Here is a 57,671-nt window from a genome sequence, read left to right as displayed (position 1 = left end):
TACCTGATCAATGACTCCAAGGCAATTATTCTCGGCGAACATTGGTTTGGCCTGGCCCGTGCCAAAAACCAGGTCATCTCTGTCAATATTGATTGGGGAGTAGGCATCGGGGTGATTACCGGTGGCCGTGTACTGCAGGGCGCTTCGGGATTTGCCGGGGAGCTCGGACACATTCAGGTGCAGGAAAACGGAGAACTCTGTCTGTGCGGAAAAGTCGGTTGTCTGGATACGCTGACAGGTGCTTCGGCCCTGATCCGGCGGGCCAGAACAGGGCTGGACGCCGGACAGGCGTCCCGGCTGGCAGAAGAAAAAGCCGACGATATCGACGTTGAAACCATTATCAACTACGCGAATGCAGGGGATGGGTTTGCGGTTGACCTGCTCACCGAAGTCGGTATGCATCTGGGAAAAGGCTTATCGATAGCCGTGCATTTGTTTAATCCTGAGCTGATTATTGTAAATGGTGTGCTGGCAAAAGCCGAAAAACTCATCAGCCGGCCGATTGAACAGGCCATTGCCAAGTACTGTCTGGCTGATTTCCAGGGAGAGTTGAAAATTGAGATTTCGCAGCTGGGCAGCCTGGCAAAAATGTCGGGTACGCAGGCGTATGTACTTCAATCCTTACTAGAACAAGAACAGATTCCGTAACATGAAAAAAAGCTGGATAAGTGTCGCCATTGCGTTATGCTGTGGCCTCTCCGTACAGGCTCAGCAGCATTCGGAGCAAAACCATTCGAAGTATGTGTGGCCGGCCGACGCTGCCGTCAAACAAAAACTGGGTCAGTGGCAGGATATTAAATTCGGGTTGCTGATGCACTGGGGGACCTACAGCCAGTGGGGTATTGTAGAGTCCTGGTCGTTATGCCCTGAGGATGAGGGCTGGTGCGTGCGTCGGGGACCACATGCCGGAAACTGGTACGAGTACAAAAACGCGTATGAAAAGCTGCAGACGACCTTTAACCCGGTGCGTTTCAACCCGGAACGATGGGCGCAGGCTGCTCAGCAGGCCGGTATGAAGTACATGATCTTCACGACCAAACACCACGACGGCTTTTGTATGTTCGACTCGAAACTGACCGATTACAAAATTACCGGTACAAAATCGCCGTTTGCGTCGAATCCCAGAAGCAATGTAACGAAAGAAATTCTGCAGACATTCCGTCAGCAGGGCTTTATGGTTGGGACCTATTTTTCGAAACCCGACTGGCATACGGAGTATTACTGGTGGCCCTATTTCCCGCCGAAAGACCGGAACGTGAGTTACGATCCGAAAAAATACCCTGAAAACTGGCAGAAATTCAGCGACTTTACCTACAACCAGATTCAGGAACTGATGACCGGCTACGGGAAAGTAGATATTCTGTGGCTGGATGGCGGCTGGGTTCGTCCGGCCAGTACCATTGATTCAACGGTGAGCTGGCAGCGGACCATTCCATATAGCCAGGATATTAATATGGCAAAGATTGCCGGGATGGCCCGTCAGCATCAGCCCGGGCTACTGGTGGTCGACCGGACTGTTTCGGGCGAGTTTGAAAACTACGTTACCCCGGAACAGCAGATTCCCGATCATTACATGCCGATTCCGTGGGAAACGTGTCTGACCATGGGTGACAGCTGGTCGTATATCCCGAAGGAAAACTTCAAGCCGGCCCGCAAACTGGTTCAGACACTGGTGGATATTGTAGCCAAAAACGGTAACCTGTTGCTGAATGTTGCTCCCGGACCGGATGGTGAGTGGCACGAAGAGGCATATCAGCGGTTGACGGAAATCGGAGCGTGGATGACCGTCAACGGAGAGTCGGTGTATAATACCAGGCCGGTTGCGCCCTATCGTCAGGGACAATGGGCCTTTACGGCAAATGACCGGGCTACGTATGCGTCCTACCTGCCGAAAGATGACGAGAGCCACCTTTCAGCAACCATCGAGCTACCCCTTTCGCCGGCAAATGCTAAAACGCAGATCAGCTTGTTAGGCGTGAAACAACCGCTGAAGTGGAAAAAGGCGGGGGATAAAACAATCGTGACCGTTACAGAAACCGCGCGGCAGCAGTTGGCTAACCAGCCGGTCTGGGTGTTTAAAGTGAGCAAATAAATCAATTCCTATAACTCAATTTCTTTTTGACGCTATGAAAAAAACGTTCTTTACGCTGACCCTCGGCGTATTGCTTACTACCCGGTTGGCGCTCGCCCAGACGGCGGATTATGCCATTTTGCCAAAACCTGCCCGGCTGGATGAGCAGAAAGGTGAATTTTCGGTCGGATCGAATCTGACGCTGGTACTGGAGAAAGAGAACGCCGACGTGCGGAAACTGGCCGAATCGCTGGCCGCTCAACTGAAGGCCTCGGCAGGGATTTCGCCTAAGATCAAAACCGGAAAAGGGGGCAGCAACAGTATTTATTTTGATACCGAGCAAAGCGACAAACTGGGGGCAGAAGGCTACTTTCTGAAGGTATCGCCAAAGCAGGTGGTTATCACGGCACAGGAGCCCAAAGGCTTTTTCTACGGGATGCAATCCCTTCTGCAGCTGATGCCGGCCGAAGTGTTCAGCCCGTCGGTTGTGTCGACCGTAAAATGGAAGGTACCTGCGTGCTATATTGAAGATAAGCCCCGCTACAGCTACCGTGGTCTCCACCTCGATGTGGGCCGTCACTTTTTTCCTGTGTCGTTTGTAAAGAAATACATCGACATGATTGCGCTGCATAAAATGAATACGTTCCACTGGCACCTGACGGAAGATCAGGGCTGGCGGATTGAGATTAAAAAATACCCGAAGCTGACGCAGCTGGGTTCGCAGCGTAAGGAAACCATGGCGGGCCGCTATGGCGACAACAAATACGACGGTACTCCTTATGGCGGGTTCTACACCCAGGACGAAATCCGGGAAGTTGTCCGGTATGCGCAGTCAAAATATGTAACGATCATTCCGGAAATAGAAATGCCGGGGCACTCCATGGCTGTCCTGACCGGTTATCCGGAATTAGGCAGCAGTGCCGATAAAATTGTGCCGGTGGCAACCAAATGGGGTGTTTTCGACGATGTTCTGTTCCCGCGCGAAGAGACGTTTACGTTCCTGCAGGATGTGCTGACGGAAGTAATGGACCTGTTTCCGGGGCAATACATTCACATCGGCGGCGATGAGTGCCCGAAAAAGCAATGGAAAGAAAGCCGGTTTTGTCAGGAACTGATGAAGAGGGAGGGGTTAAAGGACGAGCATGAGCTGCAGAGCTATTTCATCCGCCGGATCGATCAGTTTATTACCGCAAAAGGCCGCCGGATGATTGGCTGGGACGAAATTCTGGAAGGCGGCTTATCGCCGAATGCAACGGTTATGAGCTGGCGCGGAACCGAGGGTGGGATTGCTGCTGCCAAACAAAAGCATGATGCCATTATGACGCCGGGCGGTTTTTGTTACCTTGACCACTATCAGGCCGATGCAAAAACACAGCCGATTGCCATCGGTGGCTTTACGACGCTGGAAAAAGCCTACTCCTATGAACCGACACCGGCCGAACTGACCCCGGATGAAGCCAGACATATCATTGGCGTTCAGGGTAACGTATGGACTGAATACATGCGGATTCCGGAGTATGTAGAATACATGACGTTTCCACGGGCAATCGCGCTGGCCGAAGTGGGCTGGACCGAAAAAGACCGTAAAAACGTAGACGATTTCAAGCAACGCCTGGAGCTACACAAAAAGCGTCTGGACTATCTCAACCTGAACTATTTTGGTGCTCCGATCAACGGTAAATTCAATTACCAGTGGCCGAAAGAAACTGCTCAGAAAAAGTAGTAATACGCGTAATCATGAATTAGGTTAAACAATTTATTGAACAAATGTTAGTAATGGCGCGGCATGACCGCGCCATTACTTTTTGGGGTAAACCCTAAAACGAAATCGTAGCAGCCACCTTAAGGGCAAACGGGCTGACCATTGTATTGTCATTATACGTCAGTCGGTGAATGGCCTGAATCTGAAAAAACTTAAATATATTTTCAATACCATACCCAACTTCCACATAGGGTTTTGCGCCGTCAGGCATACCAAACCGGGTAGGGGTTTTCCCGTCGGGTAATGGGTCTTGCGTGTCAAATTGTTGGTTTTCAGAAGACCGGCTTCCCCAAAGAACATCTGCATTCACAATGAAACGCCAGTTAAGCCGACGAATACCTGGCAGACTATTAAACAGTAAGCCCTCAAAGCGATGTTGCACATGAGCGGCTATAAAGCGATCACTGGCAAACTCAAAGAATTGCAATCGGTTGAAAGCAAGGCCCGAATAAATTAAGGCGGGGTTTCCTACATGTGCGAACAGTAACGGAACGGGTAAATGGGAGGGTGTAAACCCTGTAGAGAGCAGATAAGAAAAGCGCCCTGATGCCCCCAAACGGAGCGATTGCTGCGCATGCAGGGTGAACCGGTCATAGTGAAAATCCCCGCCGAAGTACTGTAAGCTTCGCGTATACCGGAAGGTAAGAACCGGAGCGCGTTTGGTGCCTAACGTTACCCGTTCGTTGCCATTTATCAGGTATTTTTCTTTTCTTGCTAACCGGGCTTCAAACGTCCAGTATGAGTCGTAGATAGTCGATTCCAACGGCGACAAATCTCCTAGTGTTGGTTGTAAGCGGTATCGGAATGGAAAGAGGGGATTAAAAATACGGCTTCCTAAGGTGGCTGTCAGTAAGATACCGCGGACAGGTTCTGTACGCATAAATAATTCATCCTGTGTATTCTGATAAGCACCGCCTAGCCGGCCGAACCGATTGAATGCATACACCAGATGATTTCTGCCTGTCGATTCGGCGTTAAAGCCTAGCCGCTCAATGTCTTTCGTGAGGCGAATACCGGCCACTGTCCATCGTTGCCGCGAAAACAGATACGATAATTCGGCCGTGTATTTTATCTGCCGGTCAAGGGTACCATAAGCTAAATACCCTTTAATGATCCAGTTTCGGCTAAACTGGTCATTGGTTCTTAACCCAATCCGCATTCTGAGTCCTTCCATCCGGTTTACGGCCAGCATATAAGGATAAGGCCCTATGTCGATACCGCCAAGTCTGTAATAGCCTGTTAATAATACCTGACCTATATTTTCTGCGGTTTTAATGACAGGAACATCACGGAGTTTATCAATCATTTCACGGGCCTTCACATCAACCTCAGACAGTGAATCGGCACCGGCCAGGTTTTTCCGGGCTATCTGCCAGTATGTGTCATTTGCGGTGGCTACGGTGTCACTCGGTTCAAGGGGCTGTTGGTAGAAGTAAAGCGGGCGCGGTTTGTTGATGATGTAGTTACTGCTGCGAAGCACGACAGCTGCCTGTAAACCCGATACCTGTTTGCTGACGCCGGCTATGCTGGCAGATAACCTGATAACAACAGGAAGCCATCCGGCATGACCAGCCGAAATGCTATCGTTAACTGGCTCCAGCTCCTGTTCAATCGTGATTGCTTGCACATAATTCAGGTTAGCTTCATTACCAACATGCGCTTCAATCTGACATAATGCGTAAGTAGTGGTATCAATCCAGGCTTTACCGGTAAACGCAAGATCTTCTTTTCGTTTGGGATCAAATTGAATTTCATAGCAGATATGATCACCGATCTGAACAGTATCGGCCAGAAAAAACGTATACCAGACTTTCCCGTTCTCTCCGATGGGAGAGGCGAAGTCTTTTCCAAGTATAGGTATGTAGGTATTATAGAAATTCTGGCTGAGCAAGTTGGTGCTTCCTAATAGTTGAGAACTAAACTCTCCATCGTCAACAGCCACTCCTTTGATACGTGTTTTGAGCATATGATCGCGGCTACTTTGCGGATTGCTGCGGTGGTAGTAGCGGGAAACCGATTCGGAGACAAAGAAAGGAAGCAAGCGTTGACCATCATCGCCGATCAATGAGTCACTGCTCATGGCTGCCTCTATTCGTTTAAACAATCGGCTCTTGGCATGCTTTTTCTGCCGGTCGCTAAGGGCAAGCTGCGTTTTAATGTAATTGTCACACTCGTAAGCAGCCAGGCGGTTTCTGTCGTTCAAGTGGCGGTTGTTCCGGATATTGCGCAGGATGCGGAAAGCCGGGTTTTCTCCGGCTTTAACAATAATTTCCTGTAAAGCAGTCCCGCTAACCTGTAACTGAATATCGATTGTCTGAAATGGGCGTTTCCGGTTAATCGCCTGATGATATAAATGATAGCCTAGAGAACTCGCTATAATGGTATCGGAAAGGCTTTTTGCCTGTAAAAGATAATGGCCTTGCTCATTGGCAACAACACCGGTTCTACGGTCTGCCAGCATCACACTGGCAAAAGGAATTGGTTCGCCAGTATGAGCATCTGTAATGATGCCGGTGATCGTGAATGAAGCAGGTAGTGGATTGGATTGTCCACAGGCAACCGAAAGTAGTATGCAAGATAATATGAACTGAGTGGTGATAAATTTTTTTATGTTCATGTCTTTAGCAGATTGTCTTGCTTAGAGACTCATGATTTTCCGCGCAGGTTGGAATTCAAGGATAAATGAATGTGAACGTTAAAAAAATATATATGAAAGATATATTATATGCTATAAAATCATGGGAAGGGCATTAAACCTGGCAAAGAAATTATTTCCTGCAGATGTTGACTGTAAACAAAAAGAGCCCGTTTACGGGCTCTTTTTGTTTAGGGCAGATCGTTGTTGCCGGTCGTATCCGGAGGCGCAGTCGGAGCCTCCGTTGGTTCCGGAATAATGAGTGAATCACCGGCGGCCTCAATCGACGTTGAATCGCTTTCAGCGCTACGGTCATCGTCGGAGTAACCACAGTTGAGGTAATTCTTGGCAATCGTAAATGACGGTTTCGGGAAAGGGCCCTGCAGGTTCTTGAATTTCGGATCGGCAAATACTTTTTCGAGAAAGGCCCCAACCAGTGGCAGCGCCGTTTTTGCCCCTTCTCCGAGGTCGGTCGTTCGGAAGTGAATACTCCGGTCGTCGCCACCTACCCAGGCACCAATAACCAGGTCCCTGGATACACCCACAAACCAGCCATCGGAGTTATTGGATGTCGTTCCGGTTTTACCGCCCATTTCAAGGTTATTCTTGAAAATATTGAACGACCAGAGGTTTTGAGAAGTACCGCCCGGTTCCTGCAAGCCCCCTTTCAGCATATGGATCATCAGGAAGGCCGATTCGGTGCTGATAGCCCGCTTGCGCTCCGGCGTAAATGACTCGATTTCGTTTCCGTTCCGGTCTTCAATCCGCTGGACAATAATCGGCTCGGTATGCATCCCCTCGTTGACGAAGGTACAGTAAGCCGAAACCAGCTCGTATAGCGATACATCCGATGAGCCCAGGCCAATCGACGGCACGGCCGCCAGCGGACTTTTAATTCCCAGGCGGTGGGCATACTCGACAACCCGCTCCGGACCTACGCGGTCGGTTAGCTGGGCGGTGATTGAGTTAATCGACCGCGCCATGGCCCGCCGCAGGGTCATGTTTGAATAGGAGAATGTACCGGTTGAGTTTTTCGGACGCCAGACTTTCATCTCGCCTTTTTCAACGTATTCTTTTTCAAACGGTTCGTCGCGGATACGGTCACACGGGCTCAGGTTGATCGTGGAATCGTCGATGGCCGTCGTATACACAAACGGCTTGAAGGTCGATCCGGGCTGCCGTTTGCCTTGTTTAACGTGGTCGTATTTAAAGTAATCGTAGTTCAGACCGCCAACCCAGGCACGGATAAAACCGGTGTGCGGATCCATCGCGACCATACCCGCCTGCAGGAAGCGTTTGTAATAGGCAATGGAATCGAATGGCGTCATTTCCTCATCTTTCTCCCCATCCCAGTCAAAGACCTTCATTTTGAATTTCTTGACCTTCATGTAATAATTGACCGAATCGGGGTTCTGCGGGAAACGGCGTACCAAACCTTTATAGCGGTCAGTACGTTTCGCCACGGAGTCGATAAATCCCGGGATTTCGTTTCCATCTTCATCGGTCCACGGGTTACGGCCTTTCCAGTGGTTATTAAACGTCCGCTGGAGCTGCTTCATTTTCTCATCGACCGCATCTTCGGCATACGACTGCATCCGCGAATCGACGGTGGTGTAAATTTTCAACCCATCGGTATAGAGGTCATAGCCGTTTTCCTTACCCCATTTTTCGACATAATCGACTACCGCGTTTTTCAGGTAATTTGCCGGCCCGGCATACGGGTTTTCCGGGGTATAGTCGGTAATCAGCGGCATCGCACTGATGGAGTCAGCCTGTTTCGGTGTCAGGAAACCGTATTTGGCCATCTGTCCCAGTACCGTATTCCGGCGTTCGGTAGATCGTTTCGGATTGCGCAGCGGGTTATAGGAGGTCGTTGCTTTTTGCAGCCCCACCAGCACGGCCCCTTCCTGAACATTCAGGCTATCGGGGAGTTTGTTGAAAAACGTCCGTGCGGCTGTTTTCAGCCCAAAAGAATTACTGCCGAAATCAACGGTATTAAAATAATACGTCAGGATTTCGTCTTTGGTAAATGTGCGCTCCAGTTTAATGGCCATGAGCCATTCTTTTGACTTGATGATGAGCGTCCGGACAACCGGAATGTACATCAAAACCCCTTTCGACGCATTCCGGCGGGTTTTAAAGAGGTTTTTGGCCAGCTGCTGGGTAATGGTACTCCCGCCCCCGCGATCACCACCGGTCAGTACTGATATAAAAACGCCGCCAAGAGCCTTGGTATCAATCCCCGAGTGTTTGTAAAAACGAACATCTTCCGTAGCAATCAGCGCGTTGATCAGGTGTTTCGGAATGTTTTTATACGTAATCGGGGTACGGTTTTCGGTGTAGAATTTTCCGATCGGAACCCCATCGAGTGTATATATTTCAGAAGACTGGTTCAGTTTAGGGTTTTGCAGATCTTCGAGGCTGGGCATGCTACCCGTCAACCACAGAAAATTGGTTTCCAGGGTGAAAATGTAAAGCGCAATGGCAAGCAGAAAAAAGGCAAAGCCTTTCCAGAGTTTGCGGAAAACCGGATAATACCTGGCCTCTGTATCGACGTACCGGCCAATGAAGGCGCGTTTTTGGTCCTGAAAATGGTGGTAGCGTTCGGCTACCGTGTCTACCCGGTCCTGACCTAAGATCCGGACCGATAGTTTATAGAGTAGTTGGCCTAGTCCATGCCAGATCCGGTGCCAAAATCGGCTGATCGCCCGACCAATAGCGCGAATCCGTTCCCAAAGTGCAATCATCTGATTGACAGAAAAAAGTGAATTTTTGTGCTACACCTGTTTTTGCCAGGCCGGAAAACCAGCGCTGTCCATAAAGCGCATGGCCTGCAAGGTGTGTATGTTCATTTCGTATTGTTCCGTTGTAACAGGCGTTCTGTGTGGCAACGGACCGCAAATATAACGGAAAAAAGCCCTTTTTTATACGCAAAAAACCGGCCTCCGCGGAGGCCGGTCATAGAAAAAACGTGCCGTACGATGAATAGGCGTTACGGAAGAAAACCTTACTTCGGTTCAAATTTGAGCGCTACGCCATTCATGCAGTAACGGAGGCCGGTTGGCTTCGGACCGTCTTCAAAAACGTGTCCGAGGTGTCCGTGGCACACGCTGCATTCGACTTCCGTACGCACCATGCCATAGCTGTTATCGCTTTCTTCAGCTACGGCATTTTTGGCGATAGGCCTGAAAAAGCTGGGCCACCCCGTACCGGACTCAAATTTAGCATCGGAACTGAACAGCGGGTTATGACAGCCGGCACAGTAATAGATGCCTTTTTCTTTGTTGTGGTTCAGCGGGCTGGTGCCGGCGCGTTCGGTTCCTTTTTGGCGCAATACGACATATTGGTCAGGGGTCAGGATTTTTTTCCATTCAGCATCGGTTTTAACCACCTTCCGTGGTGGGTCAACCTGCTTATCCTGCTGCGTCACCGAAGCAGTGGCCTGCGGTTGCGGAAACACAAAAACAAACAGTAGCCCGATCAGGGTCAGGCAGCCGGCAATCTGAAAAAGTGTTGTAGGTTTCATACCTGAAAAACGTTTTTTTTAGGCGGAAAGTTTTAAAACGCCGGACAAGAAAAAAGACGCAGCTGTACGGTAACCCGCTTACAGTCTGCGTCTTAGTTTATTGAGCCGGAACTTATGGCATCAACACCGTATCAATCGAGTGAATCACGCCGTTTGACTGATACACGTTCGCAATCTGAACAACGGACGTATTGCCTTTTGCGTCAACAATGGTCAGCCCTTTGTCGGTCATTTTAGCCGTCAGGGTTTCGCCGTTAACGGTTTTCAGCTTCGTCATGCCTTTGCCGTCCTTGATTTTCATCATCAGTTCCTTTGAGTCCAGTTTGCCCGGCACAACGTGGTAAGTCAGGATGCTGGTCAGCGTTGATTTGTTTTCTGGTTTAACCAGATTATCAACAGTACCGGCCGGAAGTTTATTGAAGGCCGCATTCGTCGGGGCAAATACCGTGAACGGGCCCGGGCCTTGCAGCGTTTCCACTAAACCAGCTGCTTTCACGGCAGCAACCAGCGTTGTATGGTCTTTCGAGTTAACAGCGTTTTCAATGATATTCTTGTTTGGGTACATCGGCGCACCGCCAACCGTAACCGGAGCCTGTGCCTGTGCACTGATTTGTAAGCCAGCTGCAATTACGATGGCAGCCATTGCTTTTTTTACGAATTCCATAAATGAAATAGTCTTTTAGATTTTTAGATGTTTGACGTCCGTCAGGGTTTAATCTGTCGGTTTCGGGAATATATACGCGCTGTGAAAGTAAATAGTTTTAAAAAGAGCCTAAGTTTTACGAAGGCAGGTGTGCCTTTAGATAGGCGATCAGTACATCAAGCCCTTTTCTGTAATGAATATTGTTCGGCACAACCAGGTCTGCTTCAGCTTTATACGGCTTGATAAACTGCTGATAGGTAGGCCGCACATGGTGCTTCCAGCGGTACAGAACATCGTCCAGATCATAGCCGCGTTCTTCAAAATCCCGTTTAATCCGGCGGTCAAGTTTAACCTGATTTTTAACCGAAATGAATACTTTGAGGTCCAGCAGGTCAGCAATTTCCTTGAAGTGAAATACGAAAATACCCTCTACGACAATGATCGGAGCCGGCCGGAACGTGAGAATTTTTGGCGTAACATTGGGTTTGTTGAAGGTGTATTCTAACTGTTCTACAATATGCCCCGCCCGCAGTTGCTGAATATGCTGGGCATACCGGTGATGATCAATAGTTTCCGGCAAATCAAAGTTATGAACACCATTTTCGTCAACCTGAATGCTGTTCAGGTCGCGGTAATAATTATCCTGAGAAATCAGACAGATTTGATCTTCGCTAAACGCACTCATCAAATCCCGCAAAAACGATGTTTTGCCAGATGCGCTGCCGCCGGTGATACCGACAATAAACGGTTTGGTTATCATAGCGCAAAGATAAATACCGGAAGTGAGTCCGTGCAGCAGGCTGTAAAAAAAGTAGGGGAACGGTTTACGGAACCATTCCCCTGCACGAAGCATCACATAAACAGACCTAACTCCACTCGCGGTCCCACGAATCCTTTGTGTTCCAGACATCGGTCGGGGCGAACCACGTTCCTCCTTTTTTCAGGAAACGTTTCGCGGCTTCTTCATTTAACTCAACGCCGAGGCCCGGCCGGTCCGGTACTTTCACGAACCCGTTCTGAGCGATCGGCTTCAGGCCGGTCACGATATCTTCCCAGCCCTCAACATCGACGCCGTGGTGTTCCAGGGCCACAAAGTTTTCGGTAGCAGCCGCACAATGTACATTGGCCATCATGCAGATTGGCGAACCGGCAAAGTGCATGGCCATCGGAATGCCTTTCTCTTCGGCGTAGTCGCCGATTTTCTTCGTTTCCAGCAAACCGCCCGAGGAAGCCAGATCGGGGTGAATCATGTCGACGGCACCGGCGTCAATGAGCTTAATGAATTCCTCCTTGAGGTAAATGTCTTCGCCCGTCAGCGTCGGCGTATCAATGGCGTCGGAAATCTGTTTCCACTGGTCGGTGTAGAACCACGGCACCAGGTCTTCGAGCCACGCCAGCCGGAACGGTTCCATCGCTTTACCGATCTGAATGGCCGTATTCACATCGAAATGCCCGAAATGGTCGGCCGACATCGGGGTGTCGTAGCCTACGATCTCGCGGACACGGCCTACGTGGTCTACCAGCTTATCGATTCCTTTTTTGGTTACCTGTACGCGGGTGAACGGGTGTTTGGTCATGCCATAGTTTCCCACTTTCATCTGTTTGCTGTTGCCGTACTGGTTTTTTACATCCCAGACGTCAGCGCCCACCAGCATGCCCGGCTGGCCGGCCAGCATCCCGATCCCGAAATCCATTTTCAGGAAGGTGAAACCCTGCGCCTTGCGCTTTTTCATATTTTCGGCAAACTCCTCATAGGTTTTCCCTTCCGGTGTGTCGGCATAAAGGCGTACTTCATCGCGGTATTTTCCGCCCAGCAGCTGGTAGGCCGGTACGTTGTAGGCTTTGCCTGCAAGATCCCACAGGGCCATTTCTACCCCGCAGACCCCGCCGGCTGCCCGGCCGTGGTTGCCAAACTGCTTAATCTGCTTAAAAATCTGCTCAACGTTACACGGATTCTGTCCCAGTAGGCGGCTTTTGAGCATCAGCGCATAGTTGGCACTGGCTCCGTCGCGCACTTCGCCCCAGCCAACAAGACCCTGATTGGTGTCGATCCGGATAATCGGGCTGGTAAACGGAACACCCTGAAGAATGGCAATCCGCATATCGGTTATTTTCAGATCCGATGGTTTAGACGCCCGGTTTACATTCTGAGTGGTATATTCAAGTTCCCGCTCAGGCTGGCCGTCAAACATCATGCCCAGCGACAAGCCGCCCAGCGCTGAGTTGCGCAGAAAGGTGCGCCGGTCACCCGACGACGGGGTAGGTGAGGGGGACTGCCCGGCCCGGACAGGTAGTTTCAGCCGCTCTAAAATAGTCTTCATGAACAGATAAGGATTTAGGTTTACTACATTCCTATAAACCTGTAATGGTCAGTATTTTACTTATTCCAATGTCTTTTATCACTAAAACCTAAATCTTTACTCATGAAAAAAAGTACGTTACTTGTTTCTTTACTTACCCTACTGACGATCACCGCCCGGGCACAGATCCAGATGACCAAAGAGCAGATCCTGTTTTACACCGCCGAATGGAAAGGCGAACGCATGGCCGACGGCCGGCCTAAAGTGTCGGATAATCTGCTGAAGCGGCTTAAAAACATTTCGCTGGAAGAAGCCTGGGGGATTATGCGGAAAGACGGCTATAACAATCAGTTTGAGGGAAACTGGCAGATCATCCGGCCGGAAAAACCAATGGTGGGCCGCGTACTGACGGCCCAGTACATGCCTGGCCGGCCCGATATGGACAAGCCGATTAAGGAAAAAGGGAAAGCCGAGGGACGCAAAGGCAATACAAATTCATGGCCGATCGACCTGTTGCAGGAAAATGATGTCTATGTGGCCGATGGCATGGGGAAAATTGTATGGGGAACGCTGATCGGCGACAACCTCGGGAATTCCATTTATGCTAAATCCAAAACAGGGGTAATTTTCGACGGCAGCGTGCGCGACCTCGAAGGGCTGGAAGAAATTGAGGGATTCAATGGCTGGGTACGGGGATTTGATCCGTCGTATATTCAGGACATGACGATGACCTGCATCAACTGTCCGATCCGGATTGGCCGTGCCATTGCGATGCCGGGCGATGTGGTACTGGCCAAAAAAGAAGGGATTATCTTTATTCCGGCGCATCTGGCCGAAAAAGTAATTCTCGAATCAGAATTTGTGTCGATACAGGATGCGTTCGGGCATCAGATGCTGCGCGAGGGCAAATACACCCCCGGGCAGATTGATCAGCAATGGACCGCTGAAATTAAACAGGATTTTATGAAATGGATTGATCAGAATCCGGCCCGTGTGCCAATGCCGCGTGCTGATTTAGACAAACTGCTGAAAAGTAAAAACTGGTAGTAACCGCAACAAAAAAGGCCCCGTTCGGGGCCTTTTTTGTTAAGAAGCTTTGGTTGGGGTCATCGCAATCAGCGATTCCAGATGCGGTGTCGGACTGCCGCCCCGTTGTTCAATGGTTATGGCAAAGGCATCAACGGTGCCCTGCTGAATAGGGTGCAGATGATGAACCCCCGTAATAGGATCAAAGACACCGGCATCGAACGGTTTGCCCCCTTTCAGCGTCCAGAGCTGGTACTGCTGCGACGACGGCAAGGCCGGCAGCGAAGAGATGTCAAGGGCAAGCTGACCGGTTTGCTGATTCCAGTATACGGCAAGGTTTCCGTCCGGGGCTTTCTCATTGCCTTTCAATTGTATGATCTGTGTGCCGGGCTGCCGCAGCAGGGCCATTACCTGGCTTGAAGATGACTGCTGGGTTTTAAGCGCATTTATATCCTGCTGAAGCGCAGCATTCGTACTTCTGAGCGAGGCTAACGCTTGTTGGTTGTCCCGTAATCTGGTGATCAGGAAAAAAGAAAACGCAAGGAGTAACAAGCCAACCGAAGCGGCGGCAATCCACGTGAAATTATAAATCGGCCTAGTATCTGGCATTGGAAGAACTTTTGTTTCTGGTTCTTCCTCGTCCGCCGCCGTTGTTTTTTGAGTAACGCCAAACGTAAGCTGGCTCATAATCTGTTCGCGCAGGGCCACAGGGGGCTCAACGCTGAGGGCCATGGCATAATCTTCCAGTGCCAGGGCCAGCTGATCTAGTTCTTGTTTGATTTCAGGATAAATAGAAGACAAACACTCTACTTCCCGGCGCTCCTGATCACTGGCTGCACCGAGGATGTAGGCTTCTAACGTGCCTGAAGCGATATATTCCGCAACATTCATGAATGAAATAGCTGTTTCAGTTCTTGTAAGGCGGCCCTTATTCGTGTTTTAACGGTTCCCAGCGGTAGATTCAGCGATTCGGCTGCCTCTTCGTGTGTATACCCCTTAAAGTATACTAAGTCGATTAATTCCTTCCTTTCGGGCCTTAATTGATCAACAACATCCTGAACGCCAATGTGATCCGGATTGACAGGAGGCGTGTTATGCTGACCATCTACGATATATACGTTTTCTTCGTCAGTTCGGATTGCTTTACTTGGATTTGGACGATGAGCGGCTTTGCTGGCACGTATACTATCGATAGCCGTATTGCGGGTAATGTTCAACAGCCAGGTGAATAAACGCCCTTTGTTGGCATCATAAGCATCCAGATTGTTCCAGATTTTGATGAATGCTTCCTGAAGTAAATCTTCAGCTTGCTCTTCTTCTTGTACTATTTTAAGAAGCACCCCGTAAAGAGCAGCCGAGTATTGATCGTAAAGCCATTGAAATGCCTGTTGATCGCGCCTGCTTAGCTTTTCGATCAATACGCTTTCAGAAACAAAAGGCTGCGTACGTTTCACTGTTTAGCTGTATTGTTTTCAGTCAAATATATTAAAAAACACATCTAAGCAATACACAAACTCTATTCTTTACGTAATTTTTGTGTAGAAAACAGGGATTTATTGGCAAATAGCCTGTTATGATGCTATTTACCAATAAACAGTGTTACTAGAAAGTAAGAAAGAGAATATAATTTGTATGCATAAAATGCTCAAACGTTGCGATTTGGCATGGTTATAGCAGGAATACGTTAGAAAAATAGCTCAATTTTAAGGGTTATTTGACTTTTTGGGCGTCAGTACTGCTGTGATGCCGTGCACAATTCCATTGGCCTGCCGTTCGTCAGGCGTATCAATCAATGCTGTCTGTCCGTTTTCATCCAGTAGGATTATTTTATTATGACTGGTAAGCATTGCTGTCAATATACCACCGTTAAGCGTTTTTAACTGCGCTTTTCCCTGATTAGCCTTGATTTGCCGGGTCAATTCGCCGGCATCAATAGTACCCGCAACCACATGGTATTTCAGCGTTTGCGTCAGGGCATCGCGGTTTCTGCCTTCCAGCATAGTATTCTGCGTTTGGACGGGTAATTTTTTAAAGGCGGCATTCGAGGGAGCAAACAGGGTATAAGGGCCGGCCCCTTTTAGCGTCTGATCCAGATTTACCGCCTGTAACGCATTTTGAAGGGTCGTATAGTCAGGTTGAGAGCTGGTAAAATCGCCGACCGTAGACCGTGGAGACGCTACATCAGTCGGAACGGTCGGTGCTGTTGTTACCGCTTTACTGATCGCCGTACCGGTACCGGTTGCGCCCCGTTTCTTCAGATCCGGGCTTTCTTCGCTTTTCGGAGACACCGATTCGGCCGGCAGGGCTGCTGTGGCAGCCGGTGTTGCATTGACACCGGTTGAAGGGACAGTAACCTGCTGGCTGTTATAATTCGATACATTGCTGTTGTTCATCATATTGCCGCTGTTAACCGACTCCTGCCGGTACGAGGCATCCTGATTCTGCCCGACACCTGCTTCCATGGATTTATTGACCTGCTGACCGGATGGCGGAGACGATGGGTTGTTGACCGTATAATCGGCCGTTGACGGGTTTGTTTTTGCCCGGCTGTTATTGTCCATGCCCCGCTGCATCCTGCGTTCGTCACGTTCGCGCTTACGCAGGGCTTTTTTCTCCTGTTTACTTTGTTTTTTGTCAGTGAGGGTGGTGCCCGATTCCTGATTAATCTGACTTTCAGGAATAATCTGAGCGTATAAAGATTGGCCGGCCAGCAGTAAACCGCCGCTGAGGAGGCCTGACAGAATGATTTGTTTCATGGCGTTGAGTGGCTTTAGTATTGTTGTCAAAAAAAAGAGTGTAACTTGGCAAGGTTACCAGACTACACTCTTTAAAACCGGTCGGCTAAGTAAATGTTTTCGCAGACCAGAGACGCTGCTCTTATAATTTCATGGTTAGCGCGATCCGTTTGCGGGCCATATCCACTTCGGTCACTTTCACCTGTACTTTCTGATGTACCCGGACCACGTCCCGGGGATCTTTGACAAACTGATGCGAGAGCTGCGAGATATGCACTAGACCATCCTGCTTGACCCCGATATCGACAAAGGCACCAAAGGCTGTTACATTGGTCACCACGCCGTTGAGTACCATGCCTTCGTGAAGGTCTTCCATGGTCCGGATGCGGGCATCGTATTCAAAGTCAGACAGCGGCTCACGAGGATCGCGGCCGGGTTTTTCAAGTTCTGCCAGGATATCGCGCAGGGTCGGTAACCCGATAGTCTGTGTCACATAGCGCTCCGGCTTAATCTGTTTCCGTAGCTCAGGGCGTTTAATCAGGTCGGCAACGGTCGTGTTGAGGTCACTGGCCATTTTTTCAACCACCGCATAGCTTTCCGGATGAACGGCACTGTTGTCGAGCGGGTTACGGGCTCCGTCAATCCGCAGGAAACCGGCACACTGCTCATACGCTTTCGGGCCAAGGCGCGGCACTTTTTTCAGCTGGTCGCGCGAGCTGAACGGCCCGTTCTGCGCACGAAACTGAACAATGTTGTTGGCCAGCTGCGGGCCCAGCCCCGACACATAGCGCAACAGGTGCGCACTCGCGGTGTTCAGCGATACACCAACCTGGTTCACGCAGCTTTCAACAATGCCGTCGAGGCTTTTCTTCAGATCACCCTGATCGACATCGTGCTGGTACTGGCCGACACCGATGGATTTCGGGTCAATTTTGACCAGTTCGGCCAGCGGGTCCATGAGCCGGCGCCCAATCGAAACTGCACCCCGCACCGTTACGTCCTTATCCGGAAATTCTTCGCGGGCCACGTCGGACGCCGAATAGACCGAAGCCCCCTGCTCGCTTACCACAAAAATCGAAACCGTGTGCGAGAATGTCAGGCTGCGGACAAAGTCTTCGGTTTCGCGGCCGGCCGTACCATTCCCGATGGCAATGGCCTCAATGTGATGCTGCTGTACCAGCTTCAGAACCGTAAAGGTCGCCTGTTGCTTTGCCGAATCGGACATAAACAGGTGAATGACGGTATCGGTCAGGAGGTTGCCCTGGGCATCGAGCACCACAACTTTACAGCCGGTCCGGTAACCGGGATCAATAGCCAGTACGCGCTTCTGGCCAAGGGGCGAACTCAGCAGCAGTTGCCGCAGGTTATCGGCAAAAATCCGGATTGCTTCCTGATCGGCCTTTTGCTTCGACAGGTTATCGAATTCCGTTTCAATCGATGGTTTTAGTAGCCGTTTATAGCCATCGCGCACAGCCAGTTCGACCTGATCCTGACAGGCGGGGGTGGCGCGGAACGACACAAACTGGCGTTGCAGGCGCTCAACGGCAGCGTCTTCATCCGGACTGATGCTGACCGACAGAAACCCTTCGGCTTCACCCCGCCGGATGGCCAGCAGCCGGTGCGACGGCACGCGCCGCAGTGGTTCGGCAAAATCAAAGTAATCCTTGAACTTGACGCCCTCGGTTTCCTTGTTTTTTTTGACAACGGCGCGGATAATGGCTTCCCGTTCGAAAATGTTCCGGATCCGCTGGCGGGCGTCGGTATCCTCGCTGACCCGTTCCGCCAGAATGTCGCGGGCGCCTTGTAAGGCATCGGCCACCGTCGGGACGGCATCGCTCAGATAGCGTTCGGCTACCCGTTCCGGATCCCGTTCCTTCTGGTCAAAAAGCAGGTTGGCGAGTGGTTCCAGCCCCCGTTCGATGGCAATGGTGGCGCGGGTTTTCCGCTTCGGTTTATACGGCAGATAAAGGTCTTCCAGATCGGTGAGGGTATCGGCCGCTTCAATTTTTTTCTGTAGTTCGGGCGTCAGTTTACCCTGTTCACTAATCGATTTCAGGATGGCTTCCCGGCGTTTATCCAGCTCCTGAAGTTTTTGGTATGTATCGCGGATGGCCGAGATCTGAACCTCGTCCAGTTGGTTGGTCGCTTCTTTCCGGTAACGGGCAATAAACGGTACGGTCGCCCCGCCGTCGAGCAGCTGAATCGTGTTCGCAACCTGCCGGCTATTCAGGTTTAGCAGACCGGCAATGCGGTGTTCATACGTTTGGGTCATGAAAATCTAGTAAAGCAATCAAAACGCAAAAAAAGCCGGTTCCCTGCTTCAGGACAACTTTTTTTGTGTCTGCGTAACAATTAGGCTAAAATAAAAATCGCCGGTGTTGGCCGGCGATTTGCAATGCTATCTGTATCAGGATTAAGCAATCCGTAAGGTGCTGAAGCGTTGCTGCAGCAGGTAATACCCACCGAACAGCACACCACTGAAGAAGAGGTCGCCGAAAACGCCGTTCAGGAAGAATGACTGCCCGTTATAGAATGCCAGACCGGCGGTATAGCAGGTCAGCAGGCCTTGCAGGTCCTGTGAATAGAATGTTGATCCGAACCAGACGGCAAAGTTGGTGATCAGAAAAAACAGGACTGATGAGGCGATGGCGGAGGCTGCCACGCGGCCGGCCGTCGGGCGGCGCAGGGCTACCAGACCGATTACCCAGGTGAGGGCAAAGCTTACGTATACTGAAAGCATATTGCCGTGGAAACCGATCAGGGCATCGCTCAGCAACATGGCCAGCATCGGAATGATCAGCCCTAACCACTTTTTCTCAAACTTAGCGGCACCAAAAAGCGCCATGGCAGCGATTGGTGTGAAGTTTGGCCAGTGTGGTAATAACCGGAACAAAGCGGCTAATAAAACAATGGATGTTACGGTTGTCAGGCGAATGCTTATTGGTTTCATGTTTCAATGTTCAGAATACGTCTTGCAAAGATATTGCATTTTTCGATAGGCAGAACGCAAAATAAACGCACAAAGAAGACAAAGATGGTAGAACGGGTTACCGGGGGCAGGGCAGTGACTGCTTTTCTGATCCCTTCGCGCTGCGAAGCCTACACCGAAACCCAGAGAAAAGAGACGAAGGAAATATACAGAAAGGCTTCTACAATCTGTTGCGCCGCCCCGACGTATACCGGATCGAAGCCGGTTAACTGAGCGCGATACCAGCGGGCGATACCAAACCGGACCAACAAAAGCGGCACTAAAAAGAAGCTATAAATCCAGAGACCGCTGTAGAGCACAAGCCCGATCAGTGGCACCAGCGCCAGAAGACCGGCAAGAAGAAGGCGGGTCCCGGTCAGTTCGGGCAAGCGGTAAGGAGATGGCAGCGAAAGAGCTACAAAGCGGCTCAGACTGTGAATGACCAGCAGTTGCAGCGCCATGTCGGGACTAAACACCCGTACTGTCAGCAGGGTGTGCAGCGTAACCATCTTTATCGCGACTAACCCGATCAGCGCGACAATGCCGTTGGCCGTCAGGCGACCGTCAGGATATGCCGACTGTAAGCCTGACTTGCTGACAACGGTTGTAAATGCCGCTTCGGCTCGTGCTCTGCCAAACCAGCTGACGGTCAGCAGGCTGACCAGTACGGCCAGTTCGTTAGGAAACAGAAACTGGCCTGCCCAAAAAACGGCCGGCAACAGGCCACCGGTAAGCCAGCCGGCAACAGGGTAAAAAAGGGCTTGGTTACTCGTTTGCGGGGGTAAAAACAATGTTCTCATAAATAGCCGAAAGGGGCAGCGAGAGCGCTATGTGTTCCAGAGACAGTACTTGATCAGGCTTGTCAAATACTTCATATTTCCAGAAATGAACATTCCGGCTATATAGTTCAATGTGATACTCATATTGGGAAACGAGCAGGTAATGCATCAGCGACGGCATCCGCTGATACTGCTGCCATTTAAAGCTGCGGTCATGGTCGGCCGTTGATTTGGATAATACCTCGACAATGAGCGTTGGTTGCCGGACCACAAACTGCGCCTGTACGTCGTCGGGATGGCAGGTCAGCATAATGTCCGGATAGGGGTAATAGACATCGCGGATTACTTCCAGTTTGACACTCTCTGAGAAGGTACGACACCCCTGCGGGGCAAAGGTATCTTTAATGATACGCTTTGTATTGTCGACGATGTCATTGTGATTCAATGACGTTCCGGCCATGGCGAAGACTTCGCCCTTATAGAATTCATGGCGGATCTCACTGGTTTCTTCCAGTTCAAAATACTCGCTGACGGTAAAGCGTTTTTCGGAACGGGCTGCTAACATGTTGAAAAAGGTTAAGCGTCACTTGCCCGGGGGCGTTGACAAGTGACGCTGTTTGCTGAGTTAACCAATCGTTGGCGTATCAAGTTCGGCCAGGGAGGCAAGGATTTCTTCCTGCGTAACTTCGTGTTCAACCAGTTTGCCCGACAGGTACTGGTCATAGGCCGCCATATCGAAATGGCCGTGACCGCACAGGTTAAACAAAATGGTTTTGCTCTTGCCTTCTTCCTTCGCGATCTCTGCTTCCCGGATGGCGGTGGCAATCGCGTGGGTCGCTTCCGGAGCTGGAATAATACCCTCTGCGCGGGCGAATTTAACCCCTGCATCGAAGCATTCCAGTTGTTTAAGCGCTTGTGCTTCAATAAGCCCGTCGTTCAGTAACTGGCTCACAATGGCACCGGCTCCGTGGTAGCGAAGGCCACCGGCATGGATCGGTGCCGGAATGAAATTATGGCCGAGGGTATACATCGGCAGGAGCGGGGTCATACCGACGGTATCGCCCAGGTCATACCGGAAAACGCCACGGGTCAGTTTCGGGCAGGAGGCCGGTTCGGCGGCAATGCAGCGGACGTTGCCCTTGCCTTCGAGGTTGTACCGCAGGAACGGGAACGCAATACCCGCAAAGTTTGAGCCGCCACCGAAGGGCGCCACGACAATGTCAGGAAAATCGCCTGCCTGCTCCAGTTGCTTAATGGATTCGAGGCCAATCACGGTTTGGTGCATCAGTACGTGATTCAGCACCGAGCCAAGGGCATATTTGGTGTTGTCGTCCTGCATCGCCAGTTCAACGGCTTCAGAAATGGCAATGCCGAGGCTACCGGGTGAGTCGGGGTCCTGCGCCAGAATTTTCCGGCCGGCTTCGGTGCGGGTAGATGGCGACGGGTACACGGTTGATCCCCATGTGTTCATCATCATTTTGCGGTAAGGCTTACCTTCGTAGCTGGCCTTAACCATATACACTTCGCACTCGATGCCGAACAGCTGGCAGGCAAAGCTCAGGGCGCTTCCCCACTGACCGGCACCGGTTTCGGTGGTGATTCGCTTTACGCCTTCCTGTTTGTTGTAATACGCCTGCGGAATGGCCGTGTTCGGCTTGTGCGACCCGGCAGGGCTTACCCCTTCGTATTTATAGTAGATTTTGGCGGGCGTATCCAGCATTTTCTCCAGCCCGTATGCTCGGAACAGCGGGGTTGGCCGCCAGATTTTGTACATCTCCCGAACTTCATCGGGGATCGATACCCACTTATCACCGGATACTTCCTGCTTGATGAGTTCCATCGGGAAAAGCGGCATCAGCATCTCAGGGCCAATCGGCTCTTTGGTGCCCGGATGCAGCGGAGGCAGTGGTTTGTTGGGCATGTCGGCCACAATGTTGTACCACTGTTCGGGGATTTCGGCTTCAGACAAGGTGTATTTTTTCTGTGCCATTCGGTTTACTGATTTAAGGGTAATAGTTTCGTTTTCCGATCCGGACGGGATTCGGATCTTGCGGCCCAATTTACCAATTAACTCTATTCCAATGGTGCAAATCAGAGAAATATCAGCAGCAGAAACTTATGCGCTTCGTCAGGCGGTGTTATGGCCCGATCAGCCAATTGATTTTGTGAAAGTGCCGGATGATGAATCGGGGCTTCATTACGGGGCTTTTCTGGACGAAAGGCTGGTTGCGGTAATCTCCCTTTTCCGGCAAAACGGCGAGGCCCGTTTCCGGAAGTTTGCGACCCGTCCCGACCTCCAGGGCAAAGGCATCGGCACTGCGCTGCTCAATCACGTGCTGGCCGAATCGCGCCGGTTGGGAGCCCGCCTGATCTGGTGCGATGCCCGTTTGTCGGCCGCCGGTTTTTACCGCCGTTTTGGCATGCAGCCTGAGGGGGAGGTGTTCTGCAAAGGCCCGATCCCGTATTCAAAATATGTGCTGGATTTGTACCCGCAGCGATGAAGCATGGCTTACCGCTACGACGTGTACAACGATTACGATCAGAAATCCAAACCAAACCACCGGCAGTGAGTTAGAGGAGTAAATAATGACTAATGGACCATGTAAAATGAATGGTGTAAAACGAAGGACCGACTGGCCCTTCGGGTAGCCGGTGAAACGCGTTATTCATTGTTCATCATACATTACCCATTTAAAATCATCGCTCAATGGATATGAAAAAATACCTCTTCATGGCGGCACCCCTTGCTGTCTTGTTGACTGCCTGCGGGGACAAAAAAAACAGCGGAACCAGCAGCGATTCTACCGCTACAACCGCCTGGACACCGCAGGCTCCACCGTTACCGGCACCGGATGAAGGAAAATCGCAGACTAAATTCAGTAATGTGATCGGCTGGCCGGAAGGTAAGACACCGGTGGCTCCGGAAGGCTTTGTTGTTACCGAGTATGCCCGTGATCTGGTCAATCCGCGCTGGATTTACGTAGCGCCCAACGGTGATGTACTGGTCGCAGAGGCCAATACCGAGCAGAAAGGCCTGAAAAAAGTGGGGGCCGTCCTGTCGGGTAAGGCTAATTCGCAGCGGCTGGGCACGAGCGCTAACCGCATTACCCTGCTGCGGGATACGAACAAAGATGGCAAACCGGATGCAAAAACAACGTTTCTGGAAGGCCTGAACCAACCATTCGGCATGCTGATTGTCGGCAATACGTTTTACGTCGCCAATACGGACGGGCTGATGAGCTATCCGTATCAGGAAGGGCAGACCAAAATTACCGGTGCCGGTAAGAAAATACTGGAGCTGCCGGCGGGTGGCTATAACAACCACTGGACACGCAATTTGATTGCCAATGCCGATGGCAGCAAGATTTACATCTCGGTCGGGTCGGGCAGTAACGTGGCCGAACACGGCATGGATAATGAAGTACGGCGGGCGGCTATTCTGGAAATTAACCCCGACGGGACCGGCGAGCGGATTTATGCCAGCGGCCTGCGTAATCCGGTGGGCATGGACTGGTATCCGGGCAGTAAAACGTTATATACGGCTGTTAATGAACGCGATGAACTCGGCGACGAACTGGTGCCGGACTACCTGACCAGCGTGAAAGACGGCGCATTCTATGGCTGGCCGTATTCGTATTATGGTCAACATGAAGACCCGCGCCGTAAAGGCGAACGCCCTGACCTGGTCAAAAAAGCACTCTTGCCGGATGTACCGCTGGGATCCCACACGGCTTCACTGGGGCTGGCTTTTTACGATCAGAACGCGTTTCCGGCCAAGTACCATAATGCCGCATTTATCGGTCAGCACGGCTCCTGGAACCGGAGCGCGCTGGTTGGCTATAAGGTCGTTGCCGTTCCGTTTGTGGACGGCCATCCGAATGGCAAACCCGAAGATTTTCTGACCGGATTTGTAGCCAACGATAAAGATGTCTATGGCCGGCCGGTTGGCGTAACGGTTATGCCCGACGGGTCGATGCTGGTGGCCGATGATTCGGGGAACCGCATCTGGCGCGTAGCGGCTGCCAAATAAGCCGGTAATAAGGCAACAATGCAGAAACGGGGTCAGGCGATCCCGTTTTTTTTATGCAAACCGGCGGGATAGCCACCAGTAGCCCGTGGCTGAAACCAGGCACAATCCCATCATAACCGTCCACAACAGACCAAAACCTGCCGTTGTCACAATCAACGAGCCAAGTGCGGGACTTGTCACCTGCGCCAGCGCAAACGCCATCGAGTGCAGGGCCAGGTATTGCCCCCGCGTCTGCGGCGTTGACCGGCTGACGGCAAAGGATTGCAGAAAGGGATGGGTCAGCATTTCGCCGAATGTGGTAATGATCGTAAACACCAACGCAATGCCTGCCAGCGGGGTAATCAGCAGGACAAGGTAAGAGAACCCGGTCAGCAGTACGCCGGTGCAGATAATCAGGGTTTTATGGTGTGCAAACTTTTGTTCAATTGTGTAAACCAGCGCCATCTCAATAATCACGATCAGGATGCCGTTCAGGGCCAGCAGCATGCCGATCTGTGATTCATCCAGCAGGAGTTTTTCCTTAAAATACAGCGGAATCAGGCTGAACAGCAGCAGAAACGAAATGGCGTAAAGTAAGGTACAGCCGGTAAAACCCAGAAAATAGCGGTCTTTGTAGGGCGATTGGGCCGGACTCACCTCAGTTGTAGCCGTGGCATGTTTAGTGCCGGTCGCCACACGGGCAGGTGGGGGCAGGAAAAAACGCAGTACGGCCGCTGCGGCAATGCAGGTGAAGCCATCAGCCCAGAACAACAGGCTGTAGTCGATGCTGGCCAGGTAACCGCCGAGTCCGCCGCCGACCGACCAGCCCAGGTTAATCGCCAGCCGGTTCAGCGAGTAGGCCCGCGTCCGGTTATCGGCATGGCTGTAATGGGCAATGGCCGCCGAATTGGCCGGCCGGAAGGTATCGCCGAGCAGCGTAAAAATAAAGGCACTGGCACAGATGGCGTAAAAGTTGCTGACATACTGGAGGCCCAGCAGAAAAACGCCGCCCGCAAACAGACTTATTAACTGCACATAGTAAAAGCCGAACCGATCCGTGAGCTTACCGCCCAGAAATGTGCCGACAAAGGCACCGGTACCATACACGGCCATGACCACCCCCGCCTGTGAAACCGAAAAATGCAGGTGCTGTGTCAGGTACAGCGTCAGGTAAGGCAGAACCATAGTGCCGCAGCGGTTGATAAGCATAACCCCTGACAAAAGCCAGACAGACGGTGCCAATCCTGTATAAGCGTTGCGGTAGAGACGTAATGTGCGGGCAATCATGCCGCAAAGGTCGGTTTTTCAGCGACAATCCAAAACACCCCGTCCCATCCAATCGTCACAAAACCGCCCGTCTGGTTATCGGTAAATTGGAATTAAACAAATACAATGTATTGCAAAGAATAGATACAAAATTAGTTTCGCCGGTCCTGTTGCTTCACATTCGCTTAATACGTAAATCGCATAACAACACATCAGGTTGTGCTAATCTATCTTTATTGTTATACCTATGACAAACAAGTACTTACCTTGTTACAGGCCCGTACAATGGCTCATGGCGTTACTGCTGCCATTGTTAGTATCAGGCCAGCTGTGGGCGCAAACCCAGCGCACCACGTTTAAAGGACGCGTTACCGACAGGAACGGGCAGGGAATCCCAGGAGTCACGGTGCAGGTTCAGGGCACCTCGCTTGGTACAGCTTCGGATGCAGACGGGAATTATTCATTTACCGGTGCAGTACCGGCCGGTCAGGCAACACTTGTGTTCAGTGCCGTTGGCTATGCACCGAAGAAACAGAGTGTGGCGATTGGCAGCGCCGAGAGCATTACGACTGATGCCAGTCTGGGCGAAGATGTCATGAATCTGGATGAGGTCGTGGTAACGGGATCAACGATTCAGACGACACGCCGGGAGCTTGGCAATGCGATCAGCACGATCAAGGGGCAGGATTTGACGCAGTCGGGGTCGGCAGGGTTGCTGAACTCACTGCAGGGCAAAGTGCCGGGTGCACAGATTACCCAGAACTCGGGTGATCCGGCCGGTGCGCTGTCGGTGCGGTTGCGCGGGATCAAGTCGCTGATTGGGTCGTCGGACCCGCTGTATGTAATCGACGGGGTCATTGTCAGCAATGCCAGCGTAAACGTGTCACAGATTGCACTGGCCAACGACATCGGACAGGCCAACCCGGGCCAGAACCGGCTCGCCGACCTGAACCCGAACGATATCGAAAGCATCAACGTCATCAACGGGGCGGCGGCCGCTGCTCAGTACGGGTCGCGGGCGGCCAACGGCGTCGTGCTGATTACGACCAAACGGGGGCAGACCGGGGCACCGAAAGTGTCGGTTTCGTTTGGCTTTAACATCAACGAACTCCGGAAGAGTGTCCCGATCAATACCTATGGCAAACAGTTCGGTACCGCCGCGCTGCGTCTGCATACCATTGGTGCAGCAACGGCCGGCGGCGCGGTAACAACAACCGGTTTTCAGCGTGACGGGACAACTACTAACCTGGCGACCAACCTGGTTGACGTCACCCGCTACAACTACTTCGACCAGATTTTCCGGACCGGTTATGGCACGGATGATGCCGTGTCGGTGTCGGGAGGCCGCGACAATACCCAGTATTTCGTCTCGTTCAACTACCTGAAAAACGAAGGGATCATCAAAGGCACGGATTTTACCCGCTACAACCTGCGGGCACGGGTCGATCAGCGGCTGGCAACGTGGGCCAAGCTGTCGGCGGGGCTGAGCTATGCCAACAGCTTCTCGAACGAAAAGGCCAATGGCAATGTATTCTACAGTCCGATCAACGCGGTAAACATCACCAATAACCTCTGGGATCTTACCCAGCGGGATGCTTCGGGCAACCTGAAAGCCGTTGAACCAACGCGGGTGAACCCGCTTTCGACGATTGAGGACATGAAGTTTACCCAGGCCGTGAACCGGACCATCAGCGATGTACAGCTGAACCTGACACCGGTCAAGGGCCTTAGCATCGATTATATTCTGGGTGTAGATACCTACGGGCAGGTTGGTAAAAGTTATATCCGGCCCTACCCGTATCAGGCGCAGGCTGGTTTACCGGCGGCCCGATACCCGCTGGGCTTTGCCGCTACGGCCAACAATACCGTGCTGTTGCTGAACTCCGACATCAACGCGAGCTACGAACAGACGTTTGCCGAGAAGTTTAAGTTTAACGCCATTGTCGGGTTCAACTACCAGTTCAGCCAGCAGGATTATTCGATTGCGTCGGGTCAGAACCTGTCGCCGTTTATTGAGACCGTGGCCGGTGCCGCCAGCACGACGGTGCAGGCCAACTACGTGCTCGACCGGTATAACCTGAGCGGTTATTTTGCACAGGCGACGCTGGGTTACCGGAATCTGGCTTTCGTGACGGCCGCTGTCCGCCGCGACCGTTCGTCGAAGTTCTCGGCTACGGAGACCAATCAGCTGTATCCGAAACTGAGCGGCTCGCTGGTACTGTCGGATTTTGACTTCTGGAAAAACTCAGGCCTGAGCAAGGCGTGGAACGGGGCGAAATTCCGTGTCAGCTACGGCGAGGCCGGTAACCTGTCGGGTATTGGTTCCTACAGCCGGTTCTACCAGTTCAGTCCGGTTGGTTTCCTGGGTAAAAACACAATTGTACCGGGCACTACGCTTGCTAACCCGCGCGTACGGCCGGAGCGTATGGCCGAGCTGGAAGGCGGGGTTGACCTCTCGTTCCTGAATAACCGCCTGGGCATTGGCATTACGGCCTACAAGCAGAACATCAAGGATCTGGTCGTAAACCGCGTCCTGGCACCATCGTCGGGCGGGTCAAGCATCGTGAATAACGTGGGTACGATGGAAAACAAAGGGGTGGAAATTATGCTGGACGTAACGCCGGTAAAAACCAGTGATTTCAGCTGGGATTTTACGGTGATTTTCAACCGCAACCGCAACAAGGTGCTGTCATTGGGAAGCCCGGTAATTGCCATCGACAATGCGGCCGGTGCACCGGTTTATTTGCTTCAGGGACAGCCGGCCGGTGTGTTCTACGGAACTACCTATGCGCGTAACCCGGATGGTTCATTGCTGGAAACAAGCCAGAAGTTTTCGCAGCAGGAGCGTGGTGTACAGACAACCGGCTCAACAACCTATACACCGTCACGCCGCGCCGACGGACAACCGGACTACTCGGCTCCTACGGTTAACGTGATTATTGGTAATCCGAATCCGAAATGGACCGGCTCGTTTAACACAAACCTGAGCTACAAGCGGGTTGGCCTGCACATTCTGCTTGATGCGGTGCAGGGCGTCAGCGTGTTTAACGCCGACAAACGGACACGTCAGGGGGTTGGTATCGGCGATTACGCCGAAAAAGAGCTGAAAGGTGAAATTCCGAGAGGCTATATCTTCTCGATTTATAATACGCAGGAATGGCGGGTAGATGATGGCTCATTTGTGAAGCTGCGGGAGATTTCGCTGAGCTATGGCTTGCCGAAACTGGTGAAAAGCATGAGCAACTTTACGGTTGCGCTGGTTGGCCGTAACCTGATCTCGTGGGATAACTACAACGGATTCGATCCGGAGACCAATGCCGGCGGGACAACCGATCTGTTACGGGGTGTCGATTTCGGAAACGTACCGATCCCGCGTACGTATCAACTCAAACTTTCAGCGACTTTCTAATCATGAAAAAATACCTTCTCATCATTTCGCTGCTGGCACTGACACTGACGCAGAACTCCTGTACGCAGGAATATCTGAACCCCAGTACGGCCAGTCAGCCACAGGTTGTCAGTTCAACCGACGGATTAATTACCCTGTGTAATGGGTTACAGTACCGGTTCACGACGGGGGGCGCTGCCAGTGTCCTGTATACCACAATGGCCATTGGCGGGTTGTCTACCAAAGAGTTAACGGTGCTCAACGTGGGGAACCTCGATGAGTTTAACCTGAGCGTGGGCGCCGGTTCGGTAACGCGCGGCAATGGTACCGTAACAAACATCTGGACCCGCTGCCAGTTGGTCCGCGCGAATGCTGATCTGGTACTGGCCAACGCCGGTAATGCGGCCGATGCGGGTACAAAGGCCGGCATTGTGGCGTACGCGTCGATTTTCCGGGCACTGGCTCTGGGTACGCTGGCGCAGTTTTTCGAGCAGGCTCCCATCACAACGGCTGATAACGCACCGTTTGTTGACCGGGCGACGATCCTGAAAGAAGCCATTGCCACGCTGGAAAGTGCGGCCACGCAGCTTAACGGGGCAACGGTAACGACAACGTTTACCGATAAGATTGTGCCGGGCATTGATCTGGCCAATACGATTCAGGCCCTGATTGCCCGTTACAGCCTGTTTGCCGGCGATTACGACAAGGCGCTGGCGGCGGCCAATAAAGTTGATCTGACGAAGAAGTCGGTTTTTAACTTTGACGATAATACGCGGAATCCGGTGTTTGAAGCGGCGTTCGGGAATAAAAACGTGTTTGAGCCTACAAATGCGACCCTTGGCCTGACCGGCGAATTAGCGCCGAATACAGCTGATAAGCGGCTCGCGTTCTTTATCAGGGCTAACCCGACAGCGACGCAAAACCTTGGAACGGGCTATTATACGGCTAACAACGCGGCTGTTCCGGTCTATACGCCGGGGGAAATGACGCTGATTAAAGCCGAAGCCTATGCCCGGAAAAGTGACCTGACGAATGCCGTAACGGAGTTGAACAAGGTACTGACGAAAACGGCTGCGCAGGACATCTACGGCGTTGGGGCCGCATTGCCGGCCTATGCGGGCGGGCAGACACAAGCCGCCATACTGACGGAGATTCTGCGTAACCGGAGCATCGAGCTGGCTTTCAGTGGGTTCCGGCTGGAGGACAGCCGCCGGTTTGGTCGTCCCGGTCCCGGAGCGGCGGGCTCGGAGCGCAACCGGAATTTTATGCCGTATCCGCGGACGGAAGCCGATAACAATACAAGCACGCCGAAAACCGATCCGCAATAACATCCTGCTTTTGATCCCGAATCCCGATATCCCGTACGGGCGACCCCACGTGGTCGCCCTTTTGGGCTTTTAAGAACTACGTGGTCGCCCTTTTGGGCTTTTAAGAACTACGTGGTCGCCCTTTTGGGCTTTTAAGAACTACGTGGTCGCCCTTTTTGGCTTTTAAGAACTACGTGGTCGCCCTTTTTGGCGCCCCTAATTCTTCACCACCAGCACCACCCCGAGAATAATCAGCAGGATGCCCAGTATCCGCCAGATGTTTACCGCATGTTCGCGGAAGCCAACCCAGCCATAGTGCTCCAGCACCACCGCCGCCAGTAACTGACCCGCCACGCTGAGGCTGAGCAGGTTGGTCGGCCCGATTTTCGGTACCGAAATAATCACCGAGCATACGTAAAAGACGCCCAGCAGCCCGCCAGTCCATTTCCACCAGCTGACCTGCCGGAGTACCTCAAGCGAAGGCACCGGACTGCCAATCGTGAACTGCAGCAGCAGCAGCGACAGAAAGCCCCCTCCAAACGACCCGACCGCCGCCAGCAACGGATTCTGTAATGCAAGCCGGAGCTGCGAATTGACCCCCGACTGCGTGCTGTTGGCAATGCCGGTCAGAAAGGCAAGAATGTAGTAAAAGAATGACATAGTACCGGCAAAATTAGAGGAATCCGTTTGGTTGATTAACTTGCTGCATGTTTCTTTCCCGAATAATTCAAAAATATACCTTTAATACGCTATTTGCCGCCCGCAATCTGTGGCTTTGGGGCGGGTTGCTGGTGTCGGGCAGCATACTGACTGACTGCCGGCAAGCGACGGATGCCAGCGATATGACCGGCGAGGAGCTGGCAAAGCTGCATTGTAGCAACTGCCATGCATTCCCTGAACCGAAACTGCTGCCGAAGGCCATCTGGGAAAACGGGGTATTACCGAAAATGGCGCTCCGCCTCGGCTTTCTGACCGATACGCTGTCGGTTATGAACTACAATGCGCAACTCGAAGAACAACAGGCAGGAGCGCAGCTGGGCGCCTATCCGGTAGAACCTGTTATGGCGCAGGCCGACTGGCTGAAAATCATTGACTACTACAAAACCAACGCACCGGAGAAGCCAATCCCGCAGGGAAAAAAAGCGGCCGTTGTTCCCGGATTACCCTTGTTTTCGGTTCGTGAACCAACCCCGCGGATTGTCCCGCTGACGACTCTTGTGCGGTACGACGCCGTTCACCGCCGGATCATCGTCGGCGACCGGATGAATTATGCACAGTTTGTCAGTCCGTCGCTGACCGTAACGGATTCTATACGACTCAGCAGTACCCCTGCCGATGTGCTTGTCAACAATGCAAAGGGGTACGACTGGCTGCTGATGGGGCATATGGATCCTGATAATCAGGCAATCGGCAAAATTGCTGCCACACCGGCACGCGCCGGTCAGGGCGAAACCCCGGTGCTGCCGCAGTTACGCCGGCCGGTACAGATGGTGTCGCAGGATTTTAACAAGGATGGCCAGCCCGATTATATCGTGTGCCAGTTCGGGCACCTGGCGGGTAAGCTCAGCGCGTATATGAAAACAGCAACCGGCTATCAGGAGGAGGTGATCGACCCTGTGCCGGGGGCGCGGCAGGTCATTATCCGCGACGTCGACAAGGACGAATGGCCGGATGTGATTGCGTTGCTGGCACAGGGCGATGAGCAGATTGCATGGTACAAAAATTACAAAGGTAAGTTTATCAAGCAAACGCTGATTCGGTTTCCGCCGGTCAATGGTTCGTCGTCCATTGAACTCGCTGACATTGACCGCGATGGTGACGAGGACCTGATTTACACCAACGGCGATAATGCCGATTATTCGTATTCGCTGAAGGCATACCACGGTGTCCGGATTTTTCTGAACGACGGGAAATTCAGCTTTACCGAAGCCTGGTTTTATCCGTTGCACGGAGCCACTCAGGTAGTTGCCCGTGATTTCGATCAGGACGGGGATATGGATCTGGCGGCTATTGCCTTTTTCCCGGACTACGATCATCCGAATCCGGAGAGTTTTGTCTATTTCGAAAACGACGGAAAACAAAATTTTACCCCGCGTACCTTTTCGCAGGCGAACCAGGGGCGGTGGCTGGTCATGGAAGCGGCCGATTATGACCAGGACGGCGACGAGGATCTGCTGCTGGGCAGTTTCCATTTTTCGGTCACCAAAACGCCGGAAAGTTATAAAAACCAGTGGCGGCAGCAGTCAAACGGATTGCTGGTGCTGGAGAATAAGCGAAAGTGATTCGTAACTCCCCGAACGGGTAAACCGTTTGGGGAGTTCATCGGAGTCCCGTTCTTCAAATCAAATCATTCGGGTCGACGAGCCAGTGTTTGATGGCAAACAGGACCAGCCCCGCCGTGTTTTTGGCACCGGTTTTTTCGAGCAGGTTATTGCGGTGGCCTTCGATGGTCCGGGTGCTCAGGCTTAAGGTGTCGGCAATTTCCTGCGCGGTTAACTGTTTGCAGATCAGCTGCAATACTTCTTTCTCCCGGATGGTCAGCAGCGATGGGATATCATCTGTCAGCAGCAGGCGCGTTTTTTTGTTGATCCGGCTGCGCATGGCGTTCAGGAACGCCTGATTAAAGTAAAAATCCTGCTCCATAACCGTCCGGATTGCCTGCTCAACCTCCCTGGGCTCTACGTTTTTGAACAGATAGCCATTTACGCCTAAATCGATCAGGTGGGAAACAAACCGGTCTTCGCCATATACCGACAGGATGATAATGCGCAGGCCGGGGTGACGCTGATGAATAAGCCTGGTCGTTTCCACGCCGTTCAGCACCGGCATCGACAGGTCGAGCAGCACCACATCAGGTGTAGGGTCAGCAACGGCCAGGGCATCGAGCAGCACCTGCCCGTTATCGGCTTCAAGGACAACTTCGATATCGGAAAACTGATTGATAATGGAAACCATTCCGCGCCGGAACAGCAACTGATCATCGGCAATGGCAATTCGGATCATAACGCAAAATCTAAAGATAACTGGATTTCGGGATGGCAATTGACACCCGCAGCCCTGCCGACGGAGCTGTCTGAAAAAGTACCTGACTGCCCAGCATGCGGGCCCGGGTTTCGATATTTTTCAGACCAAGGCTTTTTTTCTGATAAGCCGACGAAAAGTCGAAGCCCTGCCCGTTGTCGGCATAGACAAACAGATAGTCGCCGGTTTCTTCCGTGAGTTGAATACTGATTTGGGTTGCACCGGCGTATTTGACGGCGTTGTTGAGGAGTTCCTGTACAATGCGGTACAGGAGCAGATTCAGATTGGGCCGGGTCGCTGGCAGGTCGATGACGTCACAGCATACGTCCGCATCGGTCAGGTTGGCGGCCTCTTCGCATAGGCCTTCCAGGCTGTAAGCGAGGCCAAGCTCTTCCAGACCGTGTGGTAACAGGTCGTTTGAAATGGTACGGACACTCTGAATGGTGTTGTCGATGAGTTGTTTACAACGTTCGGCGAGCACCTCCGTCTCCCCCTGTTGACTGATCATCTGACCGACAAGCAGACGCATGGCCGATAAGGCGGCTCCGATATCATCGTGGAGGTCGCGGGCTACCCGTTTACGTTCGGTCTCGATGCCCTCAAACGTGTGGTAGATAAGTTCCTGCTGATGTTTTACTTCCATCTGCTTGACCAACAAGGTTTGTTTGTAGATACGTTTCTGGTATAAAACAGTAAAAGCCACTACGCCAGCTACCAGAATAAGCATAGCGAGGGCTCCGCCGAAAATCAGGACAAATAAATCTAACGACGTTGAGGTGCTTGCCATATGCCGACGCCTATTAACACGTGGTTGAGTGATACCAGGGTGGCATGCATTCCCCACGAGATAAAGTTTAGCCTCTCGCTTTCCTGAAGCAGGAGATTGCTCAGGATAAACAGAAAAAGAGTTCCGGCAAAGTAAAACAGATAACCTGTATTTATCCAGAAAACCGGATTACGAAATAAATTCCGCGTGTCCAGATCAACCAGAATTTTGTAGTAACACATCAGGGCCAGAATCATCACGAAGAGCCCTTCCAGCGCGCGGGCATAGCCGTTGAAGGTGTTAAGGGGCTGAATCAAGGCGGAGTTAGCTATGGACGCCAGCGTAAAAAAGGCCATCATGCCGGGAACGAGCCGCGACGGATAAAATGACCCGAAAAACGCACGGTAAAACAAGGCTAAGGCATTGAATTCGAAAATGGTATAGATATGTAATACAAACAGATTCGGGATGTGCATACGGCTCAGGATATGCCCCGTTACTTCGGCAATAGCCGAGGCCGACAGCGGAAACCAGATAAACCGTAAATAGCCGGTCAGGCTCCTCCGCCGGATCAGCGCTGAGCTGACGGAAAAGACAATAAACCAACCGGCATAATCGAACATCCAGAGAAAAAAAGATTCCATGATTGTGAATGAATAATGGAGAATGTTAACTGTATAATGATTGAGGGCCGGTTACTAAACCAGACTGTATAGGATTGATTGACGGAGTGGTGTGACGTTCATTATCCATTATTCATTGTACATTATTCATTCCCCATTATCCATTCCGTTTTAGCAGAAGCTTTTGTCCTCACCGTCGCGGGTAATGAACAGGTCGCTTTCATCGTCGCAGCGCGGCGGGCAGGGACGGGTAAAGTCAAATACCTGATAGTCGTAGGTTTCGGCCGGATCGTCGATGGTGCTCGCAGGATTTGTCACCGTCATTTCGCCGATAAGGTCAACGATCGTATCCGGATCTTGCCCTTCGTTTACCGTCATGACATCTTTCCGCGTGGCCGCGCTGACCAGCAGCAGGCACGGACGCAGGTGTTCCAGACCGGTTGCCTCATTGGTTTCTTTTTTCCGGCCGACATATAACCGCACGTATTCAGTATCGACCTGATTCAGGAGTTCAACAAAGTCGGCCTTCCGGACAACAAATGCCCGCATTTCGCGCGGATCCAGCCGTTCGCCATCTGCGTTAGCATTGATCCAGTTGCCGATCCATTCCTGGGCGAGGGGTACCGGCACCGACATGGGCACCCATTCGTCATTGAGTTTTTGTTCAGACATGGTTTAGAGGTACATAAACGTGGTACACCCGCAAAAGTAGATTAGTAACTATTTCTCCTTATCCGTATAAATGCCTGATTTCAGGATACCCGTATAAATACCTGCTTTTACCCCCTGAAATACCTGTTTTTTTAAACGGGCCTTTATGCCTGATGCCAACTGTTACTAACCTGCCACCTTTGTGACGTTCAAACGCGCTTGACAGACCATTAACAATTTACAGTAACAGTCAATCCTAAATCTTTAAAAAAACAGTTTTATGACTACTGAATTTGCTGCCGAAAGTGGTGCACAAACAATGACGCCAACGGTTACGTTACCAGAAAAAATCGGGGATGATTTTATTTCGGGTTTTAAAGTCTGGGCGTCGATTCCGGCTAATGATGACAAAGGAATCACGATTGATAACGTCAGAGAAGGGGATACCGTTATCGTTTATGACGCCGCGGGCATTGCTTCATTTGAAAAAGTAAACATGGCACTGGTAAAAGGCATCGTTGGCATTGCTAATGCCGCTGTCGGAACGGCATTAGTGCTTTCTCAGCCGGAAACAGCTCCGTTTGTGGCCACATGGAATGCGGGTGTGGATGCCATCATGAGTGCTGTTCCGGACGAATTAGGCGATAAACGCCGTGATATGTATGGTCGTGACCCGGGTACGGGCGATTACGCAAAAAACGAAGGCGGACTGATTGTTTGTATGCCGGAATCACACGGGCCGCTTTATGCTACAGACGACTATCATCTGACCGGGGATACAAAAAACGATGGTCGGCTCTATAAATATTATAGCAGCGATACCAAAAAGATGAATGCCTTCTTCCCGTGCCCGATCGTCAATGATCCGTCGAATCAAAGCAGCAGTAACAACGGCCGGATGCAGGCAACTGCAACGACGGACGGAGCGGTGCATATTCTGGCCTTCGACGAAAAATTTACGGATAATGCGGGCTATTACAATGTGGGTCTGGTCGTAGTCCGGGCTGCGGCGGCTTCGGAAACGACAGAACTGGTTAATGTGCTTGTTGGCGGTGCACCGGCCGGGGGCATCTGATAAACCTGACACGGACACGGGTCGCCAGCGTTTTTTCGGCCCGTGTCCGGCTATATCCCCATCTGTTTACCTTATTCCTGAACCCTTAAATAATCAATTTTACTATGGAACCATTTATCGGTATGGTTTGCCTGTTTGCCTTCAGTATTGTACCCAGAGGCTGGGCACGCTGTAACGGCCAGTTGCTGTCAATCGTCCAGAATCAGGCGTTATTTTCGTTAATCGGAACCACCTATGGCGGGGATGGTGTAACCACATTTGCGCTGCCAGACCTGAGAGGCCGTGTGCCAAATGGCTGCGGGCAGGGCCCGGGGCTCTCAGAGTACGTGATGGGACAGGCGGCCGGCGAAGAGCATGTAACACTGCTTACCTCCAATATGCCGCAGCACAATCACTTACTGATGGCTTCTGAAGGAGCGGCGACAACCAACGATCCGCAAAACAACTACCTGGCCAGGTCAACCGGCGTTCTTGATTCCGGCGAAGGAACGGTAACGGTGAAAACATACGGTAGTCAGCCAATGACAGCCATGAATCCAATGTCTATCGGGATGTCTGGCGGCACCATGCCGCATGATAACATGCAGCCTTACCTGACGATGAGCTATTGTATTGCTTTGCAGGGCATTTATCCAAGCCAGGGCTAGAATACCTATTTTGAACTATACCACCCATTCTTCGTACGGATGGCTCCGGCTCCTGCCGGAGCTGTTTGGTATGTCAGGTTATTTGACTCAACTGTTTGATTAACAATCCTATTTGGTCTGATTTCTCTCATGCAGCACAATTATTTACGATGCTCTGAACGGTATAGTACCTGTCAGTTTATTTCCTGTTTAGGGCCTTTCTCCGGTAAGTACGTCCGTATCTGGTTATGGCTTTGTCTTACTGTCACGGGGTTGGTTGCGCCTGTGCATGCACAGGTATTCTACGCGCAGAGCGATGGGTCAGGGGGCACCTCCGGGGATCAATTGCGGAGTGTCAATATAAACGGTACCAACGATCGTCAAATTGCTACCGGTTTCACCTCAAATATCGGTGCCATTGCCGCCGACAGGGCCAACAACCGTGTTTTTGTATCCAATGGAGTGGCTACGGGCGGCGCCATCTATGCTGTCGATGTTACGTCCGGTGTAGCCACTACCTTTCTGAATACATCCAGCATTGTGCAGGGCATGGCCGTAGACAATGTGAACGGGTATCTGTACTACACGCTAAATGATAATCAGGGTACGACAACGACTGACGAGCTGCGCCGGATTGGGTTAGATGGCACGGGCGATGTCCGGATTGCGACCGGGTTTGCCCTGATCATCGGGGATATTGCCCTTGATGTGGCCAATGACCGGGCATTTATCGGGGACAGGAGTACATCGACTCCCAAAATCTTTTCGGTAAATCTGTCTACAGGCACAGCCACGACGCTTGTTACCATAACGGCCGGGAGTACGTCCCGCGGGCTGGCCGTTGATCTGACCAACGGGTATTTGTATTACGCCATTAATGACAACGCTGTAAGCACCAATGATGAAATCCGGCGTATCGGTCTGACCGGGTCAGGTGATACCCGTATTGCCACCAATTTTGTAACCGGAATCGGGGAAATTGCGTTAAATAAAGATGTAAATAAACTATTGGTGGCGGATAACAACAGCACCAGTGGTGTGATCAAACAGATCACACTGCCAGCCAATACGACCGCTACTTTTTTTACGCCGTCAACGGCTAATATTATCACCGGCATCGAGATTGTTGATTGCTGGTCAGGCTTCACGGTAAACAGCACCCTGGATGGGTCGGATGCCAATCCGGGCGATGGGGTCTGCCGGACGTCGGGCGGAGTCTGTACGCTGCGGGCGGCCATTCAGGAGGCTAACGCGTTAACGTCCTGCGGGCCGCTGTTGATTACGCTGCCGGCCGGCCAGACAATCGGAATAACCTCAGCTTTACCAACTGTCACGTTTAGCGGGACCATTGCCGGAGGAAGCGAACTCTGTCCCGCAACAGGCACAGGAGGGTCAACAATCGCCCGCACAAGTGCCGCCGAATTCGGAATTTTTTACCAGACTGGCGGTCAACTAACGTTGCGTGATCTGACAATCGCTAACGGAAACGCGCCTTCCGGAAATGACCTTGGCGGCGCGATTGCCCTATTTTCAAACTGCACGCTGCTTGCTGACCGGTGTGTATTCAGGAATAATGTGGCAGGGTCAGGCGGCGCTATTTATTCAGCAGGAGGGTCTGTCAGCGTAAATGAAACATTCTTTGATGATAACTCGGCCAGTCTGGGAAGTGCCGGTTATTTTAATCAAGGGTCTGCCGTTATTACAAATTCGTCGGTCAGGCATGAAATGGCTGTAACCAATATGATATTCGATTTGGCAGAGGGCAGTTTGGTTCTGAAAAATATAGCGATTGGAGGTAATGGGCCGATAGGGGAAATAATCCGGCAAAATGCCGGGTATGGAGGCCCGTCTTCCTTGTCTGTTTTGCACTCAACGTTTAATCTGCCTAATGCAACCTATTTGATTGAGTCAAATAAATATGCGGCTACGCAGAGGTTGTATCTGCAGAATAACGTGTTTGGCCCTTCAACGGATAATCCACTTTATTTCGGAGGCTCCAGCGGTTCGCTGAACAGTACGTCGGGGGGAGGGAACGTCTTTGCGCGTGATGCCGATGCGGGCAATATCCCTGGTGCCGGATTCACACCGGTTGCTTCGGATAAACAGAATGTAGGCGCGGCGCTGGCACTGGGTTCGCTGACAACCGTATCCGGGGCGTGTCTGCCGGTAGTTCCGTTGGGTTGTTTCAGTCCGGCTATTAATGCGGCAGTATCGAGTACGATCACCACCGATATACTTGGCAACACGCAGGTCGGATCGGCCCGGGATGCCGGTTCATACGAATCGACCAATGCGGCCTCTGTAACCTTTACCGTGGCCGGTTCGGGAACTGCCTGTGCCGGTCGTGCCCTGACGCTGACGGCTAGTGGCTGTACAGGCGGAACGGTTAACTGGCCGGGCGGTATAACGGGGAACGTTTATTCTAATACGTTAGCCGGTATTTATACCGCAACCTGTACTGTCGGAGCCTGTGCAACAACCGCCAGCGGAACCATTACGGCCGGTGCTGCGCCATCCATTGCGGTGCCTGTCCTGACAACCGCCGTGGTGGGCAACGCGCTGGCAAATGCCTTGTCTTTTACCGCATCCGGAGTCGGTGCGCCGTTTACATTTGCCTACAGTGCCTTACCGGCAGGCATAACGCTCTCATCCAATACCTCGCCGATCCTGTCCTTTAACGGTACCCCAACCGAGCCCGGGACGTACCCGATCAGCATAACCGCTACCAACAGTAACAACTGCCAGACGGTGAGCAATACCTATGCCTTAACGGTAAGTTGTGCGACGATGGCTGTGAGTGCCTCCGCCAATCCGGCCACCTGCCAGGGAGCGGGTAGCCTGACCTTTGTGACCACGCTGCCTGCCGGTACATATTCCGTAAGTTATACCGGTTCCGGTAGTCCGAAAACGGTGACGGTCTCGGGCGGACGGTTTACGGTTACCGGTTTACCGGCCGGTACGTACAGCAACTTCTCGCTGACCTACGGAAGCGGAGCGTGCCTGCTGACCGACAACCGGACCATTACGCTGACCGATCCGGCATCGCCAACGGTAACCGTAACGGCTAATCAGAGCGGAAGTCTGACCTGCTCACAAACCAGTCTGACCTTGACCGCTACCGGTGGGTCATCCTACACGTTTACGGGACCAGGGATTCTCAGCCAGAATGCACTGGCAGGCACTGCGGTGGTAAATGCGGCGGGTGTTTATTCCGTCACGGGGAGTAATGCGGCGGGGTGTAGAGATACTGATCAAACGACGGTAACGGGCAGCACCACGGCCCCGACGGGCGTAGGCCTGTCGGCCAGCCAGAGCGGCACGCTGACCTGTACCAGCCGTAGCCTGACGCTGACGGCATCGGCCACAGGCAGCGGGCTGAGTTATGTTTTTAGCGGTCCGGGGGTATTGGCCCAGAGCGGGTCATCGGCGACGGTGAACGCGTCGGGGACGTACACGGTAGTGGTTACGGGCAGCAACGGCTGTACGGCCACGGCCACCACGACGGTGTACAGCAACACCACGGCTCCGTCGGTGAGCCTGCTGCCATCGAGCGCAACGCTGACCTGCGCCAGTCCGGTGGTGACACTGACGGCCACGGCGGGGTATGCCAATTATGCTTTCAGCAGTGGCCAGAACGGGCCGGGTAACACGTTGACCGTGTCGTCGGCGGGGACCTATTCGGTGGTGGCGACGGGCGCCAACGGCTGTACGGCCACTACCTCGGTAGGGGTGCAGAGCAGCACGGCGGTGATCACGGGGAATTTGACGGCCAGCGGTGCAATCAGCTGCCCCAGCCCGTCGGTAACGCTGACGGCCACTCCGGCCAGTCTGACTTATACGTTCGGGGGCGGGGCCAGCCAGATCGGCACGACCAATCAGGCGGTAGTGAACGTAGCGGGGCTATATTCGGTAACGATCACGGATGCCTCGGGCTGCACGGCGGTGGCTCAAACGACGGTAACGGGCAGCACCACGGCCCCGACGGGCGTAGGCCTGTCGGCCAGCCAGAGCGGCACGCTGACCTGTACCAGCCGTAGCCTGACGCTGACGGCATCGGCCACGGGCAGCGGGCTGAGTTATGTTTTTAGCGGTCCGGGGGTATTGGCCCAGAGCGGGTCATCGGCGACGGTGAACGCGTCGGGGACGTATACGGTAGTGGTCACGGGCAGCAACGGCTGTACGGCCACGGCCACCACGACGGTGTACAGCAACACCACGGCTCCGTCGGTGAGCCTGCTGCCGTCGAGCGCGACGCTGACCTGCGCCAGTCCGGTGGTGACACTGACGGCCACGGCGGGGTATGCCAATTATGCTTTCAGCAGTGGCCAGAACGGGCCGGGTAACACGCTGACCGTCTCATCGGCGGGGCCCTATTCGGTGGTGGCGACGGGCGCCAACGGCTGTACGGCCACTACCTCGGTAGGGGTGCAGAGCAGCACGTCTGCTCCGACTGTCTCCATTACGCCGATGAACGCAACGCTGACCTGCGCCAGTCCGACCGTAGTTCTGACGGCTATTGGTAGCGGAACCGCCGTCTGGTCTACCGGTGTATCGGCCAGTACCATTCTGGCAGGAACCGCCGGCCTCTACAGCGTAACGTTGACAAACGCCAGCGGTTGCACGGCCACGACTAGTACCTTCGTCAACAGCAATACCATACTGGCCGGACTGGTTGCGACGGTAAACGGTGCGCTAGGGTGTGGTTCGTCCAGTGCACAGATTATCGCCTCGGCACCGGGAGCGGCGTCCTTTACGGTATTAGGGCCGTCTGCCTATCAGCAAACGAATACCAACGGACAGTTTACCGTAACAACAGCCGGTCAATACACCGTGATTGCTATCGGGACCAGCGGGTGTATGAGCTCCACAACGGTAACCGTCATTTCCGGAGGCGTTCAGCCGACTGCAAGTAATCTGGTCGCCAGCGGTGTGCTGGGCGGAGGGGTTTGTCAGCTTACGTTGTCAGCAAACATAGTAGGCGATCGCGCCGTATTTACCGGGCCGGGTGGTTATGTATTCACCAATGCATACCGGACTCCCGCCGCCCGGACCGTGACTGCGCCGATGGTTAAACAACCAGGCACCTATACCCTGAAAGTGTACAGCGGCAACTGCGAATCCGTTTACACAATCGGAGTGACCGGCACGGCGTGTCAGGAATAAAAGCAATGAAAAGAGAGCATGAAGATTGATGCGTGATAACACCCGAGAGATTGGGTCAAATAGGTTGCTCGAATCGGCGTCAGGGATCCTGATGCCGATTTTTTTATAGTTTAAAGCCATAAGGAGAGACAGAAGAATCACAAAGATTGTGAATACCTATATATCCGGATTATATAGCCAGCAACGCTTTTATTTTTTCAAGAGCCTGTTGTTTCACCGGCTCGCGCAGAAGTTGGTTGGTTTGGGTGAAATAGCGGTGGTTGCCCAGAAACGAAACCTGAACCGGCAGCCAGCGGGCGGGATCAGGGAGCTTCTTGTAGGCAATCCACTCGGTATACAGTGTCTGGCTGATGACCGGATAATCGTCGCGGCCGAGGTAGTCCAGATCGGCATCGCAAATGATCTGTTCTGCCAGACTTTCCGGTGATTGCGGAATTTTTGTGACTCTGATCAGTTTGCACACCGCTTCAATCTGTGCCTGACTATACCCGAAACCCGGCAGAATCGCCTGTGCCATGCGGCAGCCCTCTTCCTCATGTTCATCATACGTCCGGATAAAGCCGGCATCGTGGTAATACGCCGCTGTCTGAAGAATGGCGGATTCGGTCGGATCGGTAATGCCTTCCGCCGCCGCCAGCCTTGCTGATTGGGCCACCACATCGAGCGTGTGTTGCACGCAGTGGTACGTCAGTTGAGGCGAAAGATTCCGCGTCAGTTCATCCAGTATATACTGGCAGGCAGGTATGAGTTCCATGAGTAAGGTAGAAGGTCTGATTATAAAGATAGTAGTTTGACGCGTATCTAATATGACTAAAGGCAATATGAATTTATGTATACAAAGTAGAATATTTTTTAATGATTTATAGATAAAGTGTTCATGGGTTGGTTTATTTGTATAGTACTTTTAACCGTAACATACATGCATAAACCTCTACGATGGTTATTGCTCCTTCTGGTAGCAATGCAATATCCTGTTTTTGCGCAGCAGCTTCCCTGTGGCTATGGCGATCTGAAACCGGCCGATGAACAAATTGCCCAACAACTGATCCGGCAGTTCCGGACAGTGGCCAACAAGGACGCCAGCTCCGGTCCTGTTTATATTGCCGTAAAACCCCACTTTGTCCGGACCAATGAAGGCGTTACCAACTTATCGATGCAGGCCTTTAACAATGCCCTGGCGATCTGCAACAAGTACTTTATTAATGCGAACATTCAGTTTTATATCTGCGGCACACCGGCTAATACTCCCAATTATATTAATAATACGGCAATGTATAACTGGGATACGCAGAATTTTGACCGCGATGCCATTACCAATGCGAATAACCTCAATAACGCCCACAACATTTATTTCAGCAAAAGCCTTGGTGGGGTGGGTGGCTTCTCCTTTGGCGCTACGCAGAGCAAAGTGAATAACCGGACGTTTGTGTTGAACGGGCAGACTGATGATGATAAAACCCTGGCCCATGAATTGGGCCATTACTTTAATCTGCCGCATACGTTTAATAACAGCGACGCCGTAAACCTGGCTGACCGCGAATTAGTGACGCGGAATCCGTCGGAGGTGGCTCCCCGTTTGCCGGCCAACTGCGATACGAAAGGCGATTATGTATGCGATACCCCGGCTGATCCTTATAATCTGGTCGACGGGAAGCTGACGAATTGTTCCACGACCGGGGCGGGTATTACGGCCGTTGATGCCAACGGGGATGCATTTGTGCCGATGCCAGACAATATCATGGGCTATTACTTCTGTGAAACAAACCGGTTTACGGCGGGGCAATATGCCCGGATAAATGCCGCCCTGGCCATTAATAACGTGCCTAATTCAAATCCGGCCAACCGCTATACCCTTGATTGTGCAGAAACAACACAGGCTGCGCCGTCCAATGTAGTTGCCTCCCTGATTTCCGGCGCCGTGGCGGTCGGTGTGGTTCTGACCTGGACAGATAACTCAACCAATGAAACGGGCTATATCGTCGAGCGGTCAACTGATCCGGCAACCGGCTTTTTGGCCATTGGCGGGGTAGATCAAAACGTTACAACCTTTACCGACCGTACGGCTACAAAGGGAGTAACCTATTACTATCGGGTAAAACCATCGAACAGTAAAGCCACGTACAGTACGAATAGTCAGTCGGTCAGTATGCCGGCCTATTGTGCCCCGGTTTATAGCTCAACCTGTGTTGATAACCGGAATATCAATAACTTCAGCGTTGCTACGACCGGCAACGTCGTGCTGATCAGCAACAGCAATAGCGGCTGTTCGCCGAATGCATACGGCGATTTTACCGGCCTGACAGCCGCAACGGTAACGCCGGGTACCCCGTATAATTTTACCATGAATACCGGTTATGATGGCGGGTATTATCCTGAACACATTGCCATCTGGATCGATGCCAATAACAATACCGATTTTACGGATGCCGGCGAACGGGTTTATCAAAGTACAGGCGATGTCATGAATGGTACTACCCAGATAACCGGACAATTTACGGTGCCTTTATCTGCCACTTCCGGTAACGTACGCCTGCGGATTCGCAGCCGTTATAAAGGGAGCGGGGTTGTTGAGGATCCCTGTGTCGAATACGGGTCGGGAGAAGGAGAAGATTACCTGCTCTTCGTGAAGCCGGCGATGGCCATAACCAGCAGCGTCAGTGCAGTTTGTTATGCCGCGACTACGTTTCCGGTTTCCTTTACAACAAACATTACGCCGGATCAGGGTAACCAATACCGGATCGAATTATCCGATCAGGCAGGTCGTTTCAGCTCACCAACTGTCATCGGGACAGGAACCGGCAGTCCGGTAACCGTTACCATCCCGCAGGCGACAACGCCGGGGAGCGGCTATGCATTACGGGTAGTCGGTACGGCTCCGGCCCTGACCAGTGCCGAAACGGCCACGTTTGTATTCAGCGGGTCTGTCGCGTTATCCATGATCAGTACTTCGGCTTGTGAGGGTCAGACAGTTACCCTCTCGGCAACGGCAACAGAAGGCAGTCAGGCCTTTTCCTACACCTTTACAGGACCAAACGGGATACTTGCCGGCAGCGGCAATACACGTTCGGTGCCGGGGCTGTCCGCGGGGCCGCAAACGTTTTCGGTTACAGCGGCTAATAGCTACGGCTGCCGGCAGGAGGCGACAAGTTCAACAACCGTGTTTGCAAACCCCGTATTGGCCGTTTCGTCGGGAAGTTCTTCCACCCTGACCTGTCTGCAGCCATCGTTGACCCTGACGGCCTCGGGGGCTTCCGGTTACACATTTGCCGGTCCCGGTATCCTGAGCCAGAACGCATCCGGAACGGCCGTGGTGAATGCCCCTGGCACCTATACCGTCACAGGGACAAATGCCAACGGGTGTATCGGGACAACAACCATTGACATTGCCAATGACCCGTCGTTTCCGACCGTGAGCGTGACACCATCGAGTGCTACGCTGACCTGCTCAAGCCCGTCCGTAACGCTGACCGCTTTCACCTCAGAAACCGCTATTCTGTGGTCAGATGGCAGTACCGGTACCACGCTGCCGGTGAGCGCGAGCGGGGTGTATTCGGTTACGGTCACGGCAAACAGCGGCTGTACGGCCACGGCTACGGCCATTATTGAGGCTGACCAGACCAATCCGGTGCCGGTGTTGTCGATACTGCCATCGGCCACCCTGACCTGTACAAACCCTTTGCTCTCGCTGACCGCTACGGGAGGAACCAGCTACACATTGGCAGGAGCGGGTACCATGCTGCCATCGGTGACCGGCATTTTTCCGGTTTCGCAGGCGGATACATACACTGTTTTAGTGGGCAAACCCAACGGGTGTACCGCCAGCCAGACGATAGTGCTCAGTGCTGATCAGAACGCGCCCATACCAACGCTGAGCGCCGGTGTCAATACCACCATTGGCTGTCTGCAAACCAGTCTGACCCTGACGGCGGGCGGTGGAACGTCCTATACCTTCACCGGTCCGGGTTTATCGACCCAACATACGTCCGGGACGGCTGTGATAACCCGGGGGGGAGTATTTAGTGTAGTCGTCGGGACAGCAAACGGCTGTACGAGTCTGACCACCATTACCATTGATCAGGTTGCCTATCCGGCGGCATTCAGCATCAGTTCCGGCAACCAGTGTGTTGCTGCCAGCGTAACGCTGACGGCGAGCGGTTGCCCGGCGAACGGGACCGTTTACTGGCCGGAGGGTGTGACCGGCAATACCTTTGTGACATCGGTAACCGGTATTTACACCGCAACCTGTGTTGTCGGCGATTGCAGCAAGACGTTCAGCGGTACGGTAAGTGAAGGCCTACCGGTGCAGGTCAGTAGTTTTTCGGCCACCAGCACGCTCACGTGTTTGCTAACCAGCGTGGCCCTGCAGGCCAGCGGCGTTGGTCTGAGCTATCAGATCAGCGGTCCGGGCGGGTTTGCCTATGCCCAAACGTTTGGCAGCGACAGTGATCATCAGATTATAGCGCCGAACGTGACATTGGCGGGTACGTATACGCTGGTGCTGTCGCGCGGAGGTTCCTGTACGACCAGCCAGACGGCGACCGTAGGGGTGAGCTATCAATCAGTACCGATGGCCGTTACGTCGGACGGGCCGATTGGTTGCGGGAAAACGGTTTCACAGGTCAGCGCACCGGCGGGAACCGGGACCAGTTACAGCCTGCTTTCCGGAAGCGGGGTTGAACAGGTAAATACAACCGGTACGTTTAGTGTGACAGCAGCGGGCAGCTACACGGTTGTGGCCAGTCTGCCGGGCGGCCCGGGGTGTCAGGGGGTGGGGCAGGTGACCGTCGGTTCGGGCGGTTTGCCACCGGTAGCTTCGTCGGTAGCCGTAAGCGGCACCTTGAGTTGTAGCCAGCCGGTGGTCCGGCTTGTGGCTAATGCATACGGCGATTCGTTTGTGTTTACCGGCCCGGATGGCTATGTGTTTTCAACCGTCTACCGGGCGGTCAGCCAACACGAATCGGTGGGCCTGAATGTAACGAAACCCGGCACCTACACGTTTGTGGCGGGCAGCGGCGAATGTAAGGCGTCGTATACCGTAACCGTTACCGGAGAAGCCTGCCGGTAGTTTTTGTCATTCGGGGGGAGCCGCTGGGACGACCCCGTTCCCGGGAACTCCCCCCGAATGGACTTTCTATTATCGTTCCAGCTTAAAATCGGCATCAATCGCCGGTTTTTTCGGGGCATTAGCCACGGCCCAGCCGGTAAGATAGGCCCATCGGGTTACCTGCGCCAGTTTTTTAAGGTCAATACGATCCGGTTCGTCTTTAGGGGTATGGTAGTCTGCGTGCAGCAGCGTGGTAAAGCAGATAGCCGGCACGTTCAGACGGGCATAGGGGAGGTGATCGCTCCGGAAATACCAGCCCTCAGGGTGGTCGGCCCGGTCCCAACGTGTATCCAGTTTGAAACCGGGGCCCATGCGGTTGGCCGTTAACGCATACTCAACCAGTTCTTTTGAGTTGCGGTGCGGTGGTTGCGAACCCAGCAGGGCTGCACTGTCGGGCGCATTCCGGCCAATCATTTCCAGATTCAGCACACCGGCGATGGATGCCAGCGGCACCGTGGGGTGGGCCGTGTAGTAACGCGATCCCAGCAAACCACGCTCTTCGGCACCGTGAAACACAAACAGGGCCGACCGTTTGCCTGGCTTCTGCGCAAAAGCGCGCATGAGGGCGAGGGTAGCCGCGCAGCCGGTGGCATTGTCGTCGGCACCGTTAAAAATCGAGTCGCCTGCCACGGCCCGCCGGATGCCGTCATGATCCTGATGGGTACTGATCAGGACATATTCGTTCTTCAGCACCGGATCCGTTCCCTCAACTTTAGCGATGATGTTGACCGACGGGTAGCTGAAACTTTCCACATTGACGATGTTGGTAAATCGCTGGTCAGGCTGCTTCACCCAGTCGAGGGCACGGGCCGGCAGCCAGATGGCTGGTGCCTGGGCAAAGACGCGGGTGTTAGGGCCACCGGGCAGGTCGTAGCGCCCCAGTTCGAGGGCGCTGCCGAAGGTTTCGAAAACCCGCTGCGCCCGATCATCGGACACAATCAGCACGGCCACGGCCCCAGCCTTGATCAGCTCTGCCGACTTGCGCTGGAACGTGGCGTTCATAAACCGCCGGAAACTCATATCGGCCGTTGGGTTTCCCGAAAATTCAAATGCCACGGCCTTCCCTTTGAGGTCAACATTGGCGAGTTCTTCGGGCGTAGCTTTACCGACAAACACCAGCGGCGCATCTACCGACGCAATCGCGGGCGTAATGACCAGGGCATCACGGCCATATTCCAGTTGGCGGCTACCGATGATGAAGCGGCTGGTTTCGCTGATACGTGTCCGTTGCAGGTGGAAAAACTGGAAAAACGTTCCGTCGTCGCCGAGGGGTTTGAGGCCAATGGCCCGGGCCTGTTCGGCAATCCACATCGATGCTTTCAGTTCGTCAAGCGACCCTGCCTGCCGGCCACGGAAATGGTCGTCGGAAAGGGCATAGAGGTCACGTTTCAGATCCGATTCTTTAATAGCCGAAAGGGCATTGGCCGCTGGTTTGGGTTGCGCCATAACAAGGGCGGGCAGCAGTGAGGCTGCGGTAAGAAGCTTGCTGAGCATTTTGGGTAGAAAATACATGGCGTTGATGAATACGGAAATGATTCAGAAAGTCAGTTAAAACCCGAAAATACAACATTCAGCGGTGCTAAACGTAGCGCTGCCCTATTTTGCGGTCCCGGACATTTGCGCATTGCTCAATAAACCAGCACCTCTTTNTGGGGGCGGGTGGTCTGCGATGATGGGTCGCCTGTTCATAGGCACAGCATAACTTAATCGGGGTTGGCTCACTGAATGGCCGGCCAAAGAACCGGAGCCCTGCGGGATTGGAAATACCCTGCCGGATAATGTTTTGCCATTACCCGTTTTTGGAACAGGTTACTGGTAAAGCGTTTTTTGAAATGTTCTTAATTCAGGATGAAATACCAATTATTGGTCTGTTGATACGCTTTATTCCTGCAACCTATACATTTGCATTATCAAATTGTTAACCTTAATTCCGTTCAGACAATGGTAATTGGCGTTCCTAAAGAAATTAAAAACAACGAAAACCGTGTGGCACTCACACCGGCCGGTGTTACTGAACTGCGTAAGTATGGTCACGCTGTGTATATACAAGCGACAGCAGGCGTTGGCAGTGGGTTTGAGGATGAAGAATATGCGGCTGCCGGAGCAACAATTCTGTCAACAATCGAGGAAGTGTATGCGATTGCGGACATGATTGTGAAGGTAAAAGAGCCAATTGCGCAGGAATATAAGCTGATTAAGGAAAACCAGTTACTGTTTACCTATTTCCACTTTGCATCGTCGGAAGAATTAACGCATGCGATGATTCAGCAGAAGGCGGTTTGTCTGGCCTACGAGACGGTTGAAAAAACCGATCGCAGCCTGCCGTTGCTGATTCCGATGTCGGAGGTGGCCGGACGGATGGCGGTTCAGGAGGGTGCAAAATACCTTGAAAAACCATTGAAAGGCCGTGGTATCCTGTTAGGCGGTGTGCCAGGTGTGAAACCTGCCCGCGTGCTGGTACTGGGGGGTGGTATCGTGGGCACACAGGCAGCCAAAATGGCGGCTGGTCTGGGCGCTCATGTGACGATAATGGACGTAAACCTGACCCGTTTACGCTACTTGTCAGACATCATGCCGGAAAACGTGGATACCATGATGTCGAATGAATACAATATCCGGGCCGAAATCAAGCAGTCGGATCTGATTATCGGGGCTGTTCTGATTCCGGGTGCAAAGGCACCTCACCTGATTACGCGTGATATGTTAAAACTGATGCGTTCGGGTACGGTGCTGGTCGATGTGGCTGTTGATCAGGGTGGTTGTATTGAAACCTGTACGCCGACTACGCACGAGAACCCGACGTTTATCATCGACGGTGTGGTTCACTACTGCGTAGCGAATATGCCGGGTGCTGTGCCTTACACATCAACGGTGGCACTGACAAACGCAACACTGCCTTATGTGTTGCAACTGGCGAATAAAGGCTGGCAGCAGGCTTGCCGTGACAATGAAGAATTATTGAAGGGCTTGAACGTGGTAAACGGAAAAGTTGTCTACAACGGTGTTGCTGAAGCGTGGGAGCTACCATTAACACCTGTAAGTGACGTGTTACGCAAAGTTATTGCTGTTTAGTACTTTATAAGCGAGTAGGAAGCGCTGCGGGGTCCCGCAGCGCTTTTTTTGTTTTATCAAAGATTTTCCCGCACCAATTCCTCCCATTCGGCTTGCAGGGAGCCTTTAAAAACCGGTGCTCCGGCCCGGCGGTACCAGTAGCCGGCATTCCACTCGTCGCCTTCCTTGCGGTGCAGATAGGCGTGGAGCCGGTCATAGGCTTTTGTGCCTTCCTTGCTCTGGGCTATAGTATGGGCCTGCTCCCAGTTGTCATTGCCGTCATACCACAGGGCTGTCAGAATCGGATTGATGCCGGCCGGAGGCGCTGCTCCGGCGAGTGAGGTTGTAAATGTTTTGTATGTCATGTGCTGTTGAGATTTTTTTTGACGTGCGTAGGGGGAAACGGGCGGTGACCTGTCATTACATAGCTAGCAACCCATGAACGGCCCTGACCAGATCAGCGACTTATCTGTAAACAACAAAAAAAATGAACCATGCGTATAAGCTATTTTCTGATAGTCCTGACCGGACTGTTGGGCCACTCCTTTGCCCGCGCCGACAGAGACGATTTTCCGGTGCCGCCTTCGTCGGCCAGCCGTCTGTTTTATATTCAGCGCAGCAATAATACGAATACCGTCATTTACGATGCCAATATGCTGGCAGATAAAAAGCTGGATCCCCGGAAACCGGTCTCCGTATATTGGATCCGTTATGCCGAAAAAGGGCAGCAGGAAGGCCTGTCTTTTTTCCAGTGGAAAATGGCCTATGGCTACAAACACCGGCCGCTGAACGGGGCCGATGGCTTTGAGTTCAGCCTCAATGCCTTTGATAAACGACCGATCCGGATCACAAACGAACGCGGCCGCGCCATGGCTATGATGCAGATTAATGGCCGTCTGGCGCAGCTGTATAAGGTGTTTGTTCAGATTGCACCCGGCAACCACCTGGTTCCGGATGTTCAGTATATCGAACTGTTTGGCGTGGATACCGACGGCAACCACCCTGTCTACGAGCGTATTATGATCTGAATAAACCGGAATGCCATTCTGTACTACAACGTACCATGCATATAGCACGGAATGCTGTTCCGTGTGACAATCCTTATGAAACAACAATCTTTTGAACAGGACGTACAGCCGCTGTTGCTGTACGCAGTGCCCCTTATTGCCCTTTGCATTCTGCTGGAATGGTGGTTTACCCGCCACGATGACCATCACCGGTCGTATGATCCGGGTGATTTTAAAGCGTCTGTCGGTATCGGATTAGGTAGCCTGATCATCAACGGTATCCTGAAAGCCGCGACGGTGGCTATGAGTCTGTTTTTCTACGAGCTGGTTCCGTGGCGGCTGCCCAATACGTGGTGGGTCTGGATACTGGCCTATGCAGGCATCGATCTCTGTAACTACACCGCTCATTATGTGGCCCATAAACAGCGCTTCTGGTGGGCGACGCACGTAACGCATCATTCGTCGGAGCACCTGAATCTGTCGACCTCGTTCCGTAACTCGTGGACGCAGTACCTGAAAATTGTGTTTTTTATTCCGGTCTGGTGCCTGGGCATTCATCCGGCAATAACCTTTACCTGCTACCAGCTGGATCTGTTATACCAATTCTGGATTCATACCGAAGTAATCGGGAAACTGCCCCGCTGGGTTGAGTTTATTTTTGTGACGCCGTCGCATCACCGGGTCCATCATGGCTCCAATGCGGCCTATCTGGACAAAAACTTCGGAACCACCTTTATCCTCTGGGACCGCCTGTTCGGTACGTTTGCGGAGGAAGCCGAAAAGCCGGTCTATGGCCTGACAAAGCCGGTTGAGTCGTTTGATGTAATTTACCTGAACTTTCACGAATGGGTCGCCATCTGGCGGGACCTGCGCCGCGCAACGTCTGTCCGGCAAGCCTGGACCATTCTCTTCGGCCCGCCAACCTGAGGTACTGATAAGCTGACAGGATTACTGGATTTGTTCGTTAAAAAAGGCCATCTTATAAATCCGGCAATCCTGTCAGGAACCAATCCGGCCAGGCATTCCATCATACAAATCCTGTCTTGTCTCAGAGTGGCAGGTAGACGGAGAACGTAGCCCCGGAACCTGCCTGAGCGGTGGCCAGAATCGTGCCTTTATGATTCTCCGCGATCTTTTTACACATGGCCAGCCCGATGCCGGTTCCCACATAGGTACTACGGTCGTGGAGGCGGTGAAAGATCGTGAAAATTTGTTCGGCATATTTTGCGTCAAATCCGATGCCGTTGTCCTGTACCATCACCTTGATAAACGGCCGGTCAGGACTGAGGCGGTTCAATTGCTTCAGTTCGTTCAGCGGCACATTCTCGGCCCAAACGGAGATGGCCGGGGTTTGGTCAGAAAATTTGATGGCGTTGGTTATCAGGTTGGTAAAGAGCTGGGAAAGCTGGAGCGGAATGCCTTTTACCGTTGGCAACACGGTACGCTGAATGGCTACATTCTTCTGCTCTATCAGTAGCTCAAGGTCAATCAGGATATGATCCAGAATGACATTCAGATCAACCTCTGTAAAGAGTTCGTCCTTTTTAGATAACCGCGAATAATCCAGCACTGCTTTGATGAGCTGGGCCATGCGTTGTGCCGAGGACGTAATTTTGCCCAGATAGTGGCCTGCCATCTCAGAATCGGTCAGATTAAAGGCCAGCAGATCGGCAAAGGTCTGAATTTTACGGAGCGGTTCCTGCAAGTCATGGCTGGCAATGTAGGCAAACTGTTCCAGCTCATGGTTGATCTGCACCAGTTCCTTGTTGGTTCGTTCAATCTTCTGCGTAGCTTCTACGAGCTCCGTAACATCATGCGACAAAATCAGTACACCGTAGATTTCATCTTTTTTGCGGAGCGGAATAAAGTAGTTTTCGAAAAAACCATTGATGACCGTTGAATAGGTGATGGTATTGTGCCGGTAATGTCCCGCCAGGGCATCGAGTGAGTCCTGATGGGCTTTTGAACCACGGGCAGCGGGGAACACTTCGAGATAGCCACGCCCTAACACCTGATTCCGGTCGTGTTTGTAAAGCTGCTCAAATTTCCGGTTAACAGCAGTAAAGTTCAGTTCGGTATCCAGTACGGCAATCACATGGGCCGACGCGTCGAATATGGTTTCGACAAACTCTTTCTGAATAACCAGTTCTTCGTTTTTCCGCAGAATCTCCCACGTCCGTTCCTGTACTTTACGTTCCAGCTCATCGGCGCTGTGCTGGGCCTGCTGACGGGCAAGTACCATGTCGGTAATGTCGTGTGCGAGGCCCATAATTCCGGAAATCGTCCCGTCTTCTTCGCGCAGAGGCGTAAAAATAAGCTTAACGTAAATGGTCTTTAACAAGCCGTTGTTAAGCAAGGTAGCCGGAATTTCGTTGGCTATGAAGGGAACACCGGTATCAAAGACGTTTTTTACAATGGCCTCAAACGGCTGCCCTTTTACCTCGGGCAGGGCGTCGAACAAAGGCTTATTGATTACTTCTTCACGGGTGCGCCCCCAATAGCGAAGCATGATATCGTTAGCCAGTTCAATGCGGCATTCCCGCCCGCGATAGAGCCCGATACCAACCGGGGCCTGCAGGAACAGGCTTTGCAGGTGGGCCGAATTCTGTTTCCGTATCCGCGACAGCTTAATCTGTGACCGGATGCGGGCCAGCAGCTCTTTTGCCGAAAACGGTTTAACCAGGTAATCGTCGGCCCCGATGTCGTACCCTTCGATCCGGGCCTCTTCTCCCGCCCTGGCCGACAGAAAAATAACCGGTATGGCGGCCGTTTCCGGATTGTTTTTCAGGGCACGCAGCAGGCCGATGCCGTCGAGGACCGGCATCATGATATCACTGACAATCAAATCCGGCTGATGTTGCTGCACTATGGTTAATGCCTCCTGCCCGTTTTGCGCCGTTTCGACATCGAATTCACGCATAGTCAGACGCCGGATATAGGCGCGCATATCCGGATTGTCATCAACAATCAGTACCCGTGCTGTTGTTTTCTCTGACGAAGCAACCGCAGGCTGCATCTCCGGTTGAGGCTCACTGTCGGCTATACGGCTGGTATCGCTCAGGCTCAGGGCCTCTTTCACAAACAAATCCGGTATGATCGACTCATATTGGGTATCCCGTATGTCTGAAACCTGATCCGGTGGTAAATGATTTTTTCCGTGCAGGAGTTTGACCGTAAACGTGCTGCCCTTCCCCAACTCACTGTCAACGGAGATCATACCGTGGTGTAGCCCGACCAGTTCATGAACCAGTGAGAGGCCGATACCGGTCCCTTCGTGAGTCCGCCCTGTGGAGTTGGCAATGCGGTGGAACCGGTCAAACATACGGGGGATTTCCCCCGCCGGAATACCTACACCGGTGTCACTCACCCGCAGTACAATATGTTCGCCCTCATTGGTAAGCGAAACCGAAATGCTGCCCTGCAACGTATATTTAAACGCGTTGGAGAGAAGATTGAGCACAATTTTCTCCCACATGTCACGGTCAACATATACGTCAAGACCGTTTAAATTACAGGAAATATGCAGTTGGAGGCCTACCTGATCCACGAGCGACTGAAAGCTGCTGGCAAGGTCGGCCGTTATCTGTCCGAGGTCGGTCGGGAAGAAGCGGGCTTGTGTACGTTTTGCTTCTAAACGGCTGAAATCCAGCAACGAATTAACCAGCCTCAGCAGCCGCATCGCATTCCGGTGACTCGATTCTATGCGGTTTCGCTCAACAAAGTTTAAGGTAGAATCCGGCTCATTGAGCAGTTCTTCCAGCTGACCGAGCATTAGCGTCAACGGCGTTCTGAACTCATGGCTGATGTTGCTGAAAAAAGTCGTTTTGGCCCGGTCCAGCTCCATAAGGGCTTCCGTGCGCCGGCGTTCTTCTTCGTAGGCCCGTACATTCGTAATTCCCGTACCGATCTGATCTGCAATGAGTTTGAAGAAGCCGAGGTAGCGTTCGTCCAGAAGCCGGTAGGGATTCAGGCCGACGATCAGCACCGTCAGCGGCTGACCGGTGTTGCTCAGCAATACCGGTTGCAACAGCGCCTTTACCGGTGGCTGTGACCACGAGCCGGTGGGTAGCCCTGTAAACCAGCCGTTCAGGTCGGTAAGCGTAGCCGTGCCCGCCGACGGCCATGCTTCACGCAGCAGCATAGCCGTCGGCGTATTATCCTGCAAAGCAACCTGCGGAATCGCTAAGGTAGAAGCCGAAGCCGGATCCGTATTACCGACCAGGGTTGCCGTTTGTTGTTCATAATCCAGCTGATAGAGGACGGCAAACGGAAAATCCTGCGGGTTTTTCTGTAAGGCCAGCATGGTCGCTTCATAAACCTCTTCAATAGATTGATTATCAAGTATGGCATTGCCGATATCCTTCAGGGTCCGGATGTGCCGCTCATTGATGATCCGTTCTGTTTCGTCAGTATTGGCGCAGATGATGCCATGGGTCCCGCCATGGTCACCCGGAACAGGACTGTAGGAGAAGGTATAGTACGTTTCCTCAGGGTATCCGTTCCGCTCCATAATCAGCAGCAGCGCTTCGTCGTAGGTACCTACATTTTCGCGCATAACCCGCCCCGCACGTGATCCGGCGGCATCCCAGATCTCATGCCAGACAACTGATGCCGGCTGCCCTAATGCTTCCGGGTGTTTGCCGCCCAGAATGGAGCGGTAGGGGTCATTATAAAGATTAATCAGTTGATCACCCCACCAGACAAACATGGGCTGACTGGAGGTCAGAATAATCCGGATGCATGTTTTCAGGCTTTGAGGCCACTCGTCGACCGGGCCTAAGGGTGTTAAGGACCAGTCAATAGCGCGGATGAGCTGACCGGTTTCACCGCCACCCTGAAGGAACTCCGGTATTGGCTGTCCCTTATGTACCATAACTATAACGTTGAGTTTATCAGTACGATCTAAGTCTATGATCTGACTGACAAATCAAATAATTAATCACTGATTTTCTCAGTATTTCGCAAAGATATGAGTTAAAGCCTGCGTCAGAATGGAAATGCTGGGCGGTTTCGCAACATAATCGGTGGCGCCGAGGGCTTTCGTTTCGCTGATATCCTTTTGTTCGGATGACGTCGAATACATAATTACCGGTACCTGACTTAAGCGATCTATCTTTTTCAGCTCAACTAAACACTGCCGGCCGTTCATGCGGGGCATGTTCAGGTCCAGAAAAATGTAATGCGGGATGAAGGATTGATCCTGTTGAAGCTTTGTGAGCGCATCAATGCCGTCGTTGGCAAAAATACAGGCAATAGCCGGATCTACTTTATGTAATGCCATTGCGAAAATTTCCTGATCGTCAATATCGTCGTCTACCAGGAAACACATTTTTTGCTGGGCCATAGGTAAGTATTTACCAGTAAACTTACGATTTTTCAGTCAATAAGTTACTGTATAGTTAATAGCTTAAACTGATTTAAGCCCTTTTCTTAAAACTTCAAACGAAAGCTCTTTTCGGGGAGTCCCAAATGAGGGATCTTTTGGAAAAGGTTTCAGGATGCCTGTCCGTTGATATCCCCGCCGCTCATACCACGCTATCAGTTCGTGACGGAGGGTAATCACGGTCATGACAACGGCGTTGCAATGATGGTCAAGTGCATAGTTTTCAGCGGCTTCGATGAGTCTCCGGCCAATGCCCTGCGCTTGTGCGTACGGATCAACAGTCAGCATACCAAGGTACAAATCATCGCCTTGTTTATCAAGAAAAACACAACCTTTCAACTGCTGATTTATCCGTAGCGTCAGAATGCACGCAGTTGGACTCGTCAGCATAGCAGTGAGGTCCTGTTCTGTTGTCCGGACCCCGTCGAGTAAATCGGCTTCGGTGGTCCAGCCTTGTTTGGAACTCTCGCCACGGTAAGCACTATTCACCAGGCTATTGAGCGCTGGTATGTCGGCCGGTGTCGCCGGTACAATCTGTTCAGTATGCATGCTGGATGGTTGATACTGGATGGTTGCTGGTTGATACTGGATGGTTGATACCGGAAGGTCTATATCCGGCAACATACCGCCGCTGCCATCACCCTTCGAGGGCCTGAAGGATAATGCCGCAGGCTTGCCGGATTTCGTCTTCGGTGATGGTCAGGGGAGGAGCAATGCGCATGGCGTTGTTACAGAACAGAAACCAGTCCGTAATGACACCGGTTTGGCCGGGCTGATCGCCAAAAC

General features: G+C 52.4%; 43 protein-coding genes (2 of these 43 cut by a window edge). 16 read left to right on the top strand and 27 right to left on the bottom strand.

Annotated elements, in window-relative coordinates:
- The 3 genes in view from BLX24_RS09535 to BLX24_RS09525 are tightly spaced (at most 34 nt apart) and all read left to right on the top strand, a layout consistent with a single transcriptional unit that may run on beyond the window.
- On the top strand, positions 1 to 648 hold the 3' portion of the coding sequence (locus BLX24_RS09535) for an ROK family transcriptional regulator (RefSeq protein ID WP_083421892.1). Its footprint begins 564 nt before the window's first position; the window shows 648 of its 1,212 coding nt (coding positions 565-1,212); its start codon lies beyond the left edge, outside the window; it ends in the stop codon at positions 646 to 648.
- 1 nt (position 649) lies between these two features.
- Positions 650 to 2,092: an alpha-L-fucosidase gene (locus BLX24_RS09530; RefSeq protein ID WP_071502903.1), complete on the top strand. Its 1,443-nt coding sequence runs from the start codon at positions 650 to 652 to the stop codon at positions 2,090 to 2,092.
- Positions 2,093 to 2,126: 34 nt separating this feature from the next.
- Entirely contained in the window at positions 2,127 to 3,794 is a 1,668-nt protein-coding gene (locus tag BLX24_RS09525; RefSeq protein WP_071502902.1) for a beta-N-acetylhexosaminidase, read from the top strand.
- Positions 3,795 to 3,888: 94 nt separating this feature from the next.
- Here the strand turns inward: BLX24_RS09525 and BLX24_RS09520 are convergent, their stop codons facing one another.
- The 6 genes from BLX24_RS09520 to BLX24_RS09495 form a co-directional block, all read right to left on the bottom strand.
- Positions 3,889 to 6,450, bottom strand: coding sequence for a DUF5686 and carboxypeptidase-like regulatory domain-containing protein (locus BLX24_RS09520; protein WP_083421891.1), 2,562 nt, complete (start codon positions 6,448 to 6,450; stop codon positions 3,889 to 3,891).
- 209 nt (positions 6,451 to 6,659) lie between these two features.
- Positions 6,660 to 9,215, bottom strand: a complete 2,556-nt coding sequence (locus tag BLX24_RS09515; RefSeq protein WP_071502901.1) for a penicillin-binding protein 1A — start codon at positions 9,213 to 9,215, stop codon at positions 6,660 to 6,662.
- A gap of 260 nt (positions 9,216 to 9,475) precedes the next feature.
- The gene (msrB, locus tag BLX24_RS09510; RefSeq protein ID WP_083421890.1) at positions 9,476 to 9,994 is read right to left on the bottom strand and encodes a peptide-methionine (R)-S-oxide reductase MsrB; all 519 of its coding nucleotides are present in this window, start codon (positions 9,992 to 9,994) and stop codon (positions 9,476 to 9,478) included.
- A 112-nt stretch (positions 9,995 to 10,106) separates the two neighbouring features.
- Complete coding sequence (locus BLX24_RS09505) at positions 10,107 to 10,637, bottom strand: fasciclin domain-containing protein (protein ID WP_374755002.1); 531 nt, start codon at positions 10,635 to 10,637, stop codon at positions 10,107 to 10,109.
- A 136-nt stretch (positions 10,638 to 10,773) separates the two neighbouring features.
- Positions 10,774 to 11,397 (bottom strand): uridine kinase, encoded by a 624-nt coding sequence (gene udk, locus BLX24_RS09500; protein WP_071502899.1) that lies wholly within the window; start codon positions 11,395 to 11,397, stop codon positions 10,774 to 10,776.
- A 106-nt stretch (positions 11,398 to 11,503) separates the two neighbouring features.
- Positions 11,504 to 12,958 carry a mandelate racemase/muconate lactonizing enzyme family protein gene (locus BLX24_RS09495; RefSeq protein ID WP_071502898.1) on the bottom strand — a complete coding sequence of 485 codons (1,455 nt, stop codon included), beginning with the start codon at positions 12,956 to 12,958 and terminating at the stop codon, positions 11,504 to 11,506.
- Between the two features lie 102 nt (positions 12,959 to 13,060).
- On the opposite strand from BLX24_RS09495, the gene BLX24_RS09490 reads away from it, so the two are divergent.
- A complete protein-coding gene (locus BLX24_RS09490; protein WP_071502897.1) occupies positions 13,061 to 13,984 on the top strand; it encodes an RraA family protein in 924 nt (307 codons plus the stop codon).
- 39 nt (positions 13,985 to 14,023) lie between these two features.
- Here the strand turns inward: BLX24_RS09490 and BLX24_RS09485 are convergent, their stop codons facing one another.
- The 8 genes from BLX24_RS09485 to BLX24_RS09450 form a co-directional block, all read right to left on the bottom strand.
- Entirely contained in the window at positions 14,024 to 14,854 is an 831-nt protein-coding gene (locus BLX24_RS09485; protein WP_071502896.1) for an anti-sigma factor, read from the bottom strand.
- Positions 14,851 to 15,417 (bottom strand): RNA polymerase sigma factor, encoded by a 567-nt coding sequence (locus BLX24_RS09480; protein WP_071502895.1) that lies wholly within the window; start codon positions 15,415 to 15,417, stop codon positions 14,851 to 14,853. Before BLX24_RS09480 ends, BLX24_RS09485 begins: the two co-directional genes overlap by 4 nt.
- A gap of 249 nt (positions 15,418 to 15,666) precedes the next feature.
- Positions 15,667 to 16,719, bottom strand: coding sequence for a fasciclin domain-containing protein (locus BLX24_RS09475; protein ID WP_071502894.1), 1,053 nt, complete (start codon positions 16,717 to 16,719; stop codon positions 15,667 to 15,669).
- 121 nt (positions 16,720 to 16,840) lie between these two features.
- A complete protein-coding gene (locus BLX24_RS09470) occupies positions 16,841 to 18,970 on the bottom strand; it encodes a Tex family protein (RefSeq protein WP_071502893.1) in 2,130 nt (709 codons plus the stop codon).
- Between the two features lie 141 nt (positions 18,971 to 19,111).
- Entirely contained in the window at positions 19,112 to 19,648 is a 537-nt protein-coding gene (locus BLX24_RS09465) for a DUF6580 family putative transport protein (protein ID WP_071502892.1), read from the bottom strand.
- 149 nt (positions 19,649 to 19,797) lie between these two features.
- A complete protein-coding gene (locus tag BLX24_RS09460; RefSeq protein ID WP_143092633.1) occupies positions 19,798 to 20,466 on the bottom strand; it encodes an adenosylcobinamide-GDP ribazoletransferase in 669 nt (222 codons plus the stop codon).
- Positions 20,432 to 21,010 carry a Uma2 family endonuclease gene (locus tag BLX24_RS09455; protein ID WP_071502890.1) on the bottom strand — a complete coding sequence of 193 codons (579 nt, stop codon included), beginning with the start codon at positions 21,008 to 21,010 and terminating at the stop codon, positions 20,432 to 20,434. Before BLX24_RS09455 ends, BLX24_RS09460 begins: the two co-directional genes overlap by 35 nt.
- A 60-nt stretch (positions 21,011 to 21,070) precedes the next feature.
- Complete coding sequence (locus BLX24_RS09450; RefSeq protein WP_071502889.1) at positions 21,071 to 22,435, bottom strand: TrpB-like pyridoxal phosphate-dependent enzyme; 1,365 nt, start codon at positions 22,433 to 22,435, stop codon at positions 21,071 to 21,073.
- Positions 22,436 to 22,526: 91 nt separating this feature from the next.
- Between BLX24_RS09450 and BLX24_RS09445 the strand changes: the two genes are divergently transcribed.
- Both BLX24_RS09445 and BLX24_RS09440 read left to right on the top strand, forming a co-directional pair.
- Positions 22,527 to 22,946: a GNAT family N-acetyltransferase gene (locus BLX24_RS09445; protein ID WP_071502888.1), complete on the top strand. Its 420-nt coding sequence runs from the start codon at positions 22,527 to 22,529 to the stop codon at positions 22,944 to 22,946.
- Between the two features lie 206 nt (positions 22,947 to 23,152).
- Positions 23,153 to 24,475 (top strand): PQQ-dependent sugar dehydrogenase, encoded by a 1,323-nt coding sequence (locus tag BLX24_RS09440; RefSeq protein ID WP_071502887.1) that lies wholly within the window; start codon positions 23,153 to 23,155, stop codon positions 24,473 to 24,475.
- 51 nt (positions 24,476 to 24,526) lie between these two features.
- Here BLX24_RS09440 and BLX24_RS09435 read toward each other — a convergent pair whose 3' ends face one another.
- Positions 24,527 to 25,741 (bottom strand): MFS transporter, encoded by a 1,215-nt coding sequence (locus BLX24_RS09435; protein ID WP_071502886.1) that lies wholly within the window; start codon positions 25,739 to 25,741, stop codon positions 24,527 to 24,529.
- Between the two features lie 271 nt (positions 25,742 to 26,012).
- Here BLX24_RS09435 and BLX24_RS09430 point away from each other — a divergent pair, with 271 nt between their 5' ends.
- A complete protein-coding gene (locus tag BLX24_RS09430) occupies positions 26,013 to 29,129 on the top strand; it encodes a SusC/RagA family TonB-linked outer membrane protein (protein ID WP_229201746.1) in 3,117 nt (1,038 codons plus the stop codon).
- Positions 29,130 to 29,131: 2 nt separating this feature from the next.
- Complete coding sequence (locus BLX24_RS09425; RefSeq protein ID WP_071502884.1) at positions 29,132 to 30,436, top strand: RagB/SusD family nutrient uptake outer membrane protein; 1,305 nt, start codon at positions 29,132 to 29,134, stop codon at positions 30,434 to 30,436.
- 195 nt (positions 30,437 to 30,631) lie between these two features.
- Here BLX24_RS09425 and BLX24_RS09420 read toward each other — a convergent pair whose 3' ends face one another.
- On the bottom strand, positions 30,632 to 31,075 hold the full coding sequence (locus BLX24_RS09420) for a DMT family transporter (RefSeq protein WP_071502883.1): 444 nt from the start codon (positions 31,073 to 31,075) through the stop codon (positions 30,632 to 30,634).
- 47 nt (positions 31,076 to 31,122) lie between these two features.
- Here BLX24_RS09420 and BLX24_RS09415 point away from each other — a divergent pair, with 47 nt between their 5' ends.
- The gene (locus BLX24_RS09415; RefSeq protein ID WP_071502882.1) at positions 31,123 to 32,697 is read left to right on the top strand and encodes an FG-GAP repeat domain-containing protein; all 1,575 of its coding nucleotides are present in this window, start codon (positions 31,123 to 31,125) and stop codon (positions 32,695 to 32,697) included.
- A 55-nt stretch (positions 32,698 to 32,752) separates the two neighbouring features.
- On the opposite strand, the gene BLX24_RS09410 is transcribed toward BLX24_RS09415, so the two are convergent.
- The 4 genes from BLX24_RS09410 to BLX24_RS09395 form a co-directional block, all read right to left on the bottom strand.
- On the bottom strand, positions 32,753 to 33,418 hold the full coding sequence (locus BLX24_RS09410) for a response regulator transcription factor (RefSeq protein ID WP_071502881.1): 666 nt from the start codon (positions 33,416 to 33,418) through the stop codon (positions 32,753 to 32,755).
- 10 nt (positions 33,419 to 33,428) lie between these two features.
- Positions 33,429 to 34,223, bottom strand: coding sequence for a sensor histidine kinase (locus BLX24_RS09405; RefSeq protein WP_071502880.1), 795 nt, complete (start codon positions 34,221 to 34,223; stop codon positions 33,429 to 33,431).
- Positions 34,199 to 34,846 (bottom strand): hypothetical protein, encoded by a 648-nt coding sequence (locus BLX24_RS09400; RefSeq protein WP_071502879.1) that lies wholly within the window; start codon positions 34,844 to 34,846, stop codon positions 34,199 to 34,201. The genes BLX24_RS09405 and BLX24_RS09400 overlap by 25 nt, the downstream gene beginning before the upstream one ends.
- Before the next feature lie 150 nt (positions 34,847 to 34,996).
- Positions 34,997 to 35,497, bottom strand: a complete 501-nt coding sequence (locus BLX24_RS09395) for a hypothetical protein (RefSeq protein ID WP_071502878.1) — start codon at positions 35,495 to 35,497, stop codon at positions 34,997 to 34,999.
- A 259-nt stretch (positions 35,498 to 35,756) separates the two neighbouring features.
- On the opposite strand from BLX24_RS09395, the gene BLX24_RS09390 reads away from it, so the two are divergent.
- The 3 genes from BLX24_RS09390 (at position 35,757) to BLX24_RS09380 (ending at position 42,340) form a co-directional block, all read left to right on the top strand.
- Positions 35,757 to 36,551 carry a hypothetical protein gene (locus BLX24_RS09390; protein ID WP_071502877.1) on the top strand — a complete coding sequence of 265 codons (795 nt, stop codon included), beginning with the start codon at positions 35,757 to 35,759 and terminating at the stop codon, positions 36,549 to 36,551.
- Between the two features lie 104 nt (positions 36,552 to 36,655).
- Entirely contained in the window at positions 36,656 to 37,198 is a 543-nt protein-coding gene (locus BLX24_RS09385) for a phage tail protein (RefSeq protein WP_071502876.1), read from the top strand.
- Between the two features lie 264 nt (positions 37,199 to 37,462).
- Entirely contained in the window at positions 37,463 to 42,340 is a 4,878-nt protein-coding gene (locus BLX24_RS09380) for a beta strand repeat-containing protein (protein ID WP_218160686.1), read from the top strand.
- Positions 42,341 to 42,509: 169 nt separating this feature from the next.
- On the opposite strand, the gene BLX24_RS09375 is transcribed toward BLX24_RS09380, so the two are convergent.
- Complete coding sequence (locus tag BLX24_RS09375; protein ID WP_071502874.1) at positions 42,510 to 43,094, bottom strand: HD domain-containing protein; 585 nt, start codon at positions 43,092 to 43,094, stop codon at positions 42,510 to 42,512.
- Positions 43,095 to 43,301: 207 nt separating this feature from the next.
- Here BLX24_RS09375 and BLX24_RS09370 point away from each other — a divergent pair, with 207 nt between their 5' ends.
- Positions 43,302 to 47,405: a GEVED domain-containing protein gene (locus BLX24_RS09370; protein WP_071502873.1), complete on the top strand. Its 4,104-nt coding sequence runs from the start codon at positions 43,302 to 43,304 to the stop codon at positions 47,403 to 47,405.
- Between the two features lie 69 nt (positions 47,406 to 47,474).
- On the opposite strand, the gene BLX24_RS09365 is transcribed toward BLX24_RS09370, so the two are convergent.
- Positions 47,475 to 48,956 carry a M28 family peptidase gene (locus BLX24_RS09365; RefSeq protein WP_071502872.1) on the bottom strand — a complete coding sequence of 494 codons (1,482 nt, stop codon included), beginning with the start codon at positions 48,954 to 48,956 and terminating at the stop codon, positions 47,475 to 47,477.
- Positions 48,957 to 49,385: 429 nt separating this feature from the next.
- On the opposite strand from BLX24_RS09365, the gene ald reads away from it, so the two are divergent.
- A complete protein-coding gene (ald, locus tag BLX24_RS09360; protein ID WP_071502871.1) occupies positions 49,386 to 50,516 on the top strand; it encodes an alanine dehydrogenase in 1,131 nt (376 codons plus the stop codon).
- 56 nt (positions 50,517 to 50,572) lie between these two features.
- Here the strand turns inward: ald and BLX24_RS09355 are convergent, their stop codons facing one another.
- Positions 50,573 to 50,860, bottom strand: coding sequence for a hypothetical protein (locus tag BLX24_RS09355; RefSeq protein WP_071502870.1), 288 nt, complete (start codon positions 50,858 to 50,860; stop codon positions 50,573 to 50,575).
- A gap of 129 nt (positions 50,861 to 50,989) precedes the next feature.
- Between BLX24_RS09355 and BLX24_RS09350 the strand changes: the two genes are divergently transcribed.
- Both BLX24_RS09350 and BLX24_RS09345 read left to right on the top strand, forming a co-directional pair.
- Positions 50,990 to 51,523, top strand: coding sequence for a DUF4833 domain-containing protein (locus tag BLX24_RS09350; protein ID WP_071502869.1), 534 nt, complete (start codon positions 50,990 to 50,992; stop codon positions 51,521 to 51,523).
- A 75-nt stretch (positions 51,524 to 51,598) separates the two neighbouring features.
- On the top strand, positions 51,599 to 52,429 hold the full coding sequence (locus BLX24_RS09345; protein WP_071503195.1) for a sterol desaturase family protein: 831 nt from the start codon (positions 51,599 to 51,601) through the stop codon (positions 52,427 to 52,429).
- 121 nt (positions 52,430 to 52,550) lie between these two features.
- Here BLX24_RS09345 and BLX24_RS09340 read toward each other — a convergent pair whose 3' ends face one another.
- The 4 genes from BLX24_RS09340 to BLX24_RS09325 all read right to left on the bottom strand — a co-directional run.
- A complete protein-coding gene (locus tag BLX24_RS09340) occupies positions 52,551 to 56,375 on the bottom strand; it encodes an ATP-binding protein (RefSeq protein WP_071502868.1) in 3,825 nt (1,274 codons plus the stop codon).
- A 78-nt stretch (positions 56,376 to 56,453) separates the two neighbouring features.
- Positions 56,454 to 56,846, bottom strand: a complete 393-nt coding sequence (locus tag BLX24_RS09335) for a response regulator (protein WP_071502867.1) — start codon at positions 56,844 to 56,846, stop codon at positions 56,454 to 56,456.
- Between the two features lie 63 nt (positions 56,847 to 56,909).
- Complete coding sequence (locus tag BLX24_RS09330) at positions 56,910 to 57,434, bottom strand: GNAT family N-acetyltransferase (RefSeq protein ID WP_071502866.1); 525 nt, start codon at positions 57,432 to 57,434, stop codon at positions 56,910 to 56,912.
- 88 nt (positions 57,435 to 57,522) lie between these two features.
- Positions 57,523 to 57,671, bottom strand: partial view of an aspartate aminotransferase family protein gene (locus tag BLX24_RS09325; RefSeq protein WP_071503194.1) — the 3' end only. It continues 1,057 nt past the right edge of the window; the window shows 149 of its 1,206 coding nt (coding positions 1,058-1,206); its start codon lies beyond the right edge, outside the window — the gene reads right to left on this strand; the stop codon is at positions 57,523 to 57,525.

The organism is Arsenicibacter rosenii (genome assembly GCF_001870735.1).
In the GTDB taxonomy this organism is placed as follows: domain Bacteria; phylum Bacteroidota; class Bacteroidia; order Cytophagales; family Spirosomataceae; genus Arsenicibacter; species Arsenicibacter rosenii.
The sequence above is the reverse complement of the archived record's forward strand: the minus strand, read 5'-3'. Positions and strand labels throughout refer to the sequence as shown.

Coding starts and splice junctions, on each gene's coding strand:
- BLX24_RS09530 (WP_071502903.1), top strand. CDS start 650: ATGAAAAAAAGCTGGATAAGTGTCGCCATTGCGTTATGCTGTGGCCTC.
- BLX24_RS09525 (WP_071502902.1), top strand. CDS start 2,127: ATGAAAAAAACGTTCTTTACGCTGACCCTCGGCGTATTGCTTACTACC.
- BLX24_RS09520 (WP_083421891.1), bottom strand. CDS start 6,450: ATGAACATAAAAAAATTTATCACCACTCAGTTCATATTATCTTGCATA.
- BLX24_RS09515 (WP_071502901.1), bottom strand. CDS start 9,215: ATGATTGCACTTTGGGAACGGATTCGCGCTATTGGTCGGGCGATCAGC.
- msrB (WP_083421890.1), bottom strand. CDS start 9,994: ATGAAACCTACAACACTTTTTCAGATTGCCGGCTGCCTGACCCTGATC.
- BLX24_RS09505 (WP_374755002.1), bottom strand. CDS start 10,637: ATGGCTGCCATCGTAATTGCAGCTGGCTTACAAATCAGTGCACAGGCA.
- udk (WP_071502899.1), bottom strand. CDS start 11,397: ATGATAACCAAACCGTTTATTGTCGGTATCACCGGCGGCAGCGCATCT.
- BLX24_RS09495 (WP_071502898.1), bottom strand. CDS start 12,958: ATGAAGACTATTTTAGAGCGGCTGAAACTACCTGTCCGGGCCGGGCAG.
- BLX24_RS09490 (WP_071502897.1), top strand. CDS start 13,061: ATGAAAAAAAGTACGTTACTTGTTTCTTTACTTACCCTACTGACGATC.
- BLX24_RS09485 (WP_071502896.1), bottom strand. CDS start 14,854: ATGAATGTTGCGGAATATATCGCTTCAGGCACGTTAGAAGCCTACATC.
- BLX24_RS09475 (WP_071502894.1), bottom strand. CDS start 16,719: ATGAAACAAATCATTCTGTCAGGCCTCCTCAGCGGCGGTTTACTGCTG.
- BLX24_RS09470 (WP_071502893.1), bottom strand. CDS start 18,970: ATGACCCAAACGTATGAACACCGCATTGCCGGTCTGCTAAACCTGAAT.
- BLX24_RS09465 (WP_071502892.1), bottom strand. CDS start 19,648: ATGAAACCAATAAGCATTCGCCTGACAACCGTAACATCCATTGTTTTA.
- BLX24_RS09460 (WP_143092633.1), bottom strand. CDS start 20,466: ATGAGAACATTGTTTTTACCCCCGCAAACGAGTAACCAAGCCCTTTTT.
- BLX24_RS09455 (WP_071502890.1), bottom strand. CDS start 21,010: ATGTTAGCAGCCCGTTCCGAAAAACGCTTTACCGTCAGCGAGTATTTT.
- BLX24_RS09450 (WP_071502889.1), bottom strand. CDS start 22,435: ATGGCACAGAAAAAATACACCTTGTCTGAAGCCGAAATCCCCGAACAG.
- BLX24_RS09445 (WP_071502888.1), top strand. CDS start 22,527: ATGGTGCAAATCAGAGAAATATCAGCAGCAGAAACTTATGCGCTTCGT.
- BLX24_RS09440 (WP_071502887.1), top strand. CDS start 23,153: ATGGATATGAAAAAATACCTCTTCATGGCGGCACCCCTTGCTGTCTTG.
- BLX24_RS09435 (WP_071502886.1), bottom strand. CDS start 25,741: ATGATTGCCCGCACATTACGTCTCTACCGCAACGCTTATACAGGATTG.
- BLX24_RS09430 (WP_229201746.1), top strand. CDS start 26,013: ATGGCGTTACTGCTGCCATTGTTAGTATCAGGCCAGCTGTGGGCGCAA.
- BLX24_RS09425 (WP_071502884.1), top strand. CDS start 29,132: ATGAAAAAATACCTTCTCATCATTTCGCTGCTGGCACTGACACTGACG.
- BLX24_RS09420 (WP_071502883.1), bottom strand. CDS start 31,075: ATGTCATTCTTTTACTACATTCTTGCCTTTCTGACCGGCATTGCCAAC.
- BLX24_RS09415 (WP_071502882.1), top strand. CDS start 31,123: ATGTTTCTTTCCCGAATAATTCAAAAATATACCTTTAATACGCTATTT.
- BLX24_RS09410 (WP_071502881.1), bottom strand. CDS start 33,418: ATGATCCGAATTGCCATTGCCGATGATCAGTTGCTGTTCCGGCGCGGA.
- BLX24_RS09405 (WP_071502880.1), bottom strand. CDS start 34,223: ATGGCAAGCACCTCAACGTCGTTAGATTTATTTGTCCTGATTTTCGGC.
- BLX24_RS09400 (WP_071502879.1), bottom strand. CDS start 34,846: ATGGAATCTTTTTTTCTCTGGATGTTCGATTATGCCGGTTGGTTTATT.
- BLX24_RS09395 (WP_071502878.1), bottom strand. CDS start 35,497: ATGTCTGAACAAAAACTCAATGACGAATGGGTGCCCATGTCGGTGCCG.
- BLX24_RS09390 (WP_071502877.1), top strand. CDS start 35,757: ATGACTACTGAATTTGCTGCCGAAAGTGGTGCACAAACAATGACGCCA.
- BLX24_RS09385 (WP_071502876.1), top strand. CDS start 36,656: ATGGAACCATTTATCGGTATGGTTTGCCTGTTTGCCTTCAGTATTGTA.
- BLX24_RS09375 (WP_071502874.1), bottom strand. CDS start 43,094: ATGGAACTCATACCTGCCTGCCAGTATATACTGGATGAACTGACGCGG.
- BLX24_RS09370 (WP_071502873.1), top strand. CDS start 43,302: ATGCAATATCCTGTTTTTGCGCAGCAGCTTCCCTGTGGCTATGGCGAT.
- BLX24_RS09365 (WP_071502872.1), bottom strand. CDS start 48,956: ATGTATTTTCTACCCAAAATGCTCAGCAAGCTTCTTACCGCAGCCTCA.
- ald (WP_071502871.1), top strand. CDS start 49,386: ATGGTAATTGGCGTTCCTAAAGAAATTAAAAACAACGAAAACCGTGTG.
- BLX24_RS09355 (WP_071502870.1), bottom strand. CDS start 50,860: ATGACATACAAAACATTTACAACCTCACTCGCCGGAGCAGCGCCTCCG.
- BLX24_RS09350 (WP_071502869.1), top strand. CDS start 50,990: ATGCGTATAAGCTATTTTCTGATAGTCCTGACCGGACTGTTGGGCCAC.
- BLX24_RS09345 (WP_071503195.1), top strand. CDS start 51,599: ATGAAACAACAATCTTTTGAACAGGACGTACAGCCGCTGTTGCTGTAC.
- BLX24_RS09340 (WP_071502868.1), bottom strand. CDS start 56,375: ATGGTACATAAGGGACAGCCAATACCGGAGTTCCTTCAGGGTGGCGGT.
- BLX24_RS09335 (WP_071502867.1), bottom strand. CDS start 56,846: ATGGCCCAGCAAAAAATGTGTTTCCTGGTAGACGACGATATTGACGAT.
- BLX24_RS09330 (WP_071502866.1), bottom strand. CDS start 57,434: ATGCATACTGAACAGATTGTACCGGCGACACCGGCCGACATACCAGCG.